The following is a 57,671-nucleotide window of genomic DNA, read 5'->3' as shown; positions in this document are numbered from 1 at the left end:
AACAAAACAGCTTTAATGACTTTGTTGATGTGACTAAATCATTAGCAGCTCAAAAGTATGGTGATAAGGATAATATTTTTGCCATGGGTGGCAGTGCAGGTGGCTTACTAATGGGGGCTGTTGTGAATCAAGCGCCTGAACTTTATAAAGGGGTGATTGCAGCAGTGCCTTTTGTTGATGTAGTCACGACCATGTTAGATGCCAGCTTACCACTGACAACGAATGAGTATGACGAGTGGGGCAACCCGAACGATAAAGTCTATTACGATTACATGCTGTCATATTCGCCGTATGACCAAGTTAAGAAGCAGGCTTACCCAAATATGTTAGTCACCACCGGCTTACACGACTCTCAAGTTCAGTATTTTGAGCCTGCAAAATGGGTTGCTAAGCTACGTGAATATAAAACCGATGATAACCTGTTGCTGTTCAAAACCGACATGGAAGCAGGGCACGGCGGCGCTTCTGGGCGCTTTAAAAGCTTGCAAGATACCGCTTTATATTACGCCTTTATGCTCGATTTAGCGGGTATCGAAAAATAATAACAACACAGGCATCCGTGATTAAGCGGATGCCTGCATCGCTAAATTAAAACGAAATTCACTGCCTTTTCCTAAGGTACTTTTTACGTTTATTTCACTATCCATTAGGTTGAGCAGTTGCTTGCAAATAGCAAGTCCCAAGCCTGTTGAGCCTCGTTTTATACTATTACGCGCCTGATAGTGAGGTTCGAAAATCGCATTGAGTTCATCCTCATGAATACCAACCCCGGTATCAGACACTGCCACGTATAACTGATCACTTTGCTGGCTAACTTTAACGGCTATTTCACCGCCATTTGGGGTGTGCCGAATGGCATTTTCGATTAAGTTTGTAAGCACCCGCTCTAATTTTGCAATATCTGCTGTCACGGTAAAATCGCAAATTTCGGGAATAACCTTGAGCGAAATCCCAGCTGATTGCGCTGTTAGAGCAAGCTTTGCCACACAATCATAAATCAACTCGCCCAAATTAAAGGTCTCGGATTGTATTTTCACTTGGCCGCACTCTAAATTAGCCAGCTCAAAAATTTGTTCAATCAGCTGTTTTAGTTGCTGGCAGTTATCCATTGCAAGGTTGAGATAATGACGTTGCTCGGGCTCGTTTAAGTGGCTATCCGGTTTATTGATCACCTCTAGAAAGCCGTGCAGTGAAGAGAGCGGCGTACGTAAATCGTGTGATAAATGAGTGAGTAACTCTCGGCGTTGCTTATCAGCGTGCTGTAATGACTGAAACTGCTCATCAATACGCGCCAGCATGGCATTGACGCCTTTGCTTAAATTGCCAATTTCATCATCAGCTGTATAGCTAGAGTCCAATGACATTTTGGTTAGGCTGTAGTTAGCCGCTTCTATTTTATTAAGCTCTTTATTGAGTTTTTTGAGCGGTAAGGTGAAAAACCGAAATAACAGCAACATCGCAATAAAGAGCGCAACTAAGGCGGCTACAAACCACATTGCGGCTAGCCAAAGGTTATCATTGGCTTTTATGTTTTTAAGGGTTGTATCGTAAGCTTGCCCGCCAATTATCACGTACAAATAGCCTTGCAGTTGTTGCTGATTATAAACTGGTGCGGTCGAAAAAATTTTTACGCCATCCTTGCTACGTGGATCGTCACCATAAATCGGTGTGGCAGTGGGGTTGTCGAGTAGCTGCTGTATTGGGCTTAAGTTTATTTGTTGCCTTACGACTTGCCCCGGTTTGGCTGAATAAGTCAGTAAATGACCTTCTGGGTCTACAAAATAAAACTCAAAAGCCGGACCAAGTATCATCAGCGTGTGAAATAAGTTTTCTAGTGCCTTATAGTCATACACACCTTGCTGGATCAGTGGGTTATCATGCACTAAATGTTCGGCTAATTGAAGGTGCAAGTTTTGCTGAGCATGGTGTACCGAGCTTTGCTCTAGCTGCTTACTCCAATTTAAGACGAGTGCGCACAACAGGCTAAAAATAAGCACTAATGACCAAGCGAGTTTTTGATAAAGCGTCATTGATTTCATTAGTTTGCACTCAATTGACCGGGGTTTAATTTATAGCCTACACCCCAAACTGTTTCGATAAAGTTGGCTGGGTGATGTTGCTCAAACTTACTGCGTAAACGGTTTATATGGGAATTAACCGTATGCTCGTAGCCGCTGTGTTGATAGCCCCATACTTGGTCTAGTAATTGTTGGCGGCTAAAAACATGGTTTGGGTGTTTAGCAAAATAGACCAGTAAATCGAATTCGGTGGCGGTTAAGTTAATTGCTTGGTCAGCTAAAAATGCTTGGTGGCTGGCAAATTCAATGTGTAGTTCTCCAAGTTGAATTGCCGCTTGAGCGCTATCTTCATGATGTGATTGAGCTGCCATAAGTTGTGACCTATGCCGTAATTGTGTTTTTATTCGTGCTTGTAATTCTCTGGCGAAGAAAGGCTTGCAAATATAGTCATCAGCGCCCATTTCCAAACCAATCACTCTGTCCATATCGCTACTGAGTGCGGTCAGTAAAATAACGGCAATACTTGGGTAGTGCTCTTTAATTTTGCGGCATAAGCTCAAGCCATCCATTTGTGGCAGGTTAATATCAAGCAGTACTAAGCCGTAACTTGAGCTGGCAAGCTTCTTTATTGCAGCTTCAGCGCTCGAGGCTTCATCAATATGTAAGTTTAGGCAGTGCAATTGTGTGCTGATAAGTTGGCGGATTGCTCTATCATCTTCGACGATTAATAATTTTTCTTGGCGCATGGCTCACTCCAAATCACAGAGGCACATCCTTATGACCTCGGTGTAAGGAGTGCGATTATTATTGCGTCCGCGTTATCGTGATCCGAGCAACCGGGTTATCAAACTTATGCTGGCTTGTGAGCACAGAGTTTGTCAGGCCATCATCTTGACTAACCACACCTGGGTGCATTGCAACACGGTTAATATCGTCACGCATTTCGTTGTAGCCTTCGCCTGAGTCGGCAGGACCAGGGATCGTGCCTTGTGCTTCAGAGTTAGCCTCTGTGCCTGCATCATAGGCAAAACTAGTACGAGACAGTGACTCATTAACCGCTAACGAAGACACGTCTATAGCATTAAGACCGGTAAACGCGTCATTTGTATTCACCAACATGGTCGCTAAGCTAATTTTTAATGAATCAAGCTCTCCCGTTGTCAGGGTCAACGTGACTTGCTCACCTGGTGGTAATGGGCTTTCTGCTGAAGCTGCTTGCATTGTCATTTCTGCTGCGAGTAGCTCGCTGTTATCGCCGCCTTCAGCCATAATTTCAAGTGCTTCAGATGCTGGCTCGCCAATTTTCCAAAGCATGCCATCGGTGTGAGCAATCACAGCAACAGGGGAGAAAGGTTGAGCAGCGGTGAGATTGACTACCTCCACCATAAATTGATGATTTGTTGCCATCTCACCCATTTCCATTGTCATTTCTTCCAGCGCTTCATCCATGTTGTCTGATGATTTATCTGAATCCCCACAGGCCGCAAGGCCGGCACTCAATGCGAGGATAATTAAGCTTTTTGAAAAGCGCATAATAACCTCCTATTTAACCGTAACTGTTAGCATCGCAACTGGGTTTAACCATCTGTGTACGGTGTTATCGAGGTCACTCATACCTGCTTCTAAATCGTCGTCACCTAAATTACCCGGATGAATATGCACCATCATATTGGTTTCGCTACTGGTGACGCCGCTACTATTCATACCCGCATTACCACCCGGTGCGGCAGGAATGCCTGGCGTGCCCGGCATACCTGAACCCTCAACAACAAGCTCATCATTGGCTTCGGTGCCAGCATCATAGGCATTGAGATAAACTGTGTAGGTACCAGCCTCTGTTGGGATCATCCAACTATCTAAACCTACAAAGCCATCATTGGTAGGCAGTAGCATGGCTGTTAGAGATAAGTAGTTATTGCCATCCTTGGTGGATAAGCTCGCCATCGTTGAGCTTGCTGGGGCTAATAAACCTTCAGCTGGGTTGGCAACCATGTCGCTGTTTGCGGCTGTGGCTTCAGTCATCAATGGCTCGAGATTGCCACCTTCAGCCATAGTCTGTAGGGCTGTAGAAGCAGGCATAGCAACGCTGAAAAGTTTGCTGTCACTGTTATGGGCAGTAATGAGAATAGGGGTAAAGTGTAAACCTTGCGTGAGGTTAGTTAGTTTTATATCAAGCTCAGCAGCTTGGCTTGCAAGGCTAGTTACTGCGCATGCAGCGAATAAAGTTAAAGGTAAAGCTTTCATGTGAGATTCCTGTTTTTGATGATTCAAAACCAGTATCGAATAGCAATATCCAGAAACCCTCACGAAGTTATCACATTTTTATCACAACGCTGATTACAGCCTTTTTTGCTGGTTGAGAGTTTTAAATTTAACCAATTTAACTAGGGTAAAAAGTCATTACGGTTTATAGTAGAGAAACAAACAGACCCATAACAAGGAATTTAAAATGGATGATAATCAAAAAGTTGAAATAATTGTGGCAGATAAAGAGCAGCGCACATGGGCAATGTTTTGTCACTTAAGTGCCTTAGCAGGCTTGCTTTTCCCGTTTGGTTCGGTGATTGGGCCTTTGATTGTTTGGCTTGTAAAAAAAGAAGAAATGCCACTTGTTGCTGAGCATGGTCGCAAATCATTAAACTTTCAATTAACCATGATGATTGCTTACATTGTGTGCTTTATGCTGATGTTTGTTGTCGTTGGAGTCATCCTGCTACCATTAGTAGCGCTATTCTCATTGATTATGGTGGTCGTATCGGCGATTAAAGCCAACGATGGTAAAGAAGTTAAATACCCTATGGCGATAGAATTTATAAAGTAAACTAATTGCCATATACTAAAAGCTCAGCCATTTGCTGAGCTTTTTTATGTGATGTTTATGGCCTACTTATCGTTATTTTTCAGCGCGTTTATTTCCGCAACCTTATTACCTAGCTCTTCAGAATTAGTAATGACAGCTATGATAGCCAGTGGTGACTATCTACTTTGGTTGTTATGGTTAAGTGCAACTGTAGGCAATGTGCTTGGGAGTTGTGTGAATTATTGGCTGGGCACGCAAGTCATGCGATTTAAAGAGCGTAAATGGTTTCCCGTTTCACAAAAGTCGATAGACAAAGCCGAACAGCAATTTAATAAATACGGTATTTACAGTTTGCTATTTGCTTGGCTGCCTATTGTCGGCGACCCTTTAACGGTTGTTGGCGGAATTTTTAGGGTTAAGTTTTCAATCTTTTTGTTACTCGTGACCCTAGGCAAAGGCGCACGTTATTTAGCTGTGCTTGCCTTTGCGGTGGGACTAGGGCGTGTTTACCTTTTATGATTAATTTTGCAGCAGTGTGTTTGGTATTTAGGCAAGGCAGAGCCTATGTAGTGTGGTTGTTCCACATAAATAGGTGATAACGCAGCATCAATGCCAAACACGCGCTGCCCTTCGGGTTCTTCCTAGGGGCGATTAACTCTTTGTTGCTCGATTTTTACTTAGCCCACTAGGTTACAAATCTCGCGCCGCGATTAAATCGCCCCTAGAGTGAACAAATTTTAATCCACAAAGGTGAACACGCCCTTATTTTAACTTTTTTGCCAATCTAGGGTCAGTGATACTGAATCAGCAAAGCGCAGCGCATGAGGTTTATCGACGCGCACTTTGGCATAGTGAACGCTTTGATGCTGGTGGCAAATTGCTAAAATTTCAGCAACCAATTTTTCTAACAGTAAAAAGTGGCCTTCTTCGACAAGGCTGATCACTTCTTTAGTAATGGTCTTGTAGTTTAGTGCTTTATCGACTGCGTCAGTTTCACAAGCTTGATCAGCAGGGTAATGAATTTCTAAATTAATCACTACATCTTGTTTTTTCTCACGTTCCTCAGGGTTAAAACCTATAAAGGTTCGTAGCCTGAGGTTAGTGACATTAATAATTGCGTTGGCCATCATTACCCTCTAACTAGTTGTAAGAACTCGTTACGGGTTTTTGGATCGGCTCTGAAGTTACCTAACATAACTGATGTACGCATACTTGAGTTTTGCTTTTCAACGCCGCGCATCATCATACACATATGTTTTGCCTCGACGATTACGCCAACACCTTTCGCGCCTGTCACTTCTTCAACCGCTTTAGCAATTTGATGGGTTAATTGCTCTTGAATTTGAAAACGACGTGCGAACATGTCAACAATTCGCGCAAACTTAGATAAACCAAGCACTTTGCCATCAGGAATATAAGCAATATGGCAGCGGCCAACAAATGGCAGCAAGTGGTGCTCACACATAGAGTAAAGCTCAATGTCTTGGATCAATACCATGTCATCGGCATCTGAAGTGAATACCGCATTGTTGGTGATTTCATCTAATGTTTGACGATAGCCTTTAGTCAGATACTCCATCGCTTTTGCTGCGCGTTTTGGTGTGTCGAGTAATCCTTCACGAGCAGGATCTTCACCTACTGCGGTAATTATTTGTTGGTAACTATTTTTTAAATCATCGTGCATAGCTTTCTCTGTAATTCGTTATTTTAAATGTCTGCCACCATCAACAGGCATAGAACGACCTGTGATGTAGTGACTGCTTAGTAATAGTTCTACGCTGTTAATAATCTCGGCGCAGCCGGGCTCAATGCCCATTAGCGATTTCTTTAATGTTTTGGCTTTGTATTCGTCGCTATCGTGTTCATTAAAAATAATTAACGAAGGGGCGATAGCATTCACTTTAATGTCTGGTGCAAATTTAGCGGCAAACGACTTGGTTAAATTATCAAGCGCTGCTTTGCTTGCTGCATAAGCAAGGTGCTTAGGGCTGCCTTTTTCAACCACATAATCGGTTAAGTGAATAATATCTGCGGCTTGGCCACTGTTTTGCTGATAATGCAGTAGCAAATCAGAAGCTGCTAAATTAATTAAATAGGGCGCTTTGGCGTGGATACGCATCATGTTATCGAATAGGTCTGCGTAATCGTGGTTATTTGCTTCGCAATCCCAGCTAGACGCATTATGGATAATTGCCTTGAGCTGGTTGGTATGGGTTTTTAATTCTTCGATAAAATGCCCGATAGCTTGGTCACTATTAAAATCAGCATGGATGCAAATAGCGCCTTTACCTGCAAGCACATCAATTGCTTCATGGCGGGTACGGTAAGTGACGATGATTTCTTGCCCTTGCGCTAAAAAGTGCTCGGCCAGAGCGAGTCCAATACGTTGGCCTGCGCCAGTAATTAAAATGGGCGATGACATAAACTAATATAAAACCTTAGATTTTTGATTTGAAATGTAATGTATTTAACTGTAACAACTATAAACCAAATTACAGAACTATTTCATCTTTACTGCAATCATGTTGCTAACTTTTACGTCAAGCATAGCGCTCTAGATCATTTAGCGCGGCCGATAATGAGTGATTGAAGGTTTTGAATATTGCTAAGGGTCTGTACGAGGAAGGAAAAAGGGCAATTATTATTGCCCTTTTAGTGTTTTAACCGTTTTTAAAGCTCGTCGTATACCGTTGGGATCGCTTGGCGCTTATGTTGAGTACGTAAGTAAATTGCTGTTAGCTTTTCTTCGACTTCATTGCTGACTTCTTTACCTTCTAAGAAATCATCAATTTGATCGTAAGTGAGGCCAAGCGCTTCTTCATCAGTTAGACCTGGGCGATCACACTCTAAGTCGGCCGTTGGGGCTTTATGTACAAGGACAGCTGGTGCTCCCAAGTGCTCAGCAAGCGCACGAACTTGACGCTTTGATAAGCCAAATAAAGGGGCTAGGTCACATGCTCCGTCACCAAATTTTGTGTAAAAGCCAGTGATGTTTTCAGCACTGTGATCGGTACCAACAACTAAGCCTTGGCTGAAACCGGCAATTTCATACTGCGCAACCATGCGTTGGCGCGCTTTTACATTGCCTTTGATAAAGTCGATTTTAGCTTGCTCTGGTAATTCAGCACCACCACCAACAACTGCCGCCATTGCTTGTTCATGCATGCCATCGACAGCCGCTTTAATGTTAACCGTCATACGTTTACTAGGTTGAATAAAATCTACGGCTAGTTGTGCTTCGTCTTCATCTGCTTGTACGCCGTAAGGTAAGCGCACAGCAATAAATTGATATTCGTTGGTGTTATGTTCTTGATTTAATTCATCAACCGCTAATTGGCATAAACGGCCACAGGTTGATGAGTCAACACCGCCACTGATCCCTAATACAAGTGAGCGAGAGTGCGCAGCAATAAGTCGGCTTTTAAGAAAGTTAACACGACGGGTGATTTCCGCTTTTACATCAATAGTTGGTTGGACTTTCATTTCCGCCAGAATGTCGGCACGCATGGTAGAGCTCCTATTTTTCGTTGTGGTTGTCAGCGTCTTGTACATTATGTTACGGGCGCGGTTTTTATTAAAGACCTAAATGCGCTTTTATTGCGTTAATTTGTTGCTTAAGTTCTTCGATTTCGCTTCGTAATTGCTGCACTTCACTACTATTATCCTGCATTGGCTCATTAGCAGCCATATCCTCAGTAATGCTGTCTGGGTCAACAAATAAGTGCATGTAGCGGCTCTCTCGTTTGCCGGGCTCTCGTGCTAAGCGTGCCACATGTTCTTGTGCAATGAGTGCGTTTAATGCGGCTTCGACTTCATTGACGTTACTGAACTCAGCGAGGCGGTTGCTGCGTGTTCTCAACTCGCCTGGTGTTTGCGGGCCACGTAACAGTAACAAACAAATAATGGCGCGTTGCTGCTCAGTAAACTGCAAACTGCCAAATTCGGTATTACAAAAGCGGTGAGCATATTTATTTACACGCCCTGACAGCCCTTCATCAACCGTCACTAAGCGTGATGCAATAAGCTCATCGAGGGTATCTTGTACTTGCGCTTCAGTTAAAGACAATACAGGTTCACGGTTCGACTTTTGATTACATGCATTAGTCAGTGAATTTAAAGATAACGGGTAATGTTCGGGTGTTGTACTTTGCTTTTCGAGTAAACAGCCAATAACACGTTGTTGAATTGATGATAATTGCATGGTTTTACTCTCTTTTTATTCTTCAGTGCTTAGCCACACTGTTAACTTTTTATTGAGCGAGTCAAATTTAAGGGGTTTGGTGACATAGTCGTTCATACCTGCGTTTAAACAACGCTCTTTGTCACCTTGCATCGCATTTGCAGTGAGTGCGACGATATTAACCCCCTGATGAGCTGCGCCTGCTTCACCTGCCCGAATGGCTCGCGTTGCTTGGTAACCATCCATTTCTGGCATTTGGCAATCCATTAACACTAATTGGTAGGGGCTTTGCTCTCGGCTTGAAAGTTTTGCAATCGCTTCAAGGCCATTTTCAGCGATATCAAAACTAATGCCTGCTTGTTTTAGCAACGAACCTGCCACCATCTGATTTACTTTATTATCTTCAACCAGCAAGACTTGTGACTCAGCGCTACCGCTACTGGTCACGACCTTAGTTATTAAGGTTTCTTTATTAACCTGCTGCTGTTCAATGTACTTGTCGTTTGCCAGTGAATTAAATAAATCAGACTGCGTTAATGGTTTAAAGATAATACTCTCAACTTTTAATGTTTGTCTCGTTTGTTTTTCAGTAAGGCTCATTGGGGCCATTAAAATTCGTTTACAGCTGGTGGCATTAAAGTATTTTAAGAATGCTTGTTGGTGCTCTTTTGTTGCGCTGCTATAAAAAAGATAATCCACTAAAATTGCATCGCAGCCATTATCGGTTGGCATTGCAGCACGATTGAGTAAGCTTGGCATATCAGTATAGGTCTCGACCTCTGCTCCCCATAGCTGCAATTGTTTTTTGGCAATATTGCTACTGAGCTTACAATTATCAGCAATTAAAATATGCTTTTTATCTATAATGTGGCTTGGCTCTGGCGCTTGCTTTGTATGATCACGTTTAACTTTTACAGTAAAATTAAAGGTGCTGCCTTCCCCGTATGAACTAACCACACTGACATCACCATCCATTAACTGACACAGCTGTTTTACTATTGCAAGGCCAAGCCCTGTACCGCCGTATTGGCGTGTAGTTGATGCATCCGCTTGCGTGAATGAGTCAAATAAAGTGGCTTGCTTTTCGGGCTTGATACCTACACCCGAATCAATAACAGAGCAGTTCAAGAACAATTCTTCGTTGTTTGTTTCGAGTTTGGCGATGACGATAATCTCACCATCTTTTGTGAATTTAACCGCATTGCTAACTAGGTTATTGATAATTTGCCTAATCCGGTTTGGGTCGCTAATGATAAAGCCGTGATTAAGGTGTGTGGTATCTAGCAGCAACTTGGTATTGTTTTGTTCTGCTTTAATGGCAAACGATTCGATAGTATCGCCAAGTAGTTTTGATACATTAAAGCTAACATTTTCAATATCGAGCTTACCGGCCTCAATTTTAGAGAAATCTAAAATATCGTTAATGATATGCAATAGTGATTCAGCCGATGATTGCGCCAAATCTATATGGTGGTTTTGCTGGGTGTCTAGTTTGGTTTGTTTGATGATATTGAGCATCCCGATCACGCCATTCATAGGGGTGCGGATCTCATGACTCATGCTTGCTAAAAATTCACTTTTGGCTTTTACTGCTTGTTCAGCAGCTTCTTTTGCTTGAACGAGTTGTTGTTCGGTCTCTATACGGCGCTGACTTGCGTGTAAACTACCAATGAGTGCCGCAACTGCGATTAAAAAGCTTTCTTCATTTTTACTCCAATGTCTGCGGTTATGACATTTTTCGGCGCACACAACCCCCATTGTTTTGCTACCTGTGGGGATTATCACAGTCAGCATTGAGCGTATATTAAACCAATCAAGATAGTTGCTACGTAGGTCACTAGTCAGTGGATGTTGCTGTGCATCACTGGCATTAATTACAGCGTGATTGTTAATAGCATCAAAATAATTTTGAAATTCAAACTGCTGGAGTGAAATCGGCTCACTAAATTCAGGCTGACTTTGGTCGTGAATAGCAAAGGTATTGAGCGATTGGCGATCGTCACTAAATAGCCAAATACTAGCGCGATCAATATCAAAAGCGTGACAAATTGCTTGCACAATAACATGTTTAGATAAGTTAAGGTTACCCGTCAGTACAGCATCATTAACGGTAAGAGAGGCTAAAATCTCATTATGTAAGGCTATTTTGTTGTTTTCTAGCTCATCTCGCTTACGGGTATCAATATTTTGTAGTGAACCAAAAAGTTTTATACAACGGCCATTTTTATGCTCGGCTTCACCATGTAGCAGCACCCAAACTTCATCACCTTCAGCAGTTATGATTTGCACTTGAGTCTCAAAACTCTCACCATACTTGATTGCACGCTCGTTAAGGCGACGAATTTTATCCCGGCTTTCACCAGCCTTAAAAAGTGTAAAGTTAGCAGGCCACTCTGGCTGTACATTAAGAGGAAACTTAAAAATTTGCTTGGTCATATCAGACCAATAGACGGTTCTTGTCTCTAGATTAAAAGACCAAGCGCCGACTTTAGCAAGACTACTCATGGTTTCTAACATACGTTCGCTTTTGTACTGTCTTTCGACCATGCGTAAAAAGAATACAGAGGCGCCAGCAAATAAAACACAAAATAGAATAATGGCCAGTCTAAGCGGCCAAATAGCAGAACTTGGTGGCTGCCATCCAGATTTTGGTGTGGCGTACATCTGCCACTCACCACCTGGAAAGTTAATTCTAAAGCTCAGAGGGTTGGTATTGAGCACGTCTTGTGAACCGTAGAAAAAATCACCTTTAGCACCAAGGCCATTTCTGCCTTGCAGGGCAACATCATAATGCTGACTCAGTGCGATTAACCCCGAGTTTGTGTAGATTTTATCTATATCGAGGACAACAGATAGGAGCCCCCAAAAAGTGAGCTCTGGTGGAGTGAATACGGGCATTCTTGCTATCAATGCTTGACCACCTTGCACCAACTCTAATGGGCCGGCCATAACAATACGGTTTTCATCCCGTGCTCTAATTGCGTCGTCACGCTGCGCTGGGTTTTCTAAAAAGTTGAGCCCAATAGATTTCTCATTACCCACAAGAGGATAAGTCATCTGAATAACCATATCCGGTGCTGCGCCGATGTTCCTAAGCTCTGAAGACGTTGAAAATAGGGGGCTGGCAATTTGCGTGAAGCGGGCTTGGTCTAAATTGGGTTCAGCCGCAACGGCAACCGCCAAGCCGCGTACAAGTTGAATGTTAGATATTAAGGTGGCTTCGAGCTCTGCACGATAGGCACTTACTTTTGCCAGCTCCTGTGCACGAAAAGCATCTTTCTCGCGGCTGTAATTAATTTGGTCGATTACAAGACCAATCACGATGATACAGGCAAGTGAAAACCAGAAGGCTAGCTTCAGTTTTTGTAGTTTTTTATTATCTGTTTCGGTCGCTAGCGGCATGAGAAATATCAGGTTTTATACTATTTACCTACTATAGACAATTTCTGTGGTAATTAACAATGAACAGCAAATCTATAAACCTAATTTCAATTATTTGTATCGCAACACTATTCTTTCACAAAACTCAGGTTAATATAGTGTTACTTTAGCGCAAGGATAATTGGCATGTTTAAGATAATCAAATGGTTACTAATAGGTTTGTTCGTTGTGGTGTTACTCGCAACGGGGCTTGTTTATGGCGTATTAAACTTAAGTTTACCGGCACTTGATGGTCGCGGTAAAAGCGACGCTATTTCGCAATCAGTTAAGATTGAGCGAGATACCTTAGGACAGGCTGTTATTCATGCCGAAAACCGATTAGATGCAGCCTATGCGCTTGGTTTTGCTCATGGTCAGGACCGATTCTTTCAAATGGATTTACTGCGCCGTAATGCTGCAGGTGAGCTTAGTGAGTTATTTGGTAAAGCTGCCGTTGGGCTTGATAAAAAAATGCGCTTTCATCAGTTACGTAAACGCAGTCAGATTGCTGTCGAGCAGTTACCTGCTAAAGATAAAGCGCTATTAAAAGCCTACGCGAATGGGGTTAATGAAGGCCATGCGCAAGTGGGTTTCGATAGCTTTGAATATTTACTCACAGGCGCTGAAGCAAAACCTTGGCAAAGCGAAGACAGCTTACTAATCATTTTTAGTATGTATTTAGATTTACAAACAGCCACCTTTGAGCGCGACAAAACACTGATCGAAATCGAAGATTTATATGGTAAGGCGATGGTTGACTTTATTACTCAGCCTAGCCTTTATCAAGCGGCACTCGACAACAGCCAATTAGCACCTTATGACGGCAGTATTCCTAATCTCAAAGACCCTCAATGGGCTATGACTGACATTGCAGACCGAAAGGAACTTGGCAGTAATAACTGGGCGGTTACTGGGCAGTTAACTGAAACAGGTGCTGCAATGCTGTCTGACGATATGCATTTATCGTTTGCTGTGCCAATCATTTGGTACCGTGCCCAGCTCAATTACCCACTCAATGGTGAAATGCAGCAAATTACCGGTGTGTCATTACCAGGGGCTCCTGCCATTGTTGTTGGTACCAATAATAAAATAGCTTGGGGATTCACCAATGGTTATTTAGATACAGCCGATTGGATAGCCCTTGAGAGCAAAGAGAAAACCTGGCAGATAGATGAACCTATTTTACTCAATGACGGTAACAGCGAAAATTACGCTTTAACCATGAGCGAGTATGGCCCAGTTAAAGAAATTAATGGCAAATCTTATGCGCTAAGTTGGGTTGCCCACCATGAGTATGCGGTTGATATGGAGTTACTTAAGCTTGAGCAAGCAAACACGGTTGATGATGCACTAGCGCTTGCTGCTGAGGTGGGTATTCCTGTACAAAATCTGATGGTTGTTGATGATAAAGGTAATGCAGCTTGGAAGAATATGGGAGCCGTGCCTGCCCGTAAAGAGCCCCATCAATTAGCTGTGGCTGAGCAAGCGTATCCTGCACAGTGGCACGAAAACGAAACCCAGCGTCCATTTGTTAAAAACCCAGAAAGTGGCCGTTTATGGACGGGCAACTCACGAGTTGTTTCCGCAGAGGATGACCAGCGCTTTGGTAATGGTGGTTATGCAATGGGGGCTCGCTCGGCACAAATTCGCGACCGCTTATTTGAAAAACAACAGTTCAACGAACAAGATTTTTATGACTTACAACATGATAACGAAGCGCGTTTCTTAACGGCTTGGCATAAACTGCTGGTCAAACAGCTTAGCAACGCAGGCGATAAATACGCGCTGTATTTAAAAGAGCTAAATAATTGGCAGGCGTGTGCTTGTAGCGACTCAATTGGCTACACCTTAGTAAAGCGCTACCGCAGTGAAGTGATTAACGGCTTATTTAGCCCGTTAGAGAATAAGCTAAAAGCTCTCGATAGTAGCTTAAAACCAGTAAAACGAGACTTAGAACCTGCTGTTTGGCAACTTATCGAAGCGCAGCCTCAGGCATGGTTAAACCCTGAGTATGCAAACTGGCAACAACAAATGATAGGAGCCTTTGACCGCGTTATCACTAAACTAACCGATCAATACGGTAACAACCCGCATAGCTGGGAGTGGGGCAAGGTTAACGAATTAGTGATTGAGCACCCATTTGCCAAGCAAATACCTGCACTGAAAAGCTTATTGAATATGCCTACGGAGCCTGGGTTTGGTGATACTTTTATGCCTTCGGTGCAAGGACGTAGCTTTGGTGCTTCACAGCGCTTTATTGTTCAACCTGGGCACTTAGATAAAGCGATAATGGCTATTCCGGGTGGGCAATCGGGGCATCCATTGTCAGAATTTTATCGTGCCGGGTTTAACGATTATGTTAGTAATGGTTTAACGCCATTATTGCCACAAGAGATTGCCCACAGTATCACTATCGATGCGGTTAATTAACCGCATCAGTATCTTTGAAAGCAGGGCGTTGACCTTTAGCAATGGTAGTTTGGTTGCGTCCTGCGTGCTTGCTTTTATACAGCGCTTCATCAGCGTGTTGTAGCATTTTTTCTATTGAAGCGAGCGGTTGCCATTCAATAAGCCCAAAACTCATAGTGACATTGAGATCGGGGAATTCATGATGCGCCTCTAGTTCGGCGATTCTTAAACGTAAGGTTTCAATTTTTGTAAAGGCCTGCTTTGCATCTGTATTAGTTAATAAAATTAAAAATTCTTCACCACCCCAGCGTACCGCTATATCTTCATCATCAATAAATTGACGAATTAGCCTTGCAACATTAACGAGCACCGTATCACCTTTTTCATGGCCATAATTGTCGTTAATACTTTTAAACTTATCGATGTCAGCCATAACAATACAAAGACTGCTCTCAAGCTCTATGCTCTTTTGATGTGCAGCAGTGATTAATTTTTTTGCAAAACGGCGGTTGTAGAGCTTAGTGAGTGGATCGCGGGCTGCCATTTCTGTTAACTCAACCCGTTGTGACAAAGTGATTTCTCTGATTAGACCCATGCCATAGACCATAGGTAAACCGGCAATAATAATATTGATTACATTTACATGTGGTAGTAACTCTGGGTAAGCAAAGCCGTACTGAACATCTGAAAAAAATACATATAGCAGGGCGAATATCGCAATCATCACTAAGCTATATAAAGCTGCACGCTTAAAGGTTAATTGATAATCGATCATTAAAATACAAGATACAGTCCATAGGTAAAACTGGAACCCTGCGCCTAAGCCAAGGGTGGCACAGACAATGACCGCATGAATAATTACTTCAAGGCAAAATACTCTAAGTGCTAGCGAAGTTAGTCCTTGCTTAATTAAAAAGATGCCGCTTGCCCAAGCAAGCACACTCAAGATATTAACTAAAGCAAGCGTATTTGCCCCTATGTGAGCAAATACGGGGATCAGCAAGACATGAACAATCAACGCGAAATAGGCGATTTTAGAAATAATCAGAAATTTAACGTGTTCAATCTCTTCTAAGCCAGATTGCTTTGATTGTTTTAGTAAGTGTTTGATCAATCCAACCTCAAATACACATGGAGAGTAGCGTAATTATAGATGAAAAGTTGAGCAATGCAGGTTTATAATTGCTCGCTTTTGCTTTGTAAACGCATGTCACTGATGTTTATGAATGAAGCTAAGCGTTTGTTCACATCATGTTTGTTAAGCTTGGGGCTTGGCAGAGTGGGCATTTGATGCCACTCTAGTTAAAGCTAATCTAGAAACATGCTGAGCAATGTTTGCTGTGATTATTCTCTCGTGCCTAAAAAGGAGTAGCTATGCCGGCGGAAAAAACGCATTTAGAGATTTGTAATCTAACCAAAGAACAGTACCCACAAATAAAGACCCTTATGGATCAAGCGTACCCAGGGCTTGGTGGAGCTTGGCCAAGCCATACTATTTTTAGGCTAATAGACCAGTTTCCGGAAGGGCAAATAGGTATTGTTGACGATGGTGTCTTAGTCGGCATCGCACTTAGTGTTCAGGTAGATTACGCGCGCTTTTCTAACCCACATACCTACGAAGATATTGTTGATGGCCATGACCGTGTATTTAGTGATCCTGAAGGTGATGCACTTTATGGTTTAGATGTGGTGATTTCATCAACTCACCGAGGTATGCGATTGGGTCGTCGCTTATACGATGCACGAAAAGAGCTGTGCCGTCAGTATAACTTACGCGCCATTCTAGCGGGTGGGCGTATTCCGCGTTATTACAATCACAGTGCAGAGATGACTCCGATGGAGTACATCGAAAAAGTAGACCACAAAGAGCTGTACGATCCGATTTTAAGCTTTCAGCTATCTAATGATTTCCAAGTTAAACGTTTACTTAAAAAATACCTTCCTGAAGATCAAGAATCAGTTGGTTACGCCACTTTACTTGAGTGGAATAACATTATGTTTGAGCCGACTGATACAGTACTTGAGTCGACCAAATCAATTGTCCGTGTCGGTGCCGTACAGTGGCAAATGCGCTGTGTTGAGTCTGTTGAAGAGCTGCTCAAGCAAGTGGAATACTTTGTTGATACGGTGTCTGACTACAAGAGTGACTTTATTCTGTTTCCGGAGTTTTTCAATGCCCCGTTAATGGGCCTCACCGAGCAAAGCAATCAAACTGAAGCCATTCGCTATCTGGCCGAATACACAGAAACCTTCCGTGATGCAATGTCGCGCATGGCGGTTGAATACAATGCCAATATTATCACAGGCTCCATGCCGCTTGCTGAAGATGACAAGATTTATAATGTCAGCTACCTATGCCATCGTAGCGGTAAAATCGATGAGCAGCGCAAAATTCATATTACCCCTCACGAGCAAAATGACTGGGTGATCCAAGGCGGTGACAAAATTGCTGTATTTGAAACCGATGCGGGTCGTGTCGGTATTCAAATTTGTTACGATGTTGAGTTCCCTGAGCTGTCACGTATTCTCGCTAAGCAAGGGTTAGATATTTTGTTCGTGCCATTTTGGACGGATACAAAAAATAGTTACTTACGTGTTCGTCATTGTGCGCAAGCACGTGCAATTGAAAATGAATGTTATGTTGTGATTGCAGGCTCGGTTGGTAACTTACCTGAGGTTGAGAGTTTAGACGTACAGTATTCGCAATCAGCAGTGCTTACTCCTTCTGATTTCTCATTCCCACATGATGCGACCTTGAATGAAGCAACACCGAATACCGAAATGCTGTTATTCAGTGATTTAGATATGGATAAACTGAAAATCCTTCACAGTGAAGGTACTGTTAGAAACTTAAAAGACCGCCGCGAAGATTTGTATGACGTGATCTTGAAAAAGCGAGATAACTAATGGCGTGGTTGTATTTAATTGTCGCAGGTCTGTTAGAAATTGGCTGGCCTGTTGGCCTTAAAATGTCTCAACAGGCAGACAGTCGCTGGTTAGGCATTGCAATTGCCGTCGCATTTATGGTCGCTAGTGGTTTTATGCTGTGGTTGGCGCAAAAGGATATTCCGATGGGAACATCTTATGCGGTATGGACAGGCATAGGAGCCGCGGGCACTTTCTTAGTTGGTATTTTATTTTATGGTGATGCCGCAACATTTGGCCGCATTGCCGGAGTATTGCTGATAATTAGCGGTGTAATAACGCTAAAAATTAGTCATTAAAAAAGCGGCAATGCCGCTTTTTTAATGACTTGGGATAAGACTAATTTGGTAGCATTACCAGAATGGCTGCCAGTGCAATTAACACAAGCCCAGCCGTGTCTTGGCGCTTTAAAGGTTGTTTTAACCAAAGAATCGATACCATAATGGTAAAGAATACTTCTATCTGCCCAAGCGTTTTTACATAAGCAACATGCTGCAAACTCATGGCACTAAACCAACCGATTGAACCTAAACAGCTACAAACACTAACAGCGGTAGTAGTGCCTTTGTGATGCCACATTTTCTTAAATGTATCGCGTTCTTTGAATGCAATATACACGCACAGCATCAGGGTTTGTAAGCTGATTATCAGTAACAACACCCAAGCGGCAGAGTGTGGGAAAGTCAGTCCTGAATTTAAACTTGCTTCACGGATCCATGATGAAGAGAGAGCAAAAGAAGTGCCGCAAGCAAGTCCAAGCAGTGCGGTGCCTAAATTAAAGTGTTTAACATTCGCGATGCCACTTAATAGCAATACCGCAATTGCACCAATAAAGACCCCAATCCAGCCTAGTAGCGACAGCGCTGAGCCAAAGAACATAACGCCTAAAATGGCCGCCATCAGTGCTTCACTTTTAGCAAGGCCTGCACCGACTGCAAAGTTATTCATTTTAAAAAGTTTAACCATCAAACCGGTGGCAAGGATTTGGACGATACTGGCGCCAACAATGTAGCCAATAAAAGCCAGATTAAAGTCAGGAAGTGCGGCGTCTTGATATTGATAAAGTACAAATAAATACAGTGCAGCAATCGGGCTGGCAATAATAAAGCGAGCAAGCGTTACCCCTGCAACGCTCACTGTTGCACTCAGTTTACTTTGCAGTGCATTGCGCCACGACTGCATAAATGCCGCAAAAATAGTTAAGAAAATCCAAGTCATATTGAAAATAAATTAATAAGGAGAGGCGCTTAGAGTAACAAAACCAAAGTATGAGAGCATTAGCTTATCGACCAACTTGAGAAAAACTCAGCTGTGACAATATGCCGCAGGGCTTTTATGCCGGCTTTAGACTATAGTGACAATGATGCTATTGCTGGCCGCTGCTGTTTTAAGTAGCGGCTTTTTTTTGTTTGCGCTAGGGTAAGCTATTACAATTAAAAGATAAGGAAATATCATGACCACACTGATTATCTGCGCACTCATCGCAGTACTTATACCCTATTTAGCTAAAGCACCTGTGGCTTTTGCACAAAATAAGTTGGCAGGCTACGACAATAAGCACCCACGCGAGCAACAAGCTAAACTAACCGGCTTTGGTGCTCGTGCGTTGGCAGCACATCAAAATAGCTTTGAATCGCTGATTATTTTTGCTGTCGCGCTGGCAGTCGTAATAGGTAGCAATAACGTCTATCAGGTAACTGAGACCCTAGCGATTGTGCATGTTATTGCCCGCGTGTTGTATTGTATTTTCTACTACATAAACCAAGATATTCTGCGCTCATTAGTTTGGCTAGTAGGCTATGTTTGTGCTGTGGCGATGATTGCTGTTTGCCTTTAGTTACAAGCCAATGAGTTAAAAACCACAAAGCAAGCGGCTTAAATAAGGCGCTTGCTTTAGGGTCTTAAGTGGTTACTTTTACTTAGAGCTAACTTTAATTTTTTCTATTAAATCCTTTGCTTGATAGTTTTCGTCTAAGGCGAAATCGAGTTGTACTAAGGCGTTTTTAAAGCCAGATTCAGACGGCGCATATTGCCATTGTTTTAAGGCTCTTTTCGCTTCTCGATTGAAAACACCTTCAGGCTCTGCACTTACTACACTAACATTGCTGGTGGCGCCATTTGGTAAAATATCGTATTTCAAAACGACTGAACCGCTAATACCTTGCTCTGCAGCTTGAATTGGGTATATCGGCTCTACACGCATAACCGCTTGATAGTCCTTTGTCTTTTCAACGGACATCGGCTGTTTTGCAATGGCAAAGCTGCTAAGCATGCCCGCTGTAAAAATAACTAACGCTGTTTTTGCAATAAATGAGCTGTTGTCGATCTGCTTTATTTGATTTAGACGTTGTAACATGGTGTTTTTATCTCCGTATTGTGAATAAGCCATTAAGCCTGTTCTGCTAAAGCTTGCACAGTGCACTAATGCCTTACTGTATAGAATTCGTTGTTCAGTTGATTTATTTTTGAGTACTTGCTCATCACATGAAAGCTCTTGAATGCGGCGCAGACTTGCATAACCAAGCCAAGCGACAGGGTTAAACCACAGCAAAATAGTGGCACTTAAGGCGATGGCATTAATTAGGTTGTCTTTGCGTTTAATGTGCACTGATTCATGTTCTAAAATAAGCGCTAAAGCATGGCTGTTGTAATGGCTTTGATAGTTTGTAGGCAGCACTAGCTTGGTGTTTATAACCCCTACAACCATAGGTGAACTCACCTGATTGCTTCGGTATAAGCGCATGCTTTGGTTGCTGTGCTGATCAAGCGTAATTGGCGCTAATTGCAGTTTTGCTAGAAAACGGTAATGAAAATATACGGCAGTGATCAGCAGTGCGGCACTAATAAAGCCATAAATAGCAAACCAAGTGAGCGTAAACTGCGGCATTATTGCTGTGTTTGGCGTGATAGTCAGCTTACTGATAAAGTCGTTTTGAATTGGTTTTAAGTGTTCTGGTAGGTTCGCTAACAATAAACTAATCGGTAAAAGCGCCCACAGTGTATAAACCAAGCGTGCCGACAGCTGGCTTAGCAACTTTCGCTCTAGCAGCAATAAAAACATTATTGCAGATGAGATCAAAAGTTGTTGATCTAACAACCAATTAAAAAATGCATCTAACATAACAAGCCTTATTTTTGCTGTTTTTCCCAATCATCGATGACCTTTTTCAGCTCATCAATATCATGTTGTGAGAGTTGCTCTGATTTAGCAAAGCCACTCACCAGCGGCGCAATTCGGCCATTAAAAAAGCGTTCAATAAAGCTTTGGCTTTCTTTTAATGTGTATTCTTCACGAGCAATGCAAGGGGTGTAGTTATATTGGCGACCTTGCTTCTCGAAGCTTAGTGCGCCTTTTTTAACTAAACGGCTTAGTAGCGTTTTAATGGTTTTTTCGTGCCATTCTTTATTGTCACTTAAACGCGCAATTACTTCACTAGCCGTGGCTGGGTAGCCAAGCCATACCGCATCTAATACTTCAAATTCAGCTTTAGAAAGTTCAATCATTTTTATGCCTACAGATGTAATCTTTAAGTTAAGATTACACGCGTAATCAATTAATGCAAACTTTTTTGTTAGAGAATGTCACTTTTTTTGATACTGACTATCTGTCCTTCGGGCAAATTCAGCGTGGAGAGTGAAAGATTTGCGATATCTGTGCGGTGCAGGTCGATGACTTTGTAGCCACAAAAACGAGCCATTTTACGTATTTGCCGATTTAAGCCTTGTTTTAAGACGATGCAAAACTGCGTTTCGTTGACTTGAGTTACCGTGCAAGGGAGGGTTATTTGTTTATCGACAGGCACACCGCTCGCCATTTTTTTACAGAAGTCGCTATCAAGGGGTTTATCTACGGTGACTAAATAGCGTTTGGGTTGGTGGTAATCAGGGTGGATCAGTTGATTACAAAACTCACCGTCATTGGTCAAAATCAACAAACCTCGGGAGTCTTTGTCGAGCCGGCCAATTGGGTAAACCCGAGTGGTTTTAGGTAGACTATGAATAAGACTGGTTGGGTCGTCAGCATTTAATTTGCAATCTATACCAACGGGTTTGTGATAAGCAAAGTAGGTGAGTGGCGCTTTTTCTGATATTTTTTCGCCAAGTACAATCACATCATCGTGCTCATCAACATGATCTATATGATTTGCGGCACGGCCATTTACTGTTACCTCACCTTGATCTATCAAGCGCGATGCTTGCTTTCGAGAGCAAACACCTGCATGGGCAATAAATTTAGCAAGTCGTACTTTTTCTGGCATGAGTGATTTTTGTACAATTAATTTGATCACAGTATATCAAAATCACGTATAAATAGTTCAACCACCAAAGAGGAACGCACATGCCTATCAAGTTATCAGAGCTTGCAGATCACCAACCACTGCAAAAGGTCATCCTTCATTCATTAGAAATGGCGCTGTATCAAGTGTCTGTGGTAATTAATAACGTTGAGTATTATGTTACTGATGAGCAAGGTGAGTTTATTCGTGATATTAGCCCGTTGCATATTCAAAAGCGTCTTGATCACCTAAGTTATGGCGATATGGTTCTACGCCACACCAGTGCTTATGATGAAATGTGCGGTCAGCCCGAAAAGCTGGCGAGTAACATGCTCGAAGTACCCTATGGCAAGAACCACTTATACTGATTAACGATATAAGCGTATACTGAGTCATAACATTTTATAGGTATACTATGTATCAATTAAAAAGTGATGACTCAGCTGATCTAAACAACCAGCTAAGAGAACATATTGTGGCTTTCAACGCAGCGCATTTTAATGCCGAGCGTACTCCTTTAGGCTTTAAATTTGTTAATAAACAAAACAGTGTTGTTGCTGGTATTCATGGCCAAGTATTTGGTAATTGGCTGCTTATTAGTTGGCTTTGGTGTGATGATAAGACTCGTGGTAAAGGGCTTGCGACACGGTTGTTAGCTGAATTAGAGAGCAAAGCTAAAGTATTTGGTGCAAGCACCGCTCAACTTGATACGCTCGATTTCCAAGCCAAACCCTTTTACGAAAAAAACGGCTACCAAGTTAAATACGAGATGAAAAACTACCCACTCGACGGCTGCCGTTATTTTATGGAAAAAACCCTTTAACTATTGGTTTTAATCACTTCGCCTTTAGCACGTCTTGCTCGGTAAAAGTAATCCCTAAGAAAGGGGTCGCTTCAGGGGCAAGCATAAAGGTGCGAATGTTCATATGGTCTTGCCCTTCAGGATTGTGTAATACGTCATCACGATAAAACGCGCCAAAACAATCTAGGGTATTTTGTTTGCTTAGTTGATTAAGCTTTGCAAAGGCAAAAATTTTACACGAGCCGTTATTTTCATTTGCCTCGCTTAGCAGGCCATGATTGTTAAAACCGCTTGGGGTAAAATCATAATTGTTGTCTATAACCGCCATGGTATCGGTAAACTCAATTTGCTGTGGTGTGCTTGCTAATGTCGCCAGAAATTCGTTAAGAGTCATTGCTTGTCCTTAAAAATTGTTCTTTATCAACTCTAACTCATTCACTTGCTGATTGATATTAAACTTATAATTCTCTAAAAAGTTCATACCTAATAAGCCATAGCCAGCATGATTTTCTATTATCAGCACTTCAAAATTACGAATACGTTGTTGACCGACTTGAAATGATGCGAGCTGATAACGCTGTGCTTCAACAATTCCATTAGCTGTGTTTACTTGCAAGGTGCCAAGGTAATTGGCTGGGGTGTTAAGCGAGTTTAATAATGTTTGGTTAATTACAGTAAAGCTAGCGCCCGTGTCGATCATCAGCTCGGTTTCAATATCATCGTTGATAATACTGTTTACTAAATAATGTGAACCTCGAGCGGTTAACTCTATAACTTCAACACCTGCGAGGGCTTGTTGAATCAACTTATGTAATTGCTCAGCCTGTTGTTTATAGTCATGATCTTCGGGTAGTTGATCTAGGGTTATTTGGCTCGCGACATAATCTTCTAAATGGTAGTTAGCTAATGCATGGTTATATAAGTAATGGGCGTTGCCAGGCGCGTAATCAAGCCATTGTTGACTAATATTAAGTAGGGCTTGCCATTGTTGTGCTGCAGTAAGCTCATCAATATAGGATGTGCTTAGCTCGTCTATTTGTTTGTTAAGTTGTTGCTTATCATTGCTGTCTAACTGGTTGCTAAGAGCCAGTAAATTGATAATACCTTGTTGGGTATCACCTTGTGCGATTAAACGCTTAGCTTCAAGTTCAAGCATGGTGACATCGTAAGGGTGGCTATTTAAAAAGGCCGTTAAAAATTGCTCACTTAAAGTGAATTTTTGATGGGAAAGCCATGATTCTAGTTGCTGTTGCCAAGCTTGCTTTAGCTGCCTTGCATAGCGAGGTTCATTCACTAGTAATTGAGTGTACTCAGCGACGGCTTTATCAAATAACTGATTGCTAAATAGTGCAACTGCTTGCTGGAAGTGGGCAGGTAAGACCGTGCCTTTTTGTACTTTAGGCGCTGGTTCGACAGTTTCTATTTCTATAGGCTTTGCAGGGTTAAAAAGCTGCCAAATAAAGTAACCATTTAAACTAATAGAAAGTAGCAATATTAATTTAAGAAAAGCATTCATCCGTTTCGCCCACCAGTTTTAAATCTTCGTTGCCTACTTACTCAGCATAAAACAAATTTCTCAAAGTCGTTACTTTTTAATCAAATGATTGAGCGCCATGATATTGCTTATTTCAATATCTGCTAATCCTTGATAACGATATTGCGTTGCTTGGTTATTTAGCCAAACGCTTTGGCATCCGGCATTATTGGCACCTTGTACATCAGTATCTAGGCTATCGCCAATGTGCAAAATTTCCTTGTGAGGCACTTCTAATTTTTTGGCTGCGCTATCAAATAAGGCGCTGTGCGGCTTTGCTTTTCCGTGTGGGCCTGCTTGTAAAACTAACTCAAACACACCATTAAGGTTAAACTTTTCTACTTCGACATTACCATTGGTGATGGCGATGAGGCGGAAGTGTTTACTGAGGTTAGCAAGTAATTCAAGCACTTCATCAGTCACGGTTATTTGACTGCGGGCATCAGCGAATGCCTGATAAGCGTTTTTGGCATGCAACTGAGCTTGCTCTGCTGAAAAACCCAGATCGGTCATGGCATAGTGTAATGCTGCTTGTCGCCAGCGCGTCACATCATCGATTAGAGTGGCATCCTGCTTTAAAGCACACTCGCGGCATTTTAACCAGTAGCTGATACTATCGGCTGGCCATTGCTCTAATGCCTCTAGGTAATCAGCTTGTGCTTGCAAGGCTGACTTTATGATCGGATGGTTGTTGTAAAGTGTGTCGTCTAAATCAAAACTTAAAACAGAAACTGGCGATAGGGCACGGTTAAATCGGATCATAATGGCAAGGGGTTACTCTGATGTTGAGCGCTTTTTAGCGCGTGGATGGGTGTTATCGTAAACTTTAGCTAAATGCTGAAAATCTAAATGCGTATAAACTTGAGTTGCAGACAAACTACTGTGTCCTAACAGTTCTTGTACGGCGCGCAAATCCCCTGATGATTCTAAGATATGTGAAGCAAACGAGTGGCGTAATTTATGTGGGTGCACTTGCGAGCTGATCCCTTGCTTAATACCCCATTCTTGCATGCGAAGGCGAACTTGGCGTACGGAAATTCGCTTTTTTTGGCTGCTAACAAACACGGCTATTTCATCAGGGTGTGCAAACTGAGGGCGAATTTTCAGCCATGCTTTTAATGCACTGAGCGCTTTGCTGCCTACAGGTAATAAACGTTCTTTGTTACCTTTACCACGGACTAAAATTTCGCCTTCAGTGGGGTTTATATCTTGTATGTTAGCGCCAACTAACTCGCTAATGCGCAAACCCGAAGAGTACATTAATTCCATCATGGCTTTGTCACGAATAGCTAAAGGCTCATCATCTGGCAGTTCTAGTAGCTTAGCCATTTGATCTACGTCTAAATTTTTGGGTAAAGGCTTGGAAAATTTTGGCCCTTTAATGGCCTCTGCCGGATTGTGATAATGTGCCTGACTGGCTATATTTTTGGCTTTTAAGAATTTATATAAACTGCGAATACAACTTAGTTTTAAACTGATTGTGCGACCACTTAATTGTTTGCTGCGCATTTGCATGCTGTAACGGCGAATATGCTCACCTTGAACAGCAAACCAGTCTTCACATAGTTTACTAAAGTACAAAGCTGCGAAGCCTAGCTGGCTAGTGTATTGGTTTACTGTGTGCGCTGAGTATTGTTTTTCGTAGCGTAAGTAGTCTGCAAATAGTTGGATGGGTGTTCGCCAAGCATCACTTAATTCATCAATGTCTGGCGTCGTCACATCGCTCATGCAAGTTCCAATAAGCGCAGTTGCAATGAGCGCACAAACTCAAGGACAAAAAAGCTGTCTTTTGCCGGTTCGAAGTGATTTACGTCATCACTACCAAACGCCAAAATAGCCACAGGGTGTTTCGTGTTACCGATTAAATATAAAGCAGTCGATTGAGTTGTGTCTGAAAACAGTAAGTCTCTTTCTTGCTGACTTACTCGACCCAAATAAATACCGTCGTTTTGCAGGCGGTGGGCAATTAATTCATCAAACTTTGTATCGTACTTAACTAAGTGGCATTCGTTAATGGATGGGTTCGTGCAGATAATATTGCGCAAGTTGCTAGCCAGTGTCGTAAAGTCGTAGTTAGTCCATAACTGACGATGACAGTCGCTAAATAAGCGGTAAATTAACTCGTTTTCTTTTGCTTGTTCAACGAGCTGCTCAATCTTATTTTTTAATAACGTATTGTGTTCACGTAATTGGCGCTGTTGAATATGCACCAAAGACGTTGCTCCCGCCGTTTGCTGTTGTAGTTCAACTTCAGCGAGTACATCAGGGTTTTTAATAAAAAAATCAGGGTGTGCTTTTAAATATTCAGCAATTTGTTGTTCTGTTAGTTTGCTCATAGTGCCACTTGTCCATCAAAAACATGCTCAGCAGGGCCTGTCATTCGTACAGGGTGCCCTTCACCTTGCCAGCGTACTTGTAAACTGCCGCCTGGTAAGTCAACTTGTACGGTAGTAGCAAGTTTACTTTGAATTTGACCAACCACGACCGCAGCACAAGCACCTGTACCACAGGCTAAGGTTTCACTAACGCCACGTTCCCACACTCTTAGTTTAATGTGATCTTGCGAAATTACCTGCATAAAACCAACATTTGCGCGTTGTGGAAAGCGTTCATGATTTTCAAGGAGTGGGCCTAAGGTGGCGACTTCTGCGCTATGAATGTCATCAACTTCTAACACGCAATGCGGGTTACCCATCGATACTGCGCCACTAAATACCGTATGTTCTTCCGTACGAAGAATATAGGTCAGCTCACGCTTGCTGGCTTTTAATGGGATTTTGTTCGGTTCAAAATTGGGGTGGCCCATATTTACCGTTACTTGACCATCTTTCTCTATATAAAGCGTGAGGTTACCAGATTTTGTTGAAACCGAGATTTTATGCTTATTGGTCAGGCCTTTCATACGTACAAAGCGAGCGAAACAACGCGCACCGTTGCCGCACTGTTCAACTTCGTTACCATCGGCATTGAAAATACGATAATGAAAATCGAGATCAGGAGAGTAAGGGGCTTCAACCATAAGCAGTTGATCGAAGCCAATGCCGAAATGGCGATCTGCCAGCTTCTTTATTTGATCACGTGATAAAAAAACATTTTGAGTAATGTTATCAATAACGACAAAGTCATTACCTAGGCCGTGCATTTTTGAAAAATTAACTAACATAACGCTCTAATTCGGGTTTGCTCTGAGCTAATCATGCCACAGAGCAGGGCGGTTATAAAAACGTTTATGGTAAAATTTTCTCACCTTGCCAAAGGCTTTCTAAGGTTTCGCGTTGGCGAATTAAATGGCTTTGCTGGCCATCCACCATAATCTCTGCAACACGCGGGCGTGAGTTGTAGTTTGAGCTCATGGTAAAACCATACGCGCCAGCGCTGCGTTGTGCTAATAGGTCACCAGCTTGAAGTGCAAGCTCACGGTCTTTACCTAAAAAGTCGCCGGTTTCGCAAACTGGGCCGACAATATCGTAGTTGTGAGTAGGCGTATCATCTGTGCGAGGTTCAACTGGCACAATAGATTGCCAAGCTTGATATAGCGATGGACGCAACATATCGTTCATGCCTGCATCAACAATAGCAAAGAACTTATCTTGGTTTTGTTTAATAAACTCAACTTTAGTAACTAAAATACCTGCGTTGGCTGCAATCGCACGACCAGGTTCAAAAATAAGTTCTAAATCTTGGTAGTCTGCTAATCGAGCGGTAATTTTATCAACATACTCGCTCGGGTGAGGAGGTGTTTCGCCATTATAAGGCACGCCAAGACCACCACCGATATCTAGGTGAGTTAGCTTGATGCCAACCGCTTTTAACTCTTCGATAAGAGTCAGTACTTTTTCAAGGGCTGCTAAGAAAGGTTTTATTTCCGTTAGCTGCGAACCGATGTGGCAATCTACACCGGTAATTTTTAAACCGGGTAATGATGCTGCATGTTGATACACAGTCACCGCAGTTTGAATATCAATACCAAACTTATTCTCTTTTAAGCCGGTTGAGATATAAGGGTGCGTTTTTGCATCTATATCTGGGTTTACGCGAATCGAAATCGGTGCCACTAAGTTAAGATCCGTTGCCACTTTTGAAATACGCTCAAGCTCAGCCACTGACTCAACGTTAAAACACTTGATCCCCAATTCAAGTGCATAGGCAATTTCGTCAGCGGTTTTTGCAACGCCAGAAAATACAACCTTACTAGCGTCTCCGCCTGCTTGGATAACGCGCGCAAGCTCACCTTTTGAAACGATGTCAAAACCTGAACCAAGTCGCGCTAAAATATTCAGCACGGCAATATTTGAGTTGGCTTTTACGGCATAGCACACCAAGCTTTTATGTGACTTAGCAGCTTCAGCAAATGCTAGATAATGACGTTCAAAGGTTTTGCGAGAATAGATATAACAAGGCGTACCATATTGTTCGGCAAGCTCTTTGACAGCGATGTCTTCAGCGAACAGCTGATTATTATTGTAGTTAAAAAAGTCCATCTATTGGTCCTGTTTTTGCTCTGGTTGTTCGGATGGATCAGCTTGTGGCTGAGACTTTGCAGGCGGCTTAGTATCATCTGGCAGATAAAGAGCACCACTTTGTCCGCAACCTGCTAGGGTTAGTAGAAGGACGCTTAGAGGTAAAGTGGTTTTTAATTTTTGGCTATGAGTCTCTTTCATTAGATTAATACGGTTGCTGGCTTTATAATCGCAGAGTAACAGAATATTTAAAAAATGCAGCTATTCGCGGATGAATTTATTCCTGTTACACTTGATGTACACAATCTGCCCCCAGATCTAGGCTTAAAGCCAGTTAAAGGACACTAAAATGACTGATCATGAATACCACACACTAGCCGATGCATTAATGCTAACTATTGAAGAGCAAATCGATGAATGTGATGCCGATTTAGACTATGAATCAGCGTCAGGTATTTTAGAAATCATCTTTCCTGATCGCAGTAAAATTGTGATCAACAAGCAAGCACCATTACACCAAGTTTGGGTAGCGACTAAATTTAATGGTCACCATTTTGAACTACGCGACGATAAGTGGATTGATAACCGCTCGGGTGCAGAGTTTTGGCAATTTATGTGTGATGCGGCAACTCGCCAAGCAGGTCAAACAATTGAATGGCGTTCTGAACTATGAGTTTAGAGTTTGTTGAGTACCCAGCGCAAGGCGACCACAAAGCAACGGTTATCTGGCTACATGGTTTAGGTGATTCGGGTGATGGTTTTGCCCCAGTTGCACCGCAACTTGCTCTACCAAAAGAGCTTGGCGTACGTTTTGTATTTCCACATGCGCCAGTGCAGCCGGTCACCATAAATGGTGGTATGGCAATGCGTTCTTGGTACGATATTAAATCGATGGATTTAGATAAGCGTGCTGATGAGCAAGGAGTGCGTGAATCTGCTGCAAAAGTGGCAGCAATTATTGATCAAGAAATAGCAAATGGTATCGCTCCTAACAAAATTATTCTTGCCGGTTTTTCGCAAGGGGGTGTGGTATCGCTGCACTTAGCGCCACGTCTAGATTATAAATTAGCGGGTGTAATGGCACTTTCAACCTACATGTGTGTGCCTGCAAAATTAGCCGATGAAGCCAAGCAGCAGGGGTTAAATATTTTTATGGCACATGGTCGATTTGACGATGTGGTACCGCATAGCGCAGGCAGACAAGCATTTGACGTGCTTAGCGCTAACAACATGGAAGTAAGCTGGCAAGACTATCCGATGGCGCACCAAGTTTGTGGTGAAGAGTTAATGGCTATTCGTGAGTGGTTAATTGCTCGCTTGAGTTAATTTTTGGTTTTAGAGGCCAACATGACAAAGAAACTTGTAATTACAGCAAATATGAATGCCGTTGAATCGGCAGGTTCAACTCCTACAGCAGTGACTTATCAATGGCATTGGCGACGCATTTTTATGGTTAGCAGTGTTATCTTAGTAGCATTGGCTATTTTAGTGTATAGCTTAACTGGTGCTGTAAATGCTGAACAATCACCGCAAGATGAACCGCAAGCAGAGTTTACAAATGCTGAATTACAAGCTCCTTTAAATGACGCTGAGCAAGAAGAGCCAAAAGAAGTCGATGCTTTGTCAATTAATGAGCAAACACCGCAGGCTGATAGCACAGAAACGGCTAAAGCAGAGGTTGTGAGCTCAAACATTGTTGAACCTGAGGTTACGACAGTAGAGGTTGAGATCGACAGTGAACAGGTTGTTGACGAGCAACAACCGGAAACATCAGAGGTCACTCTTGACGAAGAGCCACCACAAACCGAACAGCAAGTAGAGATTGCTGCAGCCCCTGATGCTCAGCAGCAGTTTTCGCAGTCAGCGCATATTGCCAGTGTCGCAATTGGCGCTAAAATAGACACAGACAAAGTAAGCCGCGCGGTATTAACAACCGATGTTGTTGATCGAGAACCAGTAAACGTTTTAAAAAACGATGTAAAATTAGCGCAAATAAGCAATAGCCTGAGCTTTTTTAGCGAGCTTAGAAATATGCAAGGGCAAACTGTTCGTCACCAATGGTATTACCAAGATCAACAGCTTGCTTCGATTGAATTGGCGGTAAGTAGTCCACGTTTTCGTACTTATTCAACGAAAAACATTATGCCAGAGCAACTGGGTGATTGGCGTGTTGAAGTTATTGACGCAGATGGCAACTTACTGGCCCAAAAAGAATTTAGAATTTTAGCTGAGTAATATTTAGTATCAGCCTGATAATTAATTGGATTTTTCATGACACAGACAACAAAACTAGTTCGTATCGCTACCCGTAAAAGTGCACTTGCTTTATGGCAGGCTGAATTTGTAAAAGCTCAACTAGAGCACTTCCATGACGACGTAACGGTAGAGTTGGTTCCTATGTCGACACAAGGCGATATTATCCTTGATACGCCACTGGCAAAGATTGGTGGTAAAGGCTTATTCGTAAAAGAGCTTGAGCAAGCCATGCTAGATGGCCGTGCAGATATTGCGGTGCATTCAATGAAAGATGTGCCTGTTGAGTTTCCTGAAGGCCTAGCATTACACACTATTTGTGAACGTGAAGACCCACGCGATGCGTTTGTATCAAACAACTACAAAAGCTTAGATGAGTTACCACAAGGTGCTATTGTTGGTACATCAAGCTTACGCCGCCAATGCCAAATTCGCGAAGCTCGCCCAGATTTAGACATTCGTGATTTACGCGGTAATGTTAATACGCGTTTAGCAAAACTAGATGATGGTCAATATGATGCAATCATTCTAGCTGCAGCGGGTCTAATTCGTTTAGAAATGCCTGAGCGTATTACAGCTTTTATCGAGCCAGAAGTATCATTACCTGCAAATGGTCAAGGTGCTGTGGGTATTGAGTGCCGTATTGATGATGAAGTGACAAAAGCACTGTTAGCGCCACTCGAACATAATGAAACACGTATTCGTGTTAATGCCGAGCGTGCTATGAATCGCCGTTTAGAAGGTGGTTGCCAAGTGCCAATTGGTGCATTTGCATTGGTTGATGGTGAGCAAGTGCATTTACGTGGTTTAGTGGGCGCTATTGATGGCAGCCAAATGCTGCGTGATGAAGTGACAGGCCCTGTGGCTGACGCAGAGCAGTTAGGTATTACACTTGCTGAAAAACTACTTGAGCAAGGTGCTGATAAAATTTTAGCTGAAGTATATAGAGACGCTTAATATGCATATTTTGATAACTCGTCCAGAAGGTAAAGGCACTGAGCTTGCTCTTGAGCTTCAGCAGGCGGGTTATCAAACAACCCTGTGTCCTGTTCTTACCTTAGATTACCTCACAGTAAATAGTAGTGAGCTCGCGCCGCTAGAAAATGCCGATAAAATCATTTTTATCTCGCAAGATGCCGTGCATGCCTTGTTAAAACTCACACCAACCATCAACAAAGCAGCGCAACTTTATGCGGTCGGCCAGCAAACGGCTGATGCGGTTTATGAAGCCTTTGGGCGACGTGCTGCAGTACCCAAACAGCATGATTCAGAAGGTCTGCTTGAATTAAAAACACTACAAGATGTTGAGCTAAGTAACATCGTTTTAGTGAAAGGTGAAGGTGGGCGCACGACCATAGCAAAAACCTTAAAACAACGTGGTGCTTTATTAAATCAGTTGGTTGTTTACAAGCGGAGCGCAATTGAGAGCGAACCGGGCAAGTGGATGGACCACTGGCAAACAATTGATGTAGAAGGTATAGTCATTACCAGTAATGCAGCGGTGGATGCCATTTTTAATGGCCTAAATGAGCCTCAGCTTGCATGGTTGAAAGAGCGACAATTTTTCGTTGCCAGTGAGCGTATCGCTGATTATTTAAAGCAACAAAATGTCGCAAGAACACAGATACATATTGCTGCAGGGGCGAGCGACAGCGCTATGTTCACCTGCATTAATCAGCAAGGTAGCAAAATGAGTGAAGCAGAATCAAAACAACCCGCAAAGCCAGTGACCGCACAGCCAGAGAAAAAAGCGCAAACGGCAAATACTGGGGCGAAAGCGCCTGTACAAGCTAAAAGAGGCATCAGCAAAACAGGTAGCTTAGCGTTACTTATTTCACTTATAGTGGCTGGTGTAGTTGGCTATGAGTTTTATCTAAAATTAAATAGCGATCAGCAATCGGCTGTGGCATTGACTGAGCTGACAGATGAAAACCTACGCTTACAGCAGCAAATTGATGCATTAAAAAGTGCCCAACAAACAATGCAGCACTCGCTTTATAACAGTGAACAGAAGGTCACTGATGCACTAAATGAAAGTGCTGAGCAAACACAGCAGCAATTACAAGCAGCTTTAAAGCGCGCCGAGCAGCAAACTTTCACGCTTAATCCGCAAGAAGTCACAAGCCTGCAGCGTATGGCCGAGTTTAAATTGTGGGCAGAGCACGATTACCAAGGGGCTGCTGCTGTGCTATCTCGCTTAGATAGCTTACTTGCAGAACACCCGGGTACAGGCGCTATTCGCCAAGCAATTCACCAAGATTTACAAACCTTGAATGCCATAGAACCTGTGGCTGTTGAAGCAATTTATTTAAAACTGCATGGCATTAATCAAAAAGTTGATGAACTGGTATTTAATGCTATTTCACTTCCTGAAGAGGTCGTCAAAGAAGACCCAAATCAATTAAGTGAAAATGTCAGTGAATGGCGTCAAAACCTTGCGAAGTCGTGGCAGCAGTTTAAAGACTTCTTTGTAGAAGTGCGCACACGTGAAGATATGGTTATCGCACCATTTTTAAGTGAGCAAGAGCGTCACCTAGTAAAACAGCGCTTAAGTTTATACTTAGCTCAAGCGCAAGATGCGGTATTAAGTAAACAAAGTAGTGTGTATTTTAGTGCTGTTGATGCTGCTCATAGTTTGGTAAAAGATTACTTTAAACAAGATGATGCGCAAACAAAAGCGGCCTTAAAAAGCCTTGCTGAGCTTTCTAAAGAGCAGCTCGATTTTAGTCCAAAAGTGTCACTACAAAGTACTGAGCAGGTGAAGGAGTGGGCACAATGATCCGCTTTTTATTAATCATTATTGCAATAGCAGTCTGCTTAGGGATTGCCCCTTTTTTTATAGATCAAAAGGGTTATGTACTAATTGCCTTTAATAAAACAACCATTGAAGGGACTATTTGGGGCGTTACTGCACTTTTAATATTGGCATTCGCTGCACTGTTTTTACTTTATAAGCTTTGCCGTTACGTAATATCTTTATATAGCCATACACGCCATGGTTTCTTTGCGCGCAGTGAAGAGCGTAAACAAGCGGCTATTGAGCAAGGTGTATGGAGCTTAATTAATAACGATTATACGGAGCTTGAGCTTGCACTTGATAACAACAGTGTTGCAGAAAAGTGGAGCGATATACGTTTTGCGCTTCTAGCTAAAGCTGCACTGGCGAATAATGAAAATGAAAAAGCAATTAGCTATCTTGATAAAATAAGCCAAGATAAGCAGCTAAAAGTGGCTAATTTATGGATTGCTAGCGGCGAAACCAGCACTATCTTTGCTGACCTTAAAGCGTTAGCTGAACGCAAAAAAGCCTCTCGTTTAGAGCTTAAAATGTATGCCCATGTTTTAGTGCAAGAGCAAAAGTGGGCGGCACTTAATGACTTTATGCCACGTTTATTACGTAAAAAAGCTCTTTCTGAGCAAGAGTGGCAACAATTGTTCGACCGTTACTTTGCAGCTCAGTCAAATGGGGATTTAACTGAGCGTTATGAGCAATTAGCCAAAAACTTGAAGCCACACGCAGAGGTAAGCTATTTAACGGCGATGGCGAAGGCAGGTGAGTTAAACAAAATTGAGCTAAGCTTAATTAAAATGCTCAAAAAACCGCTACAGCATAAAGATTTAGCACGTATTTTACGTACTAGTAGCGCTGGCGATGCACTCAAGCTGCAATCAAGTTTGCAGGATGTATTAAAAAAAGACACCGAAAATACAGACTTATTACTAGCCCTTGCATGTTTAGCAAATGCTCACGGTGAATATGACCTAGCCGCGCGAGTGTTTGATAAAGCGCTTAATGCAGATAATCGCCATGCTTATTTGCAGCAAGCGGTGCTCAGCTACAGTAAGAGTGCCCAACCAGAAAAAGCATTGGTACTCTATCAATAATTTTACTCCAGCCAGCAAAGGAGCGATGGCTTGAAGAACTTATTTACACTGACAATAAGCATTGCACTTGCTTACTTTCTTACAGGGTACTTAAGTAATTCATTGCTGGCGATTGATGGCTATGCGGTTGCAGCATGGCCGCCTTCAGGTATTGCGCTTGCCAGTATCTTGCTACTTAGAAATCGTGCCTTGCCAGGGGTTCTGCTAGGGGCATTCTTTGTAAACCTTATTCACCTTGATAAAGCCACTGATATTTTTCACTGGCAAATGATGCTGCAGGCAATTGGCGTAACAACTGCATCTACATTCCAAGCTTGGCTTGCCTATTACATTATTATTCATGTCGTTAAACGCCCGATTGAATTATCGTCATTAAAGCAAAGTATGCTTGGTTTAATGATTGGCGGCCCTTTGTGTAGCTTGATTGCTGCATCAATTGGCACCGGCTTACTGGTCATTAACAATGTTATTCCGAGTTATGCGGCGCTTAATAATTTTATCGCATGGTGGATTGGCGATAGCATTGGGGTTCTGATATTCACGCCATTAATTTTAGCGGCATTTAGTTACCATCATACTCGCCAACGGCTGCAAATCATTGTGCCGGCGCTATTAATTTACGTGGTTATTTGTGTCAGCTTTTATGGTGCAGCCAGTGTAAAAAAAGACAAAGACTTACAGCGCCAGCAAGCTAAAGTCAGTGCGATTCACACGAACCTTGAACATAAAGTCGATGAAATTAAGTCGCACTTAGCCTTACTCGCAACTTTTTTTGCTAGTAGTGACATGGTTGATTTTGACGAATTTAAGCGCTTCACATCAAGGCAACTACAATACAGCGAAGAAATTCTTGCCCTTGAGTGGGCACCTAAGGTTATTCACTCACAACTAAATAATTATCAAAATTTACTGCGTGATGAACTGGGCGCTGACTATTATGTGAAAGAAAAAAATGCTGCAGGGCAGTGGCAGCCGGTGAGTAAGCGAACGGTTTATTTTCCGGTGCAATATATTCATCCTTTAGCAGGGAACGAACCAGCACAAGGCTTTGATTTAGCCTCAAACGAGTTACGTAAACAAGCGTTAACTGACTCTCGGTTAATTAAGAATGTCACCGTCAGTGAGCCTATTACCCTGATGCAAGGTGATGGTAACGAAAAGGGCGTTTTATTCTTCAACCCAGTTTATTCAGACATTAATCACCAGGTCGGATTTAGAGGTTATGTTGTCGCCGTGGTCAATTTAGAAGTGTTAGCACAAACACTTAATTTTAATCAGAACACTGATATCGATGCCAGCTTCTATGACGTTACTGACGGCAGTAATCCTGTCGAAATTTACAGCCCACATCGTGTAGGTACAACAGCTATTGCGAGCTTCAACTTTATTATTGGTGAGCGCGTTTGGCAGGTAAAATTATGGGAGTCAGTTGCACAGTCGTCATGGTTGCCTTATTGGTTGGCGCAAATAGTCGGTATGCTGTTTGTTTGGTTATTGATCACCTTTTTGATTTCTGTAACTGGTACTAATATTCAAATTCGTCAGCAAGTGGCAAAGCAAACTCAAAGCCTTCGCGAAGAAAAGTTAAAAGCCGATAAAGCTAGCCAAATTAAAAGTGAGTTCTTGGCGAATATGAGCCATGAAATACGCACGCCTATTAATGGTATTAAGGGTTTGCATTATTTAGCAATGCAAGAGCCTGACTGGCAACAAGCCCGAGGTTATATTGATCAAGCCGATGGTGCACTGAATGTACTATTACGTGTAATCAATGATGTTTTAGATTTTTCTAAAATAGAAGCGGGGCGATTGGAGCTACATCAAGAACCAATAGATGTGAATGCGTTGGTTAGTGAGCTGACTAACTTATTGCAGTTTGAGCTTAACTCTCGCTCTTTAGAATTTAGAGTTGAGCTTGATGCTTCTGAACACCTACTGATCCATACCGACCCAATTCGTTTAAAACAAGTATTGTTGAATTTGTTAAACAATGCGGTGAAGTTCACTCAAGAAGGCACGATTACATTACGTATTTGGCAGCAGGGTGAATTTACTTATTTTAGTGTTATTGATACAGGCATCGGCATCAGCAAAGAGGCCCAGCAGCGTCTGTTTAAACCATTCTCACAAGCCGATAGCTCAACCTCTCGTCGCTTTGGTGGCACAGGTTTAGGCTTGAGTATTTGTCAAAAACTCATTGTTATGATGGGAGGCGAGATAAGCCTCAGTAGCACTGAGGGGCAAGGTTCAACGTTTACAATTTCGCTGCCATTTGAGTCTCCTCTTGAAGAGGTGATTCATAGTGATGATGAGTTAGCTGATATTGATGTGACTGCTGTTTCATTTGCCGATGATGCAATTCTGTTGGTTGAAGATAATCCATTGAATCAACATGTGGCGAGTTCGATTTTAAAAACTAAAGGCTGCCAACCAGATATCGCTAAAGATGGCCACGAGGCTATAAAGATGATCAGTGAAAAAAGCTATGACCTTGTGCTTATGGATATTCAAATGCCGAATATGGATGGCTTACAAGCGACTAAGTTTATTCGTAATGAACTGCTGATCACCGATTTACCTATTATTGGCTTATCGGCAAATGCTCATGATGATGACCTAAAGAAAGGCTTAGCCAGTGGTATGAATGGTTATTTAACTAAACCAATTGATGCAGATAAACTTTTTAAAACTTTGTGGCATTTTTTGCATAATGCTAGCAGCCATTAAAGCAGACATTTGACCTCTAAAAAGTAAATAAAATCATCTAAACTTGAAATATCGCCGTGGGTACGTATGATCCGCGCAAATTTACTGAACCTGAGTGCTAATTATGATCAATAACAAACTCCCTTTGCTTGATATTCACCGTCATCTAGATGGTAATGTTCGCCCACAAACGATCTTAGAGCTTGGTCGTCAGTTTAATCTTGAATTACCTGCTGACAACATTGAAGCGCTTATTCCGCACGTACAGGTTATCGACCCTGAACCAAATTTAGTGGCGTTTTTACACAAGCTAGATTGGGGTGTAAAAGTATTGGGTGATTACGATGCTTGTCGTCGTATTGCTATCGAAAACGTTGAAGATGCGATTGCCCAAAACCTCGATTACGTTGAGCTTCGTTTTAGCCCATATTATATGGCGCAAAGCCAAGGCCTACACCCGCAAGGTGTTGTCGAAGCGGTGGTTGATGGTGTAAAAAGTGCGTGTCATAACGCACCAATTAAAGCTAACTTAATCGGCATCATGTCGCGTACATATGGCACCAAAATCTGTCAGCAAGAGCTTGATGCGCTTCTTGCTTTTAAAAATGATTTAGTCGCGGTTGATTTAGCTGGCGATGAAATTGGTTTCCCGGGTGAGCTATTTGTTGAACACTTTAAACAAGTTCACGATGCTTACTTAGCTGCCACGATTCATGCCGGTGAAGCGCGAGGTAGCGAAAGCATTTGGCAAGCAATTAACGAGCTTGGCGCAACGCGTATTGGTCATGGTGTAAAAGCGATTGAAGATGCTGCACTAATGGATTACTTACGTGATAAGCGCATTGGTATTGAGTCTTGCTTAACCAGTAACATTCAAACCAGCACTGTTGCTGAGCTTGCAAAACACCCGTTAAAAACCTTCTTAGACCATGGTATTTTGGCATCAATTAATACTGATGATCCAGCAGTTGAAGGTATTGAAATAGCGTATGAGTATCAAGTAGCAGCACCTGCGGCAGGCTTAAGCCAAGCCGATATGGAAAAAGCGCAAGCTAATGCGCTTGAAATTGCTTATTTAAGCGATGCTGATAAAGCTGCTTTAAAACAGTTAGCTGCTAATCGTTAAGCAGCTAACTTACACTTGGTGCTCTTGGCATGAGACATAGTTTTCATACAATGCTTTGAGCACGTCTCCCCGGCTGATCATGCCAACAACCTTACCATCCTCGATAACCGGGTAGTTTTTTGGCTTACCTGTTTGCATGCCATCTGCCAGCTCTATGATGTTTTGATCGCTACTTACGGTAACAACATCGGTGCGCATTAGCTGTTTTACCTTCACTACACCATCACAGAAATAACTGTTTTGCATGAGCGGTTGCAGCAGCTCTTGTTCAGAAATAAAGCCAACTAGGCTTTTGTTGTCATCGAATACAGGTGCGCCTAGTAATTTAAACTTTTGCAGCTCGCTAATCGCGGTGGTCATTTCAGTTTCAGGCGTAATGTGTGGCAACTTACGTTGCATAAAGTCTTGTACTTTTGTATTTAGCATTTGGGTCTCTCCCCATCGTTATTCTAATCAGAGTATGGTCAAGGAAATGCAGTTTGTGAAATCGTTTAGACGGATTAAGGCGATAGGTAAAACAAATAAAAAAGGCATCCAATTGGATGCCTTAAAAATAACCGGTATGAGCTAGTTATTTAATGAATGCAAATGCATCGGCGTACATGTTCTCACGTACCGCACCATGATTAATAAAATCATCGCGAACCACGCCAATCATGTCGAAGCGGCCTGCCATGTATATATCGTATGGTTCTAAAGACACGATATCTTCCATAACAGCCTTGTGGACGTAACCGGTTTTGCCATTCCAGCTTTGCGGCGCATTTTCAACTACTGGAATGTATTGGAAATGTGGGTTGCTGTTTGCCCATGCTTGCATTTCATCATGAGCATAAAGTGCAGCTTGCTCACGTACACCCCAGTAAAATAATACAGGACGCTCACAGCCGATTTCAGCAAGGTGATCAGCCATTGATTTAGCATAAGAAAAACCTGTACCGCCAGCAAGTAGAATAATAGGGCGCTCACCCTCAACTCGCAGCTGTGATACACCTAAGCCTACTTCAACATTAACTTGCTGTTGCTCTGTATGAGCTTGACGTAAATGGTCAAGCGCTTGCATTGCATACGAATCAGCACCCGCGGCACCAATATGTAGTTCAATCTGTTCAGTTTGCGACGGGCGGCTTGCAATAGAAAAGGCACGCTTATCTTTTTCGCCTAATACAAGTTGCATATATTGGCCTGCCTCGAATGACACAGGTTGCTGTGGTTTCAAAATGACCTTATGTACATGGTCTGTAAGCGGGCTGATCGCAACAACGTCAGCGAGTAGTGTTTGCATAGTTTACCTTTATAAGCACAGAAGCAAATTCGGTTATGAATCGCACTCATAACCGTTAAATTTTGAGCAGTTTAACATAGACACAGCCTAGAGAATATCTAAGCTGCCCCATAATTCATCAACACGTTCTTTGATTTTTGGATCCATAACAATGGGTTCACCCCATTCACGATCTGTTTCGCCTGGCCATTTATTGGTTGCATCCATGCCCATTTTTGAGCCAAGGCCAGAAACTGGTGATGCAAAATCTAAATAATCAATTGGCGTGTTTTCGATCATCGTCGTATCGCGAGCAGGGTCCATACGCGTGGTAATTGCCCAGATCACGTCGTTCCAATCGCGTGCGTTTACATCATCATCGCAAACAATTACGAACTTGGTATACATGAATTGACGTAAGAAAGACCACACCCCCATCATCACGCGTTTGGCATGACCTGGATATTGTTTTTTCATCGTGACCACAGCCATACGATAAGAACAGCCTTCAGGTGGTAGGTAAAAATCTACAATTTCAGGGAATTGCTTTTGCAGAATTGGCACGAACACTTCGTTCAAAGCAACCCCGAGTACTGCTGGCTCATCTGGTGGACGGCCTGTGTAAGTGCTGTGATAAATTGGGTTTTCACGATGTGTAATGTGAGTGACCGTCATCACCGGGAACTCGTCTACTTCGTTATAGTAACCTGTGTGATCGCCATAAGGGCCTTCTGGTGCTGTTTCACCCGGCATAATATAACCTTCAAGTACGAACTCTGCGGTAGCAGGCACTTGTAGGTCATTTGAAACCGATTTAACAACTTCAGTCTTACTACCGCGTAGTAAACCAGCAAATGCATATTCGCTTAGGGTGTCTGGTACTGGTGTTACAGCGCCTAGGATAGTCGCAGGATCGGCACCTAATGCGACAGACACAGGGTAAGGTTCGCCTGGGTGCTCTTTACACCATTCACGAAAATCTAATGCGCCACCGCGGTGCGATAGCCAACGCATAATAATTTTGTTTTTACCCAATAGCTGCTGACGGTAAATGCCTAAGTTTTGGCGCTTTTTATAAGGCCCTTTAGTAACCGTTAGACCCCATGTGATCAAGGGAGCAGCATCACCCGGCCAGCAATGTTGAATAGGCAGCTTAGTTAAGTCAACATCATCGCCTTCAAGAATAACTTGCTGACAAGGCGCTTTTTTTACTTCTTTAGCTGGCATATTCAGTACTTGTTTGAATACTGGGATTTGCCCTAGTGCCTCTTTAATGCCTTTCGGTGGCTCAGGCTCTTTTAGAAAAGCTAATAACTTACCAACTTCGCGCAGTTCACTAACATCATCTTGCCCCATGCCCATTGCAACACGCTTAGGCGTACCAAAAAGGTTGGCAAGAACGGGAATAGTGTGGCCTTTAGGGTTTTCGAATAACAGAGCTGGGCCTTCGGCACGTAAAGTACGGTCGGCAATTTCGGTCATTTCAAGGTAAGGATCAATTTCTTGTTTGATCCGTTTTAATTCACCTTTTTGTTCTAATAACTCGATAAATTCGCGAAGATCTTTGTATTTCATTATAGCCGCTTAAACGCTGAATAAACTGTCGCTATTATACTCAAAACCACTGATTAAGCTAATTTAGCGAGCAAAGCTTTTGCTATTACTGAGTTAAGCTACATTGGTACTTTTTACCTTTTAAAATCAGCATGGCTTCATCGCCTTTAGACCAAAACAGCACATTATCGGCACTGTATTTAACCCCTGAGCCGCTTACTTGGCGATTGAGTAAAAATTCAGAGTCCTTAAATGTCAGTCTTGCTTCCTCATCACTGTATTCAACAATACTGGCGCTAAGGGTTTCATCGCACAGATAATTGCTTGGTGCACTTTGCTCAGCACACGCGCACAAGGTAACTAAAGCGAGCCCTGAGAGAAGTGGTTTAATCATAGAAACACCTCTATTTTTGAATGAGCTATAAGCCTAACAAAGAAAAATTAACCGTTGGTGAAAATGGCAGGATAAGTTATGTTGATAGTGTATTTAATGGGCAAGGAACCACCATGGCAGGCACTAATTTACTAACCTTACTTGATGATATTACAACACTTTTAGACGATATTGCGACGATGAGTAAAGTCGCAACAAAAAAAACAGCAGGGGTGTTAGGTGATGACCTAGCTCTTAATGCTCAGCAAGTCACAGGGGTAACTGCCGATAGAGAGTTGCCTGTAGTTTGGGCTGTGGCAAAAGGCTCGTTTATTAACAAAGCCATCTTAGTGCCCGCAGCGTTATTGATTAGTGTTTGGTTGCCTTGGTTAATTACTCCGCTGTTAATGGTTGGCGGGCTGTTTTTGTGCTTTGAAGGTGCAGAGAAAATTATCGAAAAGCTGTTTGGTCATGCTCAACAAGAAGATGAAACACTGGCTGAACAACAAGACTTACAAGAATACGAAAAGCAAAAAGTGAAAGGGGCGATCCGCACTGATTTTATCCTTTCTGCAGAAATTATCGTGATAACGCTAGGCACGGTTGCTGGCGCAACACTGGTGAATCAAGCTTTAGTGCTTAGTGTAATAGCAATTATTATGACCATTGGCGTGTATGGGTTAGTTGCAGGCATTGTTAAACTAGATGATGCTGGTTTGTATTTACTGCAAAAAGCGCAGCAAAGTGGCGGTAAGTTTAAAGAGCTAGTAGGTAAGTTTTTACTTGCTGCAGCACCTAAGTTAATGCGCTTTTTAGCCTTTGCAGGAACGGTTGCTATGTTTTTAGTTGGCGGAGGCATATTGGTACATGGGATCCCCGTTTTACATCACGCCCAGCAAGGTAGCACTGAGTTTGTTACGGATTTAGTTGGTAAAACGGGTGAGCTGGCTACGCCGATTATATTTGATGGTTTATTAGGCGTTGTTGCCGGGGTTATCGTTGTGTTAGTGGTTGAACTTTGGCACAAAATTCGTCGCTAAATAGCATCCATTATTGGGTTGTTTTGTTAAATTTTTGTAGCAAATATAGGGTCTTTGCTTTATTATTGCTCAGCTAAAAATAACAATTAAATCGTTAAATGGAGTTAATCATGTCTCGATATCTCACTTTTGTGCTGGGACTAGCGTTATTTACGCTATCATTTACCAGCTTCGCTAAACCTGCAAAATTATCAGTAGAAGACTTTAGTAAAGGTAATGACTTTAGTCGTGTAACTATCTCCCCTGATGGCAACTACGTCGCAGCTATAAAAAAACACGAAGGTAAAAATTCACTCATCATTGTTGATACAACCAAGTTTGCAGTAACCCATGCGGTTGCTTTTCCGGGTAATGCACAGGTTGGCGAATACCATTGGGTTAACAATGAACGAGTTATTCTTGAAAAAGAGTATTTAAAAGGTTGGCAAGATACCCCTATTTATTATGGTGAGTTATTTGCCGTGAACGTCGATGGTAGCCGTGGCGCATACGTAATTGGTTATCATGGTGAACAGCAAACTGGTACTCGGTTAAAAAAACAAACACCAGTTCAAGGAACGTCATACCTTTTAGATCCCTTACTTCATGATGATAAAAAAGTTTTGGTTGTCACATACCCGTGGACTGCAACCAATGAACCAACTACCGTTGTATATGAAGTCGATGTTTATCGCGGCCTTCGTACTTTAATTACTCGTTCACCAGCACCTATGGGTGAATTTCTAACGGACCATGATGGTAACGTTCGTATCGCTGTATCAAGTGACGATTACCTCAATGCGACACTTCATGTACGAGAGCCCGAAGGCGGTTTTTGGAAAGAGCTCGATCTAAAAGGTATTAATTACACCGATATTTCATTAAAGGCATTTGATAAATCTGGCGAGTCTGTATATGCCACTGCATCAAAGGGTGGAGAAGCTGAGAGCCTTATTAAGATTAACCTAAAAACCAAAGAAGTAACGAAAATCTTCCAAGATAAGCATGTTTCACCGTCACATATTTGGGTTGATGAAATCTCTAAAGAGTTATTTGCCATAGAAACCCAGGCTGATTACCCAAGCTATGCGTTTGTTGATAGCAATTCGCCTAAATCACAGCGTCTTAAAGATTTATTGGGCGCACTGCCAGGCAGTCAAGTACAGCTAGTCAGCAGTACAGAAGATGATTCAAAAAATATTATTTTCGCATCGAGCGATATAAACCCTGGGCAATATTATCTATATGACGCAAATACCAATAAATTACGAGCGCTATTCTCTGCGCGTGGCTGGATAAACCAAAATGATATGGCGCAAACCACACCACTGCGTTTTAAAAGCCGCGATGGTTTAACAATTCTTGCTTATTTAACTGTGCCAAATGGCAAAGCTGAGAAAAACTTACCTTTGGTTGTTATGCCACATGGTGGTCCAATTGCACGTGATTACTGGGGCTATGATCCAGAAGTACAAATGTTAGCCAATAAAGGTATGGCGGTATTAAAGGTTAACTTTCGAGGCTCGGACGGGTTTGGTATGAACTTCCAAGAAGCAGGCTATCGCCAGTGGGGACAAAATATTCAACACGACATTATTGATGGTGTGAAACTATTAATTAATGACGGCACAGTTGATAAAGATAATATTTGTATTATGGGAGCCAGCTTCGGTGGTTACTCTGCACTACAAAGCGCGATTATCGAGCCGGATATGTTCAAATGTGCAATAGGCCTGATGGGGGTTTACGACTTGCCTCTTATGTATGAAGAAGGTGATACGCAAGCCCGAAGCTATGGTGTTAATTACCTTAAAACAGTGATTGGTACTGATGAAGCCGAGTTAAAAGCATTCTCGCCTGCTTATAATGTCGATAAGCTAAAAGCACCTGTTCTTATTGTGCATGGTGGTGAAGACGAGCGTGCGCCAATTGAGCAAGCAGAATCATTAGAAGCAGCGTTGAAAAAAGCTAAGCACCCATATGAAATCACTATTCTAGATGATGAAGGCCACGGTTTTTATAAAGAAGAGCACCGTACTCTTTACTATAAAAAAGTATTGGCTTTCTTAGATGAACATTTAAAGCTTTAAAAGAAAAGTGCCGGCGAGCAAGCTCGCCGGCAAGGATTTAGCACGGGAACGTAAGCGTGCTAGTGTGCAAGGTCTTCCTTCAAGTTATACAAACTCAAAAGATGATTCTTTCATCAGGCTGCGTAATCTCAAAAGCAGAGCAGGGAGAGTAACTCGGCTTTAAAAGAGTATAAATACTACGCCACTACAAAGATGTTATAACATAACAAATTCAAAGTAAATAGTGAGAACCATATAATTAGGCTGGTTTCGTATGTGTGATATTTATGGGTAATAGATTATTGAGTATTCAATTTACTACAATCGTAACTCAAGCATAGCTCTGCGAGCTCAATCTTTGCTTTAGGATTCCCTTGTAAGGTAGCTTTGTTGAGCCAGTAAGCTGCTTTTTCGTTATTCACTTCTGTCCCTTGACCATCACGATACATCTGACCCAAGTTTAATTGCCCCCATGCATAACCATCTTCCGCAGACAGCGTAAAACTTTTCAACGCTTCCTCGTATAGGCCATCTTTGAAGTAAGTAATCCCTTCCTGATTATGTTTATCGAGCTTAACGCCCGTATATAAAGGCTTAGGTCTAGGCGGGTGCATAACAAAACCACCAAATAAACTATAAAGCTCAGGTCGCATAATTTTATAAATGCTGCCTTCATCATAAAGCTGCTTTATTTGTGACTTACTGAAAGTCAGGGTTTTACTAGAAAAGTAATCATCTTGAACTAGCATGCTGGTACGCATCGCAATCTCGATGTCTTTATTGTACTTGTAAGTGTAGTTAGCAACTCTAAAAGTCATGTTCTTGTCATCAAATTCAACGAGCTGAGCTACTTTTAAGTTGTTAATACGTTTTGGTTTGCCAGTAAACTTATCTGAATAGACAAAATAGGTATCAAATAACTTTGGCTCGTTTAAGTAATTTTGCTCATTTTCAGTTTGTTCATTCGCACCGATTAATGCATTTATTAATAGGTAAACGATAATGAATAGACCAATAAAGTATTTTATAAACGACGCTAACTCTAAGGCGGGCAATGAATACCAAGGTGCAGGAGTAACATAGCCACAGTCATCACATTGTCTTTGATAATTAATAGAAAGTGGCATGATGGGCAAAATAGTAAAGCGCAAAACTTTACTGTGATTGCTTAAAGAATAATGTTCACTATGACAGTGAGGGCACGTTTTTTGTTTTTTATAGAAAACATCAGCTGCAGCAGTATTAAATAGAAGCATAGTTTCTTCCTGAAGGTTGCTATCAATAAACTAGAACAAATGCAGAGAGTTAGAAAGCAGCAAACTGTAAGCAAATATGAATTAAATATGCTGAACAGTGTTTTCGTTTAGAGAAACAGCACATTCTCTGCTATGATCCACAGCATCTTCGAGGATGTCCCTCAATTATCAAGTTTGGAATATTACTGTGACTGCTACTGCTTTTTCATCTTTGGCTTTGCCGCGAGAGTTAACCGATAACTTATCAACTTTAGGTTATACGCAAATGACGCCAGTGCAAGCGCAAAGTTTGCCAGTGATCTTGCAAGGCAAAGATATTATTGCCCAAGCCAAAACGGGGTCGGGTAAAACGGCTGCATTTAGTTTAGGTGTGCTGGCTAAGTTAAATGTGAAACGCTTTCGTATTCAGTCTCTCATTTTATGTCCAACCCGAGAGTTAGCAGAGCAAGTAGCTGAAGAAGTTCGTAAGCTTGCCCGTGGTATTCATAACATTAAAGTTTTAACTTTGTGTGGTGGTGTCTCTATTGGTCCACAAATTGGCTCATTAGAACATGGCGCACATATCATCGTTGGTACTCCTGGTCGTGTTGATGACCATATTCGCAAAGGCACATTGCGTTTAGATGATGTTGAGACCCTAGTGTTAGACGAAGCTGATCAAATGTTAGATATGGGCTTCCAAGATACCCTTGATGCTATTGTTGAGTGCATTCCTAACCAACGCCAAACATTATTGTTTAGTGCGACTTATCCAAAATCAATTGCTGCGATAGCTGAGCGAGTGCTTAGCAACCCAGAAATGATTAAGGTAGAAGAAGAGCAAACAAAAAGCACAATCAAGCAATACTTTTACAAGCTAGATAATAATAAACAGCGCTTTAATACATTGAAGCTGTTGTTATTGAAGTTCCAACCAGAAAGCTGTGTGGTTTTTTGTAACACCAAGGTTGAAACACAACAGATTTGTGATGATCTTTATGCTGAAGGGTTTAGTGCTGTTGCTTTACATGGTGATTTAGACCAACGTGAACGTGAGCGTACTTTAATCCGCTTTGCTAATAAAAGCGCCTGTATTCTTGTTGCAACGGATGTTGCCGCACGCGGCTTAGATATCAACGACATGGACATGGTAGTGAACTACCATCTAGCGCATGACCCTCAAACCCATGTACACCGTGTTGGCCGTACTGGTCGAGCAGGTAAAAAGGGTATTGCATGTTCTATTTATGGTGAAGCTGAGCAATTTAAAGTGGCACAAATTGGCGACCACTACGAGCGCGACTTTGACCCTGAACCAATTCCGCCATTTAGCTTGCTAGAAAAACCCGCTTATAAGCCAACCATGGCAACCATTATGATTGATGCTGGCAAGAAGCAAAAAATTCGTGCCGGTGATATTTTAGGAGCATTAACTGGTAAAGAGGGAATTGCCGGTCATCAGGTAGGTAAAATTAACGTACTTGATAATGTGGCCTTTATTGCTGTGGAGCGAGCTGCTGCAAAACCTGCATTACGTAAATTGACTGAAGGTAATATTAAAAAGCGCAAGATCCGTGCGCGACGTTTGAGCAGATAAATTGTTGAGTTATGAGCAGCTTGCTTTAAGTTGCTCATATTCGAGTTGTATTTTCTTAAACTCAATTGCACAGCCTTGGCGGTCTGGGTGGTGCTTTAGCGCCAGTTGTCGCCAACGCTTTTGTAACTGTTTTTCCGAAAAATCAGTAGGTAGCTGCCACGCCTGTTGTAATTCTAATAGCTGCTGCTGAGGTAATGAGTGAATGCCCTTGTTTGGGCTAAATGACGAAAAACGCTGCCAAAAATCAGTTAACAACGCATCTATTTCATCGCTCGTTGTATCAAAGTTTTGCCAATCTAAATAGTAATCCCGTAGTGGATCATGACTTTCTAATGCGTTACCCGTTTGCTTACTAACAAGTTCAATGTGAAGTGACGCAATCTGTAGATGTTGCTCAGGTGCAAGTTGTGCTTGTAGTTGATAAAGACCATTCATAACTAAAAAGTTGCGTTTAAACAGATCTTTTTGTGGGTCATTGTCTAATTGCTCTATTTTTCCTGATTCACTAAGTGCGCTGGCAAGCGTATGAACCTTCCAAATAGGCTGTTCCAAAAGAAGGTAAAAAATCTCATCAATCAGTGGGTTAACCATTGTTCGCAAGCCTATCTTTAGTGTAATCTACAGTGGTATACGCTATCACAGCTGCTTTTTTGAAACTACGCTAATGTTTTTAGATACTAGGGAATGCATTTAGCCGAGCTTAAATAACTTCATTTTCAGGCTAAGTTGATTTTAAGGGATTTCGCCATATGTTCACATCACTGCGTGTAAGCTTGCTCACTGCTTTATTGTTCAGCTGTAGTTTGTTTGGTTCGCAGTCTAGCTTTGCATCCACTTCGCTACTTGAGCAATTTAGTCAATCCGAGCAATGGCAAGAAAAGCAACAGCTTGCCAAAAAGCTGCTTAATCAAAGTACGACAAATCAAGAACTAAGCCTCGATATATACATGCAGCTTGCCGACTTTGCTTTAGATAAAGGTAATTTCTCTGCGGCGGTAAAAAACTACCAATTGGCAGAGCAAGCAACTAGTTTTACAGCAACGCCAAATCGCTACTTTCGTAGCCTAAAAATGCAAGGCGTCACTTATTATTATCAAGGCTTGATGCAACAAGCGGTGCTTGCTTATAGCAAGGCATTAAGTGTTGCAGAAAAACTACCAGAGCCAATTGCCGAAGCAAACCTACTCAGTAATATTGGCCTTGCTTACTTTGACATGTTCAATATGGATCAAGCACTTAAATATTACAAAGAAGCGAAAGAAATATATGAAGAGTATGGTAGCGAGCAAGATAAAGCCGATATTTTACACAATATAGCGGGTATTTATATTCGTTTGTCGAGCTATGATATTGCGCTTGATATGTATAGAGAAACGCTAGAGATTTTCCAAAAATTAGGTGATGAAGATGGCGTCGCTCAGTCGTATGGCAATATGGGAGTGGCTTACTCAGAGCTTGGCCAGTATCAACTTTCTTTACACTACTATCAGCGTGCCTTGCGCTACTACCAAGAAACGAATAACGCTTACTTTCTCTCTTCACGCCACACTAATATCGCTAATGTGTATCTTCGCACCGGTGATTTAGAGCTTGCCTTAAGTCATGCAGAAAAAGCAGTTGAGTTTGCAAAAAAAATTGATAATAAAACATTAGAGCTGGCTGGCTTATTGTCACAAGCAAAAATCGAGTTATTACAAGGAAAGCTCACTGAAGCTGAGGCCACTCTGACTACCTCAGTTTTTATGGCTAAACAATATAAAGATGATTTGAGAGTACAAGACGGCGCCGGAATGATGGCCCTAATTAAGTCAGGTAAGGGTGACTATGCAGCAGCCGTTGCTAGTTTTGATGAGTTTGTTCGCGCTTTCAAAAGCGAGCAAAGCCTAAAATTATTAAAGTCTATGGGTGAGCTGCAAAGCCAAATCCAAGCAAGTCAGCTTAATCAAGAAATTGTTGAATTAAAGCAGCTACAGAATGTGCAAGAGCTCGAAATGTCTAAACAACGTCAGTTGGGCATTATGCTATTTATCTTGTTTGTGATGATAGTGGTGACGGGTATTACTATTTATCGCCGTAATATTGAAAAAGGGGCAAAAGAGCAACTTTCGTTAATGGTTGCTAAACGCACCAAAGAGCTTGAAGAAACCGCAGATCAACTACGCAGCGCTAATGAAATTAAAAGTCAGTTTTTAGCAAATATTAGCCATGAAATTCGTACACCTTTAACTGCAATCCTAGGCCAAACCGATAATCTTATGAATGGTTATTATAAACCAGAGCAGTTAAACGATGAGCTGGCTGTTATTCAAAAACAAAGCGATCACTTAAAAGAGCTGATTAATGACGTACTTGATATCAGTAAAATCGAAGCTAACAAGCTAGAGTTAAGCCTAAAGGAAGGTGATTTAGTTCGATTACTTACTGATGTTCATTCTATGCTTAGTGGTCAAGCTAAAGATAAAGGGCTTAACTTTTCATTTCATAATGAGCTTGGCGAACAGTTTTACAGTCAGCTCGACTTTACCCGCATTAAACAGATTCTTATCAACCTATGTGCCAATGCAATTAAGTTCACTAATCAAGGTGAAGTAGAGTTAAAAGTCTATAAAGTTGAGCAAGGCGTATGGTTTCGTGTAACTGACACCGGTATTGGTATGAACGCTGAGCAGCTTAAGCAAATCTTTGAATGTTTTAGACAAGGCGACAATAGCATCAGCCGTCGCTTTGGGGGCACCGGGCTTGGTTTAAGCCTATCGCAACAGCTTGCGATGATGATGGGCGGCTATATCAGTGTTGAAAGTGAGCTAAATAAAGGCAGCATATTTTCGTTTTACTTGCCGTGTAAAGAGCATACACCAAGCACGGAAACAGTTGAGCTTGCAAAGTATGTCCAGCCAGCAACAAAAGGCTTGTCTGGAAAAGTGCTACTTGCTGAAGATCATCCCGATAACCGCCGTTTAATTTCTCGTTATTTAGAGTCAATGGGCCTTGAGGTTATTGCGGTAGAAAATGGTGAGCAAGCTGTAGAGCATTGTCTAAAGGAATTCCCTGATGTGGTGCTGCTCGATATTCAAATGCCAGTGTTAGATGGCTTAAATGCACTCAAGCTACTACAAGAGTGTGGCTTTACCCAGCCTGTATATGCATTAACTGCCAATGCAATTAGCCACGAAATCGACAGTTACCTTGAAGCTGGTTTTACAGGTTACCTTGCTAAACCGATTGATAAAAAAGTGTTTTACACGCAACTTGCTAAGCATTGCAAAAAAGACAGTGCCACAACTAAGTCCCAGCATGATATGAGTGACTTAGTGGCAAGCTTTATCAATAGCTTTGAGCATGAAAGCGCATTAATACAACAGCACCTTGCAGCTTATGAATTGTTTAATTTACAGCAGGATGCTCACCGTATAGGTGGCGCGGCTAAAATGTTTGAGTTAGATGACGTTGCGATGAGTGCCATGGCACTTGAGTCGGCGTTAAAGCAAGATAAACTGACTGATTTAACAAGCTTAGTTGCTCAACTACTTGAGCAACTACATAATGCTTCGGTTGATCAAAACAGTTCAATATCACCGTCTTGAATTTTTTCAATTTCTTGATTGGTATCGAAGCGTGAGCGATCGATGCGCTGTTCGTGATCGGTTTCTGGTGGTGTAATATGAAACATCGAAAGCTTATCGTCTAAGGTATGGGCAAGGCGAACCAAGTCTTTACTCGATACAGCTTGTATTTGTGAACTTGAAAGTGCATCGGAATTGAGCTCAACCATTGCATCAATACTGGTTTGTGCTTCATCTGACATTTGGCTTTGCATCGCCACCTGCTCATGAACACTCTCAGAAAACGCATTAATTTCTAGCATCGCTTGTTCAATTTTATTGGTTTCTTTAGTTGATGCCTCAGATAGCTCAACCGTGCGCTCGGTTTCTTTCAGTGCGGTTTGCATTAATTGATATGCTTGCTCTGTACTGTGCTGAATTTTAGCTACCATCTCACGCACTTCTTGTGTTGATTTACTGGTGCGGGCAGCCAGGTTTCTTACTTCATCAGCGACTACCGCAAAGCCACGCCCTTGCTCGCCAGCACGCGCAGCTTCAATAGCAGCATTTAGCGCAAGTAAATTAGTTTGTTCGGCAATACTATTGATAACATCAATAACTGAGCCAATCGCATCACTATCTTGCTTAAGTAAAATAATCTGCTCACTCGTCAGGTTAATATTATCGGCAAGCTTGATAAGACTCGCCTGGCTTTTATCTGTGTCTAAACGGGTTTGTTGTACTGATTTGGTGGCATCAGATACTGAATTAAAAATTTGTTCTAAACTTCTATCTAGCTCTTTCGATACTTCAATGGTGCGGGTAATGGTATCTGCTAAATCAATACCATGAGCATCTTGTATGGTGGCTTTTTGAGTCATCGATGCATAGGTATCACGAAGTGCGTCAGCCATAGGTAATAAGCGGGCAGATGACGAGTATATTTCGCCAAGCATGTGCTCAACCATCGTCAGGCTTGCATTGAGGGCATGACAAGCTTGTGGTAATTGACGATCATTTTCGTCAAAACGGAAAGTGAAATCGATGCCCTTTTCAGAAGTAATCTGCTTAACAAAGTAGCTTAAATGATCTTGTTGCTTTTTATCCGTTGTATAAACAAAAGCAATCAAAGCTAGCCATGGAATGATTACAACAAGTGTAAGCACAGCCATAGCAGTAGTAGAAATATCAAATACAGTAAAACTAGCAATACAACTAAGTAAGCTTACTAAGAATAGAGCTACAGCTACTTTAATGCGAGTCATTGAGGGGAGTCCTTACCTTTTAATCCTATAATGTATAGAACAAATTTCTATTTATTACCAATAAACTTATTCTGTAAAAGTATAACTTTTAAGGTGTTATGTCCTTAGTTTTACGCAAAAAAAATGCCTGTATTAAACAGGCATTTTTTAAAAACTAGTAATAGTTACTGACGTTTCATTGAGTCAAAGAATTCATCATTGGTTTTGCTCATTGAAAGCTTATCAATTAAGAATTCCATGGCATCAATTTCTGACATCTCATGAACGATCTTACGTAAGATCCACATCTTCTGAAGTTCATCAGGTTTAGTGAGTAACTCTTCGCGACGCGTACCTGAGCGGTTAAAATCAATCGCTGGGAATACACGCTTTTCAGCAATCTTACGATTTAAGTGTAATTCCATGTTACCAGTACCTTTGAACTCTTCGTAGATAACTTCGTCCATCTTCGAACCAGTATCGATAAGAGCCGTTGCGATAATTGTTAAGCTACCGCCTTCTTCTACGTTACGAGCTGCACCAAAGAAACGCTTAGGTTTATGTAATGCGTTTGCATCAACACCACCGGTTAATACCTTACCTGATGATGGGATTACGGTATTGTAGGCACGGGCAAGACGTGTGATTGAATCAAGTAAGATAACCACGTCTTTTTTGTGCTCAACTAGGCGCTTCGCTTTTTCAATTACCATTTCAGCAACTTGAACGTGACGGCTTGCCGGCTCATCAAACGTTGATGCAATTACTTCACCTTTAACAAGGCGCTGCATTTCTGTAACTTCTTCTGGACGTTCGTCGATTAGAAGAACCATAAGCTCACAATCAGGCTGGTTATAGCTGATTGATTGCGCAATGTTTTGCAGTAGCATCGTTTTACCCGCTTTTGGCGGAGCAACGATAAGCGCACGCTGGCCTTTACCAATTGGTGAAGCTAAATCAAGTACACGTGCTGTGATGTCTTCAGTACTACCGTTACCACGCTCCATACGTAAACGTTCGTTTGCGTGTAGTGGGGTAAGGTTTTCAAATAGGATTTTTGTGCGAGAATTTTCAGGTTTGTCGAAGTTTACTTCATTTACTTTTAATAGTGCGAAGTAACGTTCACCGTCTTTAGGTGGACGAATAAGGCCTGAAATTGAGTCACCAGTACGCATGCTGAATCGACGGATTTGACTCGGTGATACATAAATATCATCTGGACCGGCTAAGTAAGATGCTTCTGATGATCTTAAGAAACCAAAACCATCTTGTAAGATCTCTAGTACACCGCCGCCATAGATGTTTTCACCGCTTTTAGCGTGCGCTTTAAGGATGGCGAAAATAATGTCTTGTTTTCTTAAACGGGCTACGTTTTCGAGCCCCATGGACTCAGCTAAGTTTACAAGCTCTTTGATAGACTTGTCTTTTAATTCGCGTAAATGCATATTGGTGGGTTCTTTATTACAATTGTCATACTCAAAATCATCGTTTGATACATGAGTGAGGTTTGTTGGTATAACTAAGGATTAGTTGGCTTTATAAACTAGCAGGTCACTAGCAAGGCGTCCAGTCTTTAAACAAAATAAAGCTAAAAAAAGGGCAAAAAGCCCTTTTTATATTTTCATTAGATGTTGTTTTCTAAAAACTCTACTAATTGAGTTTTAGAAAGTGCCCCAACTTTAGTTGCTGCAACTTGACCATCTTTGAAAAGAAGTAATGTAGGGATACCACGGATACCAAACTTTGGTGGTGTGCCTGCATTTTGGTCGATGTTAAGTTTACCAACGGTAACTCGGCCATCAAACTCGCCAGCTACTTCGTCAAGAATAGGGGCGATCATTTTACAAGGTCCGCACCATTCAGCCCAAAAATCAACAAGTACAGGTTTGTCTGATTGTAGTACGTCAGCTTCAAAGCTATCGTCAGTTAATTGAATAATTTTCTCGCTCATTGCGATCTCCGATTAGTTAGGCGAAATATTTAATGCGTATTTAAACACTCTTGTTTCTTATTGCAAGTTTAAACGTTATGCTTAAACGCTATGACTAAGACACATTTGACCGATAAAAAGTTTTCAGACTTTGCTATCGCACCGGAAGTGGTTGCCGGTTTAACCGAAAATGGGTTTGAATATTGCACACCCATTCAAGCTAAATGCCTACCTTTTATTTGTGAAGGCCGCGATATTGCGGGCCAAGCGCAAACAGGTACGGGCAAAACGTTGGCGTTTTTAACTGCCACGTGCCATCGGTTATTACAATCTAGCAAAGCATCTAGTAAACATCCAAGAGCCCTGATCATGGCCCCAACAAGGGAGCTGGCGATTCAGATACACAAAGATGCAAAAATTTTAGCGCCACACTGTAATCTTAACTTAGGATTAGTATATGGTGGCGAAGATTACGAAAAACAACGTGCACAACTAGAAAAAGGCGTTGATATTTTAATTGGTACTACTGGACGCCTAATCGATTTATATAAACAGGGCTGTTATACCCTCAATGAAATCGAGGTTGTAGTACTTGATGAAGCAGATCGTATGTTCGATTTAGGCTTTATAAAAGATATTCGTTATATGTTTAGACGTATGCCAGAAACCTCTGAGCGACTAAACCTATTATTTTCTGCGACCTTGTCATATCGTGTGCAGGAATTAGCGTTTGAACATATGACTAACCCAGAGCACGTACAAGTTGAACCTGATGTAAAAACAGGTAAGCGTATTCAAGAAGAGCTATTCCATCCATCACAAGATGACAAAATTAAGTTACTGTTAACTTTAATTGAAGAAGAATGGCCAGATAAAGCGATTGTGTTTGCAAATACGAAACACAGTTGTGAAAATGTTTATGCATGGATGAAAGCCGATGGTCACCGAGTTGGATTATTAACCGGTGATGTAAACCAGAAAAAGCGTCAATCAATTTTGGCTCAATTTACCAAAGGCGATTTAGACTTTTTAGTAGCAACAGACGTTGCAGCTCGTGGTTTACATATCCCAGAAGTAAGTCATGTATTTAATTTTGATTTGCCAGATGATTGTGAAGACTATGTACACCGTATTGGTCGTACCGGACGTGCTGGTGCATCAGGACACGCTATTAGCTTTGCCTGTGAACAGTATGCCTATAATCTCCACGAAATTGAGCAATATATAGAACACAGCATTCCATTATCACATTATGATAAAAGTGCATTGCTTGATGATTTAACTAAGCCTACTATTCAGAAAAAGCGGAACTATTCTACAGGCCCACGTAATCGTAATAACAACGGACGTCGACCAAATAATAGTTACCAGAAATCACGGTCGTAATAAACGACCGTTGTTGAAGACTTAGTAGTAACTAGAGGTTTTTGAACGGTGGGGCAACTTCAACCGCAAAAAAATGTGTATGCAGTAATCGACTTAGGATCAAATAGCTTTCATATGCTGATCGCTAAATCGATTGCTGGCGGTCTACAAACGATCGGTCGAGTCAAACGTAAAGTAAGGCTTGCTGCAGGGCTTGATGAAAACAACGTCCTTAGCACTGAAGCCATGCAACGAGGTTGGGAATGCCTAGCCTTGTTTGCTGAACGTCTGCAAGACATACCACAGAAAAACATCACAATTGTTGCGACCGCAACTTTACGTCTTGCTAGCAATGCTGATGTATTCAAGCATAAAGCTGAACAGATCCTTGGTCATAAAATCAATGTTATCAGCGGTGAGCTAGAAGCTAAGACAATCTATAAAGGCGTGGCGCACACCTCAGCTTGCAGCGGTAAACAACTGGTTATCGATATTGGCGGAGCCAGTACCGAAGTTGTTATCGGTCAGGGCTTTGATGCACTTCATTATAAAAGCCTGCATATGGGCTGTGTTACCTTCCTAGAACGCTACTTCAAAGATCAAAAGCTCAGTAACGAAAACTTTGCTGCTGCAATTAAAGCGGCAAGTGAAGTGGTTGCAGAAATTGTCGATGAATACCAAGCAACCGGATGGCAAATTGCGAGCGGTGCGTCAGGCACAGTGCAAGCGATTCAAGAGATAATGGTTGCACAAAACCAAGATGAGCTTTTAACGCTTGATAAACTTATCGCTATTAAAGAGCAATCAGTGCAATTTGAAACGATTGCTGATCTTGAGCTTCCAGGCTTGAGTGAAGAGCGTCGTCTAGTGTTTGTTTCTGGCCTCGCTATATTGATCGCCTTGTTTGAATCTCTAGATATAAAACAAATGGGTCTTGCTCGCGGTGCATTGCGTGAAGGTGTTTTATATAGCATGGTGCCAGAGCTTCATAACCACGACATCCGCAAGCGTACAGTTGATGGTTTAATGAATCGCTATCATGTAGATCAAAAACAGGCTTGTCGGGTTGCGCAACTTGCAGAGCAGTTGGCAAAAAGCGTGATGGGGCAATGGCAATCAATCGATGAAAATGCAATTGCATTGCTAAGAACAGTAGCAAAATTGCACGAGATTGGCTTACTAATAGAGTACAAGCTTTATCATAAGCACACAGCTTACATTATAGAAAACACTGATATGCCAGGTTTCTCGCAATCTGAGCATAAACTAATTACCGCTGTTGCTTGTGAGCATCGCGCTGATCTTGTTAAAAACAGTTTTGCTCACTTGGGCTGTCATCAAGTACTCGCTGAATGCTTAACAAGGGTAGTGCGGATCGCTGTGATCTTATCAATGCGTCGCCAAGATGATGTACTACCAGCGATTGATCTCAGTGTTAATGAAAACACCCTCACACTGACATTTGATGGTGATTGGTTAAAATATCACCCATTAATGGCCAGTGAACTGCAACTAGAGTCCAAGCTACAAGCAAAAGTAGGTTGGAAGCTCATAGTAAAATAACGTTAAAAGGCCCTTTAGGGCCTTTTTTAGTGCTATTTTTACCCGTTTCGTTCGTAATTTGCGCGAACAGTCATTTTTTTCATAAAAACTTCAAAAAACAGTTGATCTCAATTCGGATCTC

Annotated in this window: 55 protein-coding genes (1 of these 55 cut by a window edge); 23 read left to right on the top strand and 32 right to left on the bottom strand. The window is 41.9% G+C overall.

What is annotated here, in order from left to right:
• On the top strand, nt 1-542 hold the 3' end of the coding sequence (locus PASHI_RS15550) for a S9 family peptidase (RefSeq protein ID WP_062566259.1). 1,624 nt of this gene lie to the left of the window's left edge; only the last 542 of its 2,166 coding nucleotides appear in the window; the start codon falls outside the window, past its left edge; its stop codon occupies nt 540-542.
• 21 nt (nt 543-563) lie between these two features.
• On the opposite strand, the gene PASHI_RS15545 is transcribed toward PASHI_RS15550, so the two are convergent.
• The 4 genes from PASHI_RS15545 to PASHI_RS15530 are packed head-to-tail and all read right to left on the bottom strand — an operon-like array spanning nt 564 to nt 4,262.
• On the bottom strand, nt 564-2,039 hold the full coding sequence (locus PASHI_RS15545) for a sensor histidine kinase (RefSeq protein WP_062566258.1): 1,476 nt from the start codon (nt 2,037-2,039) through the stop codon (nt 564-566).
• Entirely contained in the window at nt 2,039-2,764 is a 726-nt protein-coding gene (locus PASHI_RS15540) for a response regulator transcription factor (RefSeq protein ID WP_062566257.1), read from the bottom strand. The genes PASHI_RS15545 and PASHI_RS15540 overlap by 1 nt, the downstream gene beginning before the upstream one ends.
• Before the next feature lie 58 nt (nt 2,765-2,822).
• Entirely contained in the window at nt 2,823-3,551 is a 729-nt protein-coding gene (locus PASHI_RS15535; protein ID WP_062566256.1) for a spondin domain-containing protein, read from the bottom strand.
• A gap of 9 nt (nt 3,552-3,560) precedes the next feature.
• Complete coding sequence (locus tag PASHI_RS15530; RefSeq protein WP_062566255.1) at nt 3,561-4,262, bottom strand: spondin domain-containing protein; 702 nt, start codon at nt 4,260-4,262, stop codon at nt 3,561-3,563.
• Between the two features lie 205 nt (nt 4,263-4,467).
• Between PASHI_RS15530 and PASHI_RS15525 the strand changes: the two genes are divergently transcribed.
• Nucleotides 4,468-4,839, top strand: a complete 372-nt coding sequence (locus PASHI_RS15525; RefSeq protein ID WP_054563699.1) for a DUF4870 domain-containing protein — start codon at nt 4,468-4,470, stop codon at nt 4,837-4,839.
• A gap of 57 nt (nt 4,840-4,896) precedes the next feature.
• Nucleotides 4,897-5,337, top strand: a complete 441-nt coding sequence (locus PASHI_RS15520; protein ID WP_062566284.1) for a YqaA family protein — start codon at nt 4,897-4,899, stop codon at nt 5,335-5,337.
• A 248-nt stretch (nt 5,338-5,585) separates the two neighbouring features.
• Here the strand turns inward: PASHI_RS15520 and folX are convergent, their stop codons facing one another.
• From folX to PASHI_RS15490, 6 genes are all read right to left on the bottom strand, one after another.
• Nucleotides 5,586-5,945 carry a dihydroneopterin triphosphate 2'-epimerase gene (gene folX / locus PASHI_RS15515; protein WP_054554637.1) on the bottom strand — a complete coding sequence of 120 codons (360 nt, stop codon included), beginning with the start codon at nt 5,943-5,945 and terminating at the stop codon, nt 5,586-5,588.
• A 2-nt stretch (nt 5,946-5,947) separates the two neighbouring features.
• Nucleotides 5,948-6,502 carry a GTP cyclohydrolase I FolE gene (gene folE, locus PASHI_RS15510; RefSeq protein ID WP_055199245.1) on the bottom strand — a complete coding sequence of 185 codons (555 nt, stop codon included), beginning with the start codon at nt 6,500-6,502 and terminating at the stop codon, nt 5,948-5,950.
• A gap of 18 nt (nt 6,503-6,520) precedes the next feature.
• Entirely contained in the window at nt 6,521-7,240 is a 720-nt protein-coding gene (gene folM, locus PASHI_RS15505) for a dihydromonapterin reductase (RefSeq protein ID WP_062566254.1), read from the bottom strand.
• 248 nt (nt 7,241-7,488) lie between these two features.
• Nucleotides 7,489-8,325, bottom strand: coding sequence for an ammonia-dependent NAD(+) synthetase (gene nadE, locus PASHI_RS15500; protein WP_054563697.1), 837 nt, complete (start codon nt 8,323-8,325; stop codon nt 7,489-7,491).
• Nucleotides 8,326-8,392: 67 nt separating this feature from the next.
• On the bottom strand, nt 8,393-9,019 hold the full coding sequence (locus PASHI_RS15495) for a YceH family protein (protein ID WP_062566253.1): 627 nt from the start codon (nt 9,017-9,019) through the stop codon (nt 8,393-8,395).
• A gap of 15 nt (nt 9,020-9,034) precedes the next feature.
• Entirely contained in the window at nt 9,035-12,400 is a 3,366-nt protein-coding gene (locus tag PASHI_RS15490) for an ATP-binding protein (RefSeq protein ID WP_062566252.1), read from the bottom strand.
• Between the two features lie 165 nt (nt 12,401-12,565).
• On the opposite strand from PASHI_RS15490, the gene PASHI_RS15485 reads away from it, so the two are divergent.
• The gene (locus PASHI_RS15485; RefSeq protein ID WP_062566251.1) at nt 12,566-14,848 is read left to right on the top strand and encodes a penicillin acylase family protein; all 2,283 of its coding nucleotides are present in this window, start codon (nt 12,566-12,568) and stop codon (nt 14,846-14,848) included.
• On the opposite strand, the gene PASHI_RS15480 is transcribed toward PASHI_RS15485, so the two are convergent.
• Entirely contained in the window at nt 14,841-15,941 is a 1,101-nt protein-coding gene (locus PASHI_RS15480) for a GGDEF domain-containing protein (protein WP_240701471.1), read from the bottom strand. The two genes, PASHI_RS15485 and PASHI_RS15480, sit on opposite strands and share 8 nt — an antisense overlap.
• Before the next feature lie 260 nt (nt 15,942-16,201).
• Here PASHI_RS15480 and PASHI_RS15475 point away from each other — a divergent pair, with 260 nt between their 5' ends.
• Together PASHI_RS15475 and PASHI_RS15470 are read left to right on the top strand one after the other, a co-directional pair.
• A complete protein-coding gene (locus PASHI_RS15475; protein ID WP_058585386.1) occupies nt 16,202-17,734 on the top strand; it encodes a carbon-nitrogen hydrolase family protein in 1,533 nt (510 codons plus the stop codon).
• Nucleotides 17,734-18,051 (top strand): DMT family transporter, encoded by a 318-nt coding sequence (locus PASHI_RS15470; protein ID WP_054554646.1) that lies wholly within the window; start codon nt 17,734-17,736, stop codon nt 18,049-18,051. The genes PASHI_RS15475 and PASHI_RS15470 overlap by 1 nt, the downstream gene beginning before the upstream one ends.
• Before the next feature lie 40 nt (nt 18,052-18,091).
• On the opposite strand, the gene PASHI_RS15465 is transcribed toward PASHI_RS15470, so the two are convergent.
• Nucleotides 18,092-18,970, bottom strand: coding sequence for a DMT family transporter (locus PASHI_RS15465; RefSeq protein WP_082710959.1), 879 nt, complete (start codon nt 18,968-18,970; stop codon nt 18,092-18,094).
• 235 nt (nt 18,971-19,205) lie between these two features.
• Here PASHI_RS15465 and PASHI_RS15460 point away from each other — a divergent pair, with 235 nt between their 5' ends.
• Nucleotides 19,206-19,589 carry an MAPEG family protein gene (locus PASHI_RS15460; RefSeq protein WP_055199242.1) on the top strand — a complete coding sequence of 128 codons (384 nt, stop codon included), beginning with the start codon at nt 19,206-19,208 and terminating at the stop codon, nt 19,587-19,589.
• Between the two features lie 78 nt (nt 19,590-19,667).
• On the opposite strand, the gene PASHI_RS15455 is transcribed toward PASHI_RS15460, so the two are convergent.
• The 3 genes from PASHI_RS15455 to PASHI_RS15445 form a co-directional block, all read right to left on the bottom strand.
• On the bottom strand, nt 19,668-20,873 hold the full coding sequence (locus PASHI_RS15455; RefSeq protein WP_062566250.1) for a M56 family metallopeptidase: 1,206 nt from the start codon (nt 20,871-20,873) through the stop codon (nt 19,668-19,670).
• Between the two features lie 8 nt (nt 20,874-20,881).
• Nucleotides 20,882-21,256, bottom strand: a complete 375-nt coding sequence (locus PASHI_RS15450; protein WP_062566249.1) for a BlaI/MecI/CopY family transcriptional regulator — start codon at nt 21,254-21,256, stop codon at nt 20,882-20,884.
• A 68-nt stretch (nt 21,257-21,324) separates the two neighbouring features.
• Nucleotides 21,325-22,011 (bottom strand): pseudouridine synthase, encoded by a 687-nt coding sequence (locus tag PASHI_RS15445; protein WP_062566281.1) that lies wholly within the window; start codon nt 22,009-22,011, stop codon nt 21,325-21,327.
• 80 nt (nt 22,012-22,091) lie between these two features.
• Between PASHI_RS15445 and PASHI_RS15440 the strand changes: the two genes are divergently transcribed.
• Complete coding sequence (locus PASHI_RS15440) at nt 22,092-22,397, top strand: DUF6482 family protein (RefSeq protein ID WP_062566248.1); 306 nt, start codon at nt 22,092-22,094, stop codon at nt 22,395-22,397.
• 47 nt (nt 22,398-22,444) lie between these two features.
• Nucleotides 22,445-22,852 (top strand): GNAT family N-acetyltransferase, encoded by a 408-nt coding sequence (locus PASHI_RS15435; RefSeq protein WP_062566247.1) that lies wholly within the window; start codon nt 22,445-22,447, stop codon nt 22,850-22,852.
• Nucleotides 22,853-22,865: 13 nt separating this feature from the next.
• On the opposite strand, the gene PASHI_RS15430 is transcribed toward PASHI_RS15435, so the two are convergent.
• The 8 genes from PASHI_RS15430 to lptM form a co-directional block, all read right to left on the bottom strand.
• A complete protein-coding gene (locus PASHI_RS15430) occupies nt 22,866-23,225 on the bottom strand; it encodes a HopJ type III effector protein (RefSeq protein ID WP_062566246.1) in 360 nt (119 codons plus the stop codon).
• A gap of 9 nt (nt 23,226-23,234) precedes the next feature.
• Nucleotides 23,235-24,347, bottom strand: coding sequence for a retropepsin-like aspartic protease (locus PASHI_RS15425; RefSeq protein WP_062566245.1), 1,113 nt, complete (start codon nt 24,345-24,347; stop codon nt 23,235-23,237).
• 69 nt (nt 24,348-24,416) lie between these two features.
• Complete coding sequence (locus tag PASHI_RS15420; protein WP_062566244.1) at nt 24,417-25,127, bottom strand: HAD-IA family hydrolase; 711 nt, start codon at nt 25,125-25,127, stop codon at nt 24,417-24,419.
• Nucleotides 25,128-25,139: 12 nt separating this feature from the next.
• Nucleotides 25,140-26,093 (bottom strand): tyrosine recombinase XerC, encoded by a 954-nt coding sequence (locus PASHI_RS15415; RefSeq protein ID WP_062566243.1) that lies wholly within the window; start codon nt 26,091-26,093, stop codon nt 25,140-25,142.
• Complete coding sequence (locus PASHI_RS15410) at nt 26,090-26,701, bottom strand: DUF484 family protein (protein WP_062566242.1); 612 nt, start codon at nt 26,699-26,701, stop codon at nt 26,090-26,092. Before PASHI_RS15410 ends, PASHI_RS15415 begins: the two co-directional genes overlap by 4 nt.
• On the bottom strand, nt 26,698-27,528 hold the full coding sequence (gene dapF / locus PASHI_RS15405; protein WP_054563683.1) for a diaminopimelate epimerase: 831 nt from the start codon (nt 27,526-27,528) through the stop codon (nt 26,698-26,700). The genes PASHI_RS15410 and dapF overlap by 4 nt, the downstream gene beginning before the upstream one ends.
• A 64-nt stretch (nt 27,529-27,592) precedes the next feature.
• Nucleotides 27,593-28,846, bottom strand: coding sequence for a diaminopimelate decarboxylase (lysA, locus tag PASHI_RS15400; protein ID WP_062566241.1), 1,254 nt, complete (start codon nt 28,844-28,846; stop codon nt 27,593-27,595).
• Complete coding sequence (gene lptM, locus PASHI_RS15395) at nt 28,847-29,026, bottom strand: LPS translocon maturation chaperone LptM (RefSeq protein WP_062566240.1); 180 nt, start codon at nt 29,024-29,026, stop codon at nt 28,847-28,849.
• A gap of 148 nt (nt 29,027-29,174) precedes the next feature.
• Here lptM and cyaY point away from each other — a divergent pair, with 148 nt between their 5' ends.
• The 8 genes from cyaY to add all read left to right on the top strand — a co-directional run bounded on the left by cyaY (nt 29,175) and on the right by add (nt 38,795).
• Entirely contained in the window at nt 29,175-29,498 is a 324-nt protein-coding gene (gene cyaY / locus PASHI_RS15390; RefSeq protein ID WP_054554661.1) for an iron donor protein CyaY, read from the top strand.
• Nucleotides 29,495-30,151: an alpha/beta hydrolase gene (locus tag PASHI_RS15385; RefSeq protein ID WP_062566239.1), complete on the top strand. Its 657-nt coding sequence runs from the start codon at nt 29,495-29,497 to the stop codon at nt 30,149-30,151. The genes cyaY and PASHI_RS15385 overlap by 4 nt, the downstream gene beginning before the upstream one ends.
• A gap of 21 nt (nt 30,152-30,172) precedes the next feature.
• Complete coding sequence (locus PASHI_RS15380) at nt 30,173-31,060, top strand: DUF2914 domain-containing protein (protein ID WP_062566238.1); 888 nt, start codon at nt 30,173-30,175, stop codon at nt 31,058-31,060.
• 36 nt (nt 31,061-31,096) lie between these two features.
• Entirely contained in the window at nt 31,097-32,035 is a 939-nt protein-coding gene (gene hemC / locus PASHI_RS15375; RefSeq protein WP_054554664.1) for a hydroxymethylbilane synthase, read from the top strand.
• A 1-nt stretch (nt 32,036) separates the two neighbouring features.
• Nucleotides 32,037-33,857 carry a uroporphyrinogen-III synthase gene (locus PASHI_RS15370; RefSeq protein ID WP_062566237.1) on the top strand — a complete coding sequence of 607 codons (1,821 nt, stop codon included), beginning with the start codon at nt 32,037-32,039 and terminating at the stop codon, nt 33,855-33,857.
• Nucleotides 33,854-34,963 (top strand): heme biosynthesis protein HemY, encoded by a 1,110-nt coding sequence (locus PASHI_RS15365; protein ID WP_062566236.1) that lies wholly within the window; start codon nt 33,854-33,856, stop codon nt 34,961-34,963. Before PASHI_RS15370 ends, PASHI_RS15365 begins: the two co-directional genes overlap by 4 nt.
• 30 nt (nt 34,964-34,993) lie before the next feature.
• The gene (locus tag PASHI_RS15360) at nt 34,994-37,690 is read left to right on the top strand and encodes a CHASE domain-containing protein (RefSeq protein ID WP_062566235.1); all 2,697 of its coding nucleotides are present in this window, start codon (nt 34,994-34,996) and stop codon (nt 37,688-37,690) included.
• Nucleotides 37,691-37,793: 103 nt separating this feature from the next.
• The gene (add, locus tag PASHI_RS15355; RefSeq protein WP_062566234.1) at nt 37,794-38,795 is read left to right on the top strand and encodes an adenosine deaminase; all 1,002 of its coding nucleotides are present in this window, start codon (nt 37,794-37,796) and stop codon (nt 38,793-38,795) included.
• Nucleotides 38,796-38,804: 9 nt separating this feature from the next.
• Here the strand turns inward: add and PASHI_RS15350 are convergent, their stop codons facing one another.
• The 4 genes from PASHI_RS15350 to PASHI_RS15335 all read right to left on the bottom strand — a co-directional run bounded on the left by PASHI_RS15350 (nt 38,805) and on the right by PASHI_RS15335 (nt 42,007).
• Nucleotides 38,805-39,221, bottom strand: a complete 417-nt coding sequence (locus PASHI_RS15350) for a CBS domain-containing protein (protein WP_054563674.1) — start codon at nt 39,219-39,221, stop codon at nt 38,805-38,807.
• A gap of 145 nt (nt 39,222-39,366) precedes the next feature.
• Nucleotides 39,367-40,080: an NAD(P)H-flavin reductase gene (fre, locus tag PASHI_RS15345; RefSeq protein ID WP_062566233.1), complete on the bottom strand. Its 714-nt coding sequence runs from the start codon at nt 40,078-40,080 to the stop codon at nt 39,367-39,369.
• An 87-nt stretch (nt 40,081-40,167) separates the two neighbouring features.
• Nucleotides 40,168-41,634, bottom strand: a complete 1,467-nt coding sequence (ubiD, locus tag PASHI_RS15340; RefSeq protein WP_062566232.1) for a 4-hydroxy-3-polyprenylbenzoate decarboxylase — start codon at nt 41,632-41,634, stop codon at nt 40,168-40,170.
• 85 nt (nt 41,635-41,719) lie between these two features.
• Nucleotides 41,720-42,007, bottom strand: a complete 288-nt coding sequence (locus PASHI_RS15335) for an MliC family protein (protein ID WP_062566231.1) — start codon at nt 42,005-42,007, stop codon at nt 41,720-41,722.
• A 113-nt stretch (nt 42,008-42,120) separates the two neighbouring features.
• Between PASHI_RS15335 and PASHI_RS15330 the strand changes: the two genes are divergently transcribed.
• Both PASHI_RS15330 and PASHI_RS15325 read left to right on the top strand, forming a co-directional pair.
• A complete protein-coding gene (locus PASHI_RS15330) occupies nt 42,121-43,026 on the top strand; it encodes a DUF808 domain-containing protein (protein ID WP_062566280.1) in 906 nt (301 codons plus the stop codon).
• A gap of 110 nt (nt 43,027-43,136) precedes the next feature.
• Nucleotides 43,137-45,095: an alpha/beta hydrolase family protein gene (locus tag PASHI_RS15325; protein ID WP_062566230.1), complete on the top strand. Its 1,959-nt coding sequence runs from the start codon at nt 43,137-43,139 to the stop codon at nt 45,093-45,095.
• 278 nt (nt 45,096-45,373) lie between these two features.
• Here PASHI_RS15325 and PASHI_RS15320 read toward each other — a convergent pair whose 3' ends face one another.
• Nucleotides 45,374-46,330: a tetratricopeptide repeat protein gene (locus tag PASHI_RS15320; RefSeq protein WP_062566229.1), complete on the bottom strand. Its 957-nt coding sequence runs from the start codon at nt 46,328-46,330 to the stop codon at nt 45,374-45,376.
• A gap of 187 nt (nt 46,331-46,517) precedes the next feature.
• Here PASHI_RS15320 and dbpA point away from each other — a divergent pair, with 187 nt between their 5' ends.
• Nucleotides 46,518-47,906 (top strand): ATP-dependent RNA helicase DbpA, encoded by a 1,389-nt coding sequence (gene dbpA / locus PASHI_RS15315; RefSeq protein WP_055199234.1) that lies wholly within the window; start codon nt 46,518-46,520, stop codon nt 47,904-47,906.
• A 9-nt stretch (nt 47,907-47,915) separates the two neighbouring features.
• Here dbpA and PASHI_RS15310 read toward each other — a convergent pair whose 3' ends face one another.
• Nucleotides 47,916-48,497 carry a DNA-J related domain-containing protein gene (locus PASHI_RS15310; protein WP_062566228.1) on the bottom strand — a complete coding sequence of 194 codons (582 nt, stop codon included), beginning with the start codon at nt 48,495-48,497 and terminating at the stop codon, nt 47,916-47,918.
• 158 nt (nt 48,498-48,655) lie between these two features.
• On the opposite strand from PASHI_RS15310, the gene PASHI_RS15305 reads away from it, so the two are divergent.
• Nucleotides 48,656-51,490 carry a tetratricopeptide repeat protein gene (locus tag PASHI_RS15305; RefSeq protein WP_082710957.1) on the top strand — a complete coding sequence of 945 codons (2,835 nt, stop codon included), beginning with the start codon at nt 48,656-48,658 and terminating at the stop codon, nt 51,488-51,490.
• Here PASHI_RS15305 and PASHI_RS15300 read toward each other — a convergent pair.
• From PASHI_RS15300 to trxA, 3 genes are all read right to left on the bottom strand, one after another.
• Entirely contained in the window at nt 51,463-52,713 is a 1,251-nt protein-coding gene (locus PASHI_RS15300) for a methyl-accepting chemotaxis protein (RefSeq protein ID WP_062566227.1), read from the bottom strand. The two genes, PASHI_RS15305 and PASHI_RS15300, sit on opposite strands and share 28 nt — an antisense overlap.
• Nucleotides 52,714-52,877: 164 nt before the next feature.
• Nucleotides 52,878-54,137, bottom strand: coding sequence for a transcription termination factor Rho (gene rho, locus PASHI_RS15295; RefSeq protein WP_062566226.1), 1,260 nt, complete (start codon nt 54,135-54,137; stop codon nt 52,878-52,880).
• Nucleotides 54,138-54,316: 179 nt separating this feature from the next.
• A complete protein-coding gene (gene trxA / locus PASHI_RS15290) occupies nt 54,317-54,643 on the bottom strand; it encodes a thioredoxin TrxA (RefSeq protein ID WP_054554679.1) in 327 nt (108 codons plus the stop codon).
• 90 nt (nt 54,644-54,733) lie between these two features.
• On the opposite strand from trxA, the gene rhlB reads away from it, so the two are divergent.
• Both rhlB and gppA read left to right on the top strand, forming a co-directional pair.
• A complete protein-coding gene (rhlB, locus tag PASHI_RS15285; protein ID WP_054554680.1) occupies nt 54,734-56,008 on the top strand; it encodes an ATP-dependent RNA helicase RhlB in 1,275 nt (424 codons plus the stop codon).
• A 48-nt stretch (nt 56,009-56,056) separates the two neighbouring features.
• Nucleotides 56,057-57,550: a guanosine-5'-triphosphate,3'-diphosphate diphosphatase gene (gene gppA, locus PASHI_RS15280; RefSeq protein WP_062566225.1), complete on the top strand. Its 1,494-nt coding sequence runs from the start codon at nt 56,057-56,059 to the stop codon at nt 57,548-57,550.
• Nucleotides 57,551-57,671: the final 121 nt, after the last annotated feature.

It is taken from the genome of Pseudoalteromonas shioyasakiensis (genome assembly GCF_001550135.1).
GTDB classification, from domain to species: Bacteria; Pseudomonadota; Gammaproteobacteria; order Enterobacterales; family Alteromonadaceae; genus Pseudoalteromonas; species Pseudoalteromonas shioyasakiensis.
This window is presented reverse-complemented; position numbering and strand designations above follow the sequence as displayed.

What these genes read in the sequence shown, in the direction of transcription:
- folX (WP_054554637.1), bottom strand. Translation starts at nt 5,945, where the DNA reads ATGGCCAACGCAATTATTAATGTCACTAACCTCAGGCTACGAACCTTT.
- PASHI_RS15330 (WP_062566280.1), top strand. Translation starts at nt 42,121, where the DNA reads ATGGCAGGCACTAATTTACTAACCTTACTTGATGATATTACAACACTT.
- PASHI_RS15450 (WP_062566249.1), bottom strand. Translation starts at nt 21,256, where the DNA reads ATGATTGAACTTTCTAAAGCTGAATTTGAAGTATTAGATGCGGTATGG.
- PASHI_RS15545 (WP_062566258.1), bottom strand. Translation starts at nt 2,039, where the DNA reads ATGAAATCAATGACGCTTTATCAAAAACTCGCTTGGTCATTAGTGCTT.
- PASHI_RS15385 (WP_062566239.1), top strand. Translation starts at nt 29,495, where the DNA reads ATGAGTTTAGAGTTTGTTGAGTACCCAGCGCAAGGCGACCACAAAGCA.
- PASHI_RS15350 (WP_054563674.1), bottom strand. Translation starts at nt 39,221, where the DNA reads ATGCTAAATACAAAAGTACAAGACTTTATGCAACGTAAGTTGCCACAC.
- PASHI_RS15490 (WP_062566252.1), bottom strand. Translation starts at nt 12,400, where the DNA reads ATGCCGCTAGCGACCGAAACAGATAATAAAAAACTACAAAAACTGAAG.
- PASHI_RS15535 (WP_062566256.1), bottom strand. Translation starts at nt 3,551, where the DNA reads ATGCGCTTTTCAAAAAGCTTAATTATCCTCGCATTGAGTGCCGGCCTT.
- PASHI_RS15435 (WP_062566247.1), top strand. Translation starts at nt 22,445, where the DNA reads ATGTATCAATTAAAAAGTGATGACTCAGCTGATCTAAACAACCAGCTA.
- PASHI_RS15305 (WP_082710957.1), top strand. Translation starts at nt 48,656, where the DNA reads ATGTTCACATCACTGCGTGTAAGCTTGCTCACTGCTTTATTGTTCAGC.
- PASHI_RS15475 (WP_058585386.1), top strand. Translation starts at nt 16,202, where the DNA reads ATGCCGGCGGAAAAAACGCATTTAGAGATTTGTAATCTAACCAAAGAA.
- rho (WP_062566226.1), bottom strand. Translation starts at nt 54,137, where the DNA reads ATGCATTTACGCGAATTAAAAGACAAGTCTATCAAAGAGCTTGTAAAC.
- nadE (WP_054563697.1), bottom strand. Translation starts at nt 8,325, where the DNA reads ATGCGTGCCGACATTCTGGCGGAAATGAAAGTCCAACCAACTATTGAT.
- lptM (WP_062566240.1), bottom strand. Translation starts at nt 29,026, where the DNA reads ATGAAAGAGACTCATAGCCAAAAATTAAAAACCACTTTACCTCTAAGC.
- PASHI_RS15335 (WP_062566231.1), bottom strand. Translation starts at nt 42,007, where the DNA reads ATGATTAAACCACTTCTCTCAGGGCTCGCTTTAGTTACCTTGTGCGCG.
- PASHI_RS15470 (WP_054554646.1), top strand. Translation starts at nt 17,734, where the DNA reads ATGGCGTGGTTGTATTTAATTGTCGCAGGTCTGTTAGAAATTGGCTGG.
- rhlB (WP_054554680.1), top strand. Translation starts at nt 54,734, where the DNA reads ATGACTAAGACACATTTGACCGATAAAAAGTTTTCAGACTTTGCTATC.
- PASHI_RS15525 (WP_054563699.1), top strand. Translation starts at nt 4,468, where the DNA reads ATGGATGATAATCAAAAAGTTGAAATAATTGTGGCAGATAAAGAGCAG.
- PASHI_RS15320 (WP_062566229.1), bottom strand. Translation starts at nt 46,330, where the DNA reads ATGCTTCTATTTAATACTGCTGCAGCTGATGTTTTCTATAAAAAACAA.
- add (WP_062566234.1), top strand. Translation starts at nt 37,794, where the DNA reads ATGATCAATAACAAACTCCCTTTGCTTGATATTCACCGTCATCTAGAT.
- dapF (WP_054563683.1), bottom strand. Translation starts at nt 27,528, where the DNA reads ATGTTAGTTAATTTTTCAAAAATGCACGGCCTAGGTAATGACTTTGTC.
- ubiD (WP_062566232.1), bottom strand. Translation starts at nt 41,634, where the DNA reads ATGAAATACAAAGATCTTCGCGAATTTATCGAGTTATTAGAACAAAAA.
- PASHI_RS15455 (WP_062566250.1), bottom strand. Translation starts at nt 20,873, where the DNA reads ATGTTAGATGCATTTTTTAATTGGTTGTTAGATCAACAACTTTTGATC.
- PASHI_RS15520 (WP_062566284.1), top strand. Translation starts at nt 4,897, where the DNA reads ATGGCCTACTTATCGTTATTTTTCAGCGCGTTTATTTCCGCAACCTTA.
- PASHI_RS15370 (WP_062566237.1), top strand. Translation starts at nt 32,037, where the DNA reads ATGCATATTTTGATAACTCGTCCAGAAGGTAAAGGCACTGAGCTTGCT.
- PASHI_RS15410 (WP_062566242.1), bottom strand. Translation starts at nt 26,701, where the DNA reads ATGAGCAAACTAACAGAACAACAAATTGCTGAATATTTAAAAGCACAC.
- PASHI_RS15445 (WP_062566281.1), bottom strand. Translation starts at nt 22,011, where the DNA reads ATGCCAGAAAAAGTACGACTTGCTAAATTTATTGCCCATGCAGGTGTT.
- PASHI_RS15430 (WP_062566246.1), bottom strand. Translation starts at nt 23,225, where the DNA reads ATGACTCTTAACGAATTTCTGGCGACATTAGCAAGCACACCACAGCAA.
- lysA (WP_062566241.1), bottom strand. Translation starts at nt 28,846, where the DNA reads ATGGACTTTTTTAACTACAATAATAATCAGCTGTTCGCTGAAGACATC.
- PASHI_RS15325 (WP_062566230.1), top strand. Translation starts at nt 43,137, where the DNA reads ATGTCTCGATATCTCACTTTTGTGCTGGGACTAGCGTTATTTACGCTA.
- PASHI_RS15485 (WP_062566251.1), top strand. Translation starts at nt 12,566, where the DNA reads ATGTTTAAGATAATCAAATGGTTACTAATAGGTTTGTTCGTTGTGGTG.
- PASHI_RS15540 (WP_062566257.1), bottom strand. Translation starts at nt 2,764, where the DNA reads ATGCGCCAAGAAAAATTATTAATCGTCGAAGATGATAGAGCAATCCGC.
- PASHI_RS15425 (WP_062566245.1), bottom strand. Translation starts at nt 24,347, where the DNA reads ATGAATGCTTTTCTTAAATTAATATTGCTACTTTCTATTAGTTTAAAT.
- folE (WP_055199245.1), bottom strand. Translation starts at nt 6,502, where the DNA reads ATGCACGATGATTTAAAAAATAGTTACCAACAAATAATTACCGCAGTA.
- PASHI_RS15365 (WP_062566236.1), top strand. Translation starts at nt 33,854, where the DNA reads ATGATCCGCTTTTTATTAATCATTATTGCAATAGCAGTCTGCTTAGGG.
- PASHI_RS15415 (WP_062566243.1), bottom strand. Translation starts at nt 26,093, where the DNA reads ATGAGCGATGTGACGACGCCAGACATTGATGAATTAAGTGATGCTTGG.
- PASHI_RS15495 (WP_062566253.1), bottom strand. Translation starts at nt 9,019, where the DNA reads ATGCAATTATCATCAATTCAACAACGTGTTATTGGCTGTTTACTCGAA.
- hemC (WP_054554664.1), top strand. Translation starts at nt 31,097, where the DNA reads ATGACACAGACAACAAAACTAGTTCGTATCGCTACCCGTAAAAGTGCA.
- PASHI_RS15380 (WP_062566238.1), top strand. Translation starts at nt 30,173, where the DNA reads ATGACAAAGAAACTTGTAATTACAGCAAATATGAATGCCGTTGAATCG.
- fre (WP_062566233.1), bottom strand. Translation starts at nt 40,080, where the DNA reads ATGCAAACACTACTCGCTGACGTTGTTGCGATCAGCCCGCTTACAGAC.
- PASHI_RS15465 (WP_082710959.1), bottom strand. Translation starts at nt 18,970, where the DNA reads ATGACTTGGATTTTCTTAACTATTTTTGCGGCATTTATGCAGTCGTGG.
- PASHI_RS15420 (WP_062566244.1), bottom strand. Translation starts at nt 25,127, where the DNA reads ATGATCCGATTTAACCGTGCCCTATCGCCAGTTTCTGTTTTAAGTTTT.
- cyaY (WP_054554661.1), top strand. Translation starts at nt 29,175, where the DNA reads ATGACTGATCATGAATACCACACACTAGCCGATGCATTAATGCTAACT.
- PASHI_RS15440 (WP_062566248.1), top strand. Translation starts at nt 22,092, where the DNA reads ATGCCTATCAAGTTATCAGAGCTTGCAGATCACCAACCACTGCAAAAG.
- PASHI_RS15300 (WP_062566227.1), bottom strand. Translation starts at nt 52,713, where the DNA reads ATGACTCGCATTAAAGTAGCTGTAGCTCTATTCTTAGTAAGCTTACTT.
- PASHI_RS15530 (WP_062566255.1), bottom strand. Translation starts at nt 4,262, where the DNA reads ATGAAAGCTTTACCTTTAACTTTATTCGCTGCATGCGCAGTAACTAGC.
- folM (WP_062566254.1), bottom strand. Translation starts at nt 7,240, where the DNA reads ATGTCATCGCCCATTTTAATTACTGGCGCAGGCCAACGTATTGGACTC.
- PASHI_RS15310 (WP_062566228.1), bottom strand. Translation starts at nt 48,497, where the DNA reads ATGGTTAACCCACTGATTGATGAGATTTTTTACCTTCTTTTGGAACAG.
- trxA (WP_054554679.1), bottom strand. Translation starts at nt 54,643, where the DNA reads ATGAGCGAGAAAATTATTCAATTAACTGACGATAGCTTTGAAGCTGAC.
- PASHI_RS15460 (WP_055199242.1), top strand. Translation starts at nt 19,206, where the DNA reads ATGACCACACTGATTATCTGCGCACTCATCGCAGTACTTATACCCTAT.